The organism is Paenibacillus sp. UMB4589-SE434 (assembly GCF_030226685.1).
Taxonomy (GTDB): Bacteria; Bacillota; Bacilli; order Paenibacillales; family Paenibacillaceae; genus Paenibacillus_B.
The window spans coordinates 1-57,671 of record NZ_JASOYK010000012.1; the positions used below are offsets into that span (position 1 = coordinate 1).

Below are 57,671 nucleotides of genomic sequence, written 5' to 3' on the forward strand. Positions count from 1 at the left end.
GGATCAAACTCTCCATTAAAGTGTTTGACTTGCTCATTGTATTGCTGACGAGATAAATCTCGTGATTCTTAACATTCACGTTCAATGCGCTTCATGATCAAGATCATGTCCTTCATTCAACGTTGCTCGTTGTTCAGTTTTCAAGGAACAATTTTTACTTTAATTAAAGCGCTGTTTCGCTTTAATTATTTCGTCTGCCGTTTTCAGCGGCGACTTTTATAATATACCATGTTATCATCTTCAGTGTCAAGCACTTTTTTAAGTTATTTTCTGTTGTCTTTCGACAACTTCTTTTCGCTTAATACCGTACCGCCCGAAGCGACGTTTATTAATTTATCACACACAGTACCCTTGCGTCAACACTTAAATAACTACCATTTTCAAGAAAACAATTGCTGCCAATCCCGGCACTCCCAAGAGTCCAACCGTCAGGAGAGTTATCGGATTAGTCGGAACATGCAAGCCTGCAATCCAACCTGTCGAATTCAGTAGGTACAACAACACAAACGCCGCTACCCCGTGCAATAGAAAAGCCATAACCACCTTCCACGCAGAACGCTGACGAAGCAACACGACTAACAAACCCACTACAGAGATAACCAACATGACCAACATAATCATTTTCACTTACATTGCCCCCTTATCGGTAATAATACACATGGGCATGCGATTGCTTAGCTTTACGTAACAGCATGGACAAACGCTTCTCAGCAGCTTCCAGCATATAAATCGTATAATCAATTTCATCTTCGTTATCCGCATAATTAAAATGAATCTGTGCTTCCTCCCAATTTCTAAATGCCTGTTGGATCTGTTCGATAAGATCCTCTTTTTCATCAGGCGACAGCGACACGCTAGCTATAGCCGTAACATCTTTCTCTTTTGCGACAACTGGTTTGGACACCTTCGATTTCATCATCACAATGATTCCTCCCTAGGCTCGTCTTATATAGCCTATGGCTGTCCCACCTAGAGTAGAACGCTGTGCCCATACAATATGTCACAAACAAAAGACCACCTTGATTCATTTTAGAATCAAGGTGGTCTTTGTTGTGGACTATTTCTATTGGGACTCCATTAATGAGAATCTTTATGATGAGAAAATATGACGAAACTTACAACTCGCGACGACCTTCCAGTGCTTTAGACAACGTTACTTCATCTGCATACTCTAGATCCCCACCTACAGGCAATCCGTGGGCAATCCTCGTCACTTTGATTCCAAAAGGACGTACAAGTCTCGATATATACATAGCTGTAGCTTCCCCTTCAATGTTGGGATTCGTCGCTAGAATGAGTTCTTTCACTCGTTCATCGCTTAACCGCTTCAGCAATTCAGCCAGTCGGATATCCTCAGGTCCAACGCCTTCCATAGGCGAGATGGCACCCTGTAAGACATGATAATAACCTTGAAACTCCTTGGTTCTTTCCATCGCTACTAGATCTCTTGTTTCTTGTACTACACACATCACAGAGGCGTCACGTGTCTTGTCCTGACATATACGGCACGGGTCTGTGTCAGTAATATTGCAGCATACTGAACAGTAGTGGAGATTTCGCTTCACATTGACAAGCGCCTTCGCAAAATCGATGACATCGTCTTCTTGCATTCGCAGTACATGAAACGCAAGACGAGCCGCCGTCTTTGGTCCGATACCGGGCAAATGAGTAAAAGCGTCTATTAATTTGGCTATCGGCTCTGGATAATACACTGGCCCGTTCCTCCTTATTTCCATTTCACGTTGGCAATCATGCAGTGTTGCTGTATATAAATAGTGGTGCCCTGCCCTTAACGTAGAGCTTGACACCACTATCGATGCTGCTTATATTTCATTTAACAAATTAGAACAGGCCAGGAATTTTCATACCGCCAGTAAATTTGGACATGTCGTCATTGGCCAGATCTTCCGCTTTAACCAATGCATCATTAACTGCAGTAATCACCAAATCTTGCAGCATCTCGATATCTTCTGGATCTACTACCTCTGGCTTAATGGTAATGCTTAAAATCTTCTTATGTCCGTTAACTTCAACGGATACAGCTCCACCACCGGAAGTACCTAATACCGTTTTGTCTGCCAATTGTTCCTGAGCTTTTAACATTTGCTCTTGCATTTTCTTTACTTGCTTCATCATTTGATTCATATTATTCATCGTTACGAATCTCCTTTATTCTCCAAAAGTGTTGGGTTTTAATCTTTTATGATAACGAGGTCTTCTCCAAACATCTGAATAGCCTCATCAATCCATGGTTCTCGCGCTCCGCCTTGTTCACCTTCCGGTTCGAGTTGGAACGCTATTGGTGCTTCCTCAGCCGTATCGACCGCAGCTTCCCAGTCTTTCAGCATCATCGTATCCATACGATAGGGCTTGCCCAATACGTCTTGCAGCACACGCTCAATCACTTGTTTATTGGCCGGTTTCTCCGTTGTATCACGATGGATACTGTTCTTAAAGCCTAGTAGAAGACTGTCCTCTAGAGCTGAAATCGGCTCACCGTTAACCAACCAAGCATGAATCGTAACGCCTGCTTCCTTCACTTTCTGCAGCACCAACCCCCATTGTCCTCGTATTCGGCCAAAGTCCGGAGACTGATGACTGGATACATATCGATCAAATTGAGGTGGTTTTTTCGCCATAACAGACGGTCTCGCCGCTTGTCTGACAGCAGCTCGCTCTGAAGGTGAAGCTTCTGCAGCAGAGGAAGCAGTCGGAACACCCGACTTCATCAACTGATTCAGCTTTGTTTCTAATGACGTTATCTGACGTTGTAATTGTTGCACTAATCCATCAACTTTTCCACTAGATGCTCCAGCGGTCTCTTGATTGGATTCTTTCGAACCCTCCGCACCTTGCTGCTGAGCTGCAATATGCAGCAGTGCCACTTCGAACAGTGTCTGGGGTTGAACCGCATACTTCATCTCTGTCTGATAACGATTCAAGGCATCGATAATACTGAAGATTCGATCTGTAGCAAACGAATGTGCTAATTCTTTGAAGTCATCAGCGCGTGTCATACGATCCGTCATACGATCGCCATTAGGCACCAACTTTAACATCAACAAGTCACGGAAGAAGTATAACAAACTTTCCATGCATTTGTCCGCACTCTTGCCCTCAAGCATCAACTGCTCGATACCGGTTAATACAGCAGCAACATCTTGATCACGCACAGCAACTGCTAACTTGGCAAACTGTTCTTCAGGCATGCCACCCGTTATATCCAGAACCTGCTGGTACGTAACTTGACCATCCGTGAATGATGCAGCTTGATCAAGCAGACTCAGTGCATCCCGCATTCCACCATCAGAAAGCTTAGCGATGTACTCCAAGCTCTCGCCATCCGCTGTAATCTCTTCCTGTCGACAAACTTGCTCCAGTCGTTCCACTTGTTCCTCTAACGAGACTCGTCTGAAGTCGAAGCGCTGGCAGCGCGATATAATCGTAGCTGGCAGTCGATGAGGCTCTGTTGTCGCCAATATAAACATAACATGAGCTGGCGGCTCTTCCAACGTCTTTAATAGTGCATTAAAAGCCTCTGTGGTGAGCATGTGCACTTCGTCAATGATGTACACTTTGTAGCGAACTTCTGTTGGAGCGTACTTTACTTTTTCCCGCAGATCTCGAATTTCTTCGACACCCCGGTTGGAAGCGGCGTCAATTTCCACCACATCCATCACTGCGCCCGTCGTAATGCGACGACACGCTTCACATTCATTGCAAGGCTCCGGGCCAGGACCATGTTCACAGTTGACCGCTTTGGCCAAAATCTTTGCTGCGCTCGTCTTTCCGGTGCCTCGCGGTCCATTGAACAGATAGGCATGCGAAAAACGCCGCTCACGCAACGAATTTTGCAACGTCTGAATAATATGCTTCTGGCCAACCATCTCCTGAAAGGATTGGGGGCGCCAAGCGCGATACAATGCGATATGAGTCATGCTCTAACCTCGAAAAACGTATTATTCTCCCATATCTGCAGAATCTAGTCCTCTAGTACGTTATACAGCGGCACTCTAAAACTAACTTCACACAGAACAGAAGGACGCCTCATTTATGAGGCTTTTTATATTATACTATATCACATTTGCTAAAAAAACAGCCATTCCCCTCACATCTGAAGCAGGGAATGACTGTAAATTGTGTGTATTAATATGGTATTGCGATTGTAAAGGTTGTTCCAAAGCCTTTCGAAGCAACACGAATTGTGCCACCAATATCATGGATAATGCGTTGACACACTGACAATCCCAGCCCTGTTCCATTCTGCTTGGTTGTAAAGAACGGGTCAAAGATCTTATCAATTAGAAATGCCGGAATCCCTGGACCGGAGTCATGAACATCAACAAGCACCCTCCTGCCTGCTTCGTCCACTTTAACCTGAATGTGGAGTATACCTCCATCAACCATGGCCTCTATACCGTTCTTAGCGATATTGAGGCACACTTGCTTCAGCAGCTCTCTGTCGGCTACAACGGAAGGTATCGTATGCGGAGCTTCATATTGCACCTGAACATCATACAGAGCAGCTTCATTACGAATAATCGGAAGTAATTCTTCTACAACATGCTGCACATGTAATTGTTCGATACTGACATGCTTCGGCTTACTTAACAACAAAAACTCCCCTACCAACTCGTTAATCCGATTGATCTCCGACAGCATGATGTTGGTGTAGTCTACTTCCTTTGTCATCCCACGCTCAGTCAATGTTTTCTTGAACATCTGTAAGAAACCTTTGATCGAGGTTAACGGATTACGTATCTCGTGCGCAGTTCCAGCAGCAATCTGTCCAACCATGGCCAGTCGGTCGTTTCGCTGAACTTGTTCTTCGAGCGAGCGCAAGTTCGACACATCTTTTAGCAGTACATATGCGCCAACAATGGCACCCGTCTCGTCGCGAAGCACGTTGGAATCCATCAGCAAATCATAGCGATATGTACCGTTCATCCACGATACCGCATGATTGCGAACCACAACGCCTTCTAACAGCGAACGTTGAATTAAGTGGTGCTCCGTTGGCATTTCACCGAATAGTTCATTCACACGTCTATGTAGCAGCCGATCTCGCTGCCACCCAAGAAAGTGGCATGCCAAATCACTAATATCAACTAAACGATATTGCGTATCCACCAAAATAACACCTAAATTGACATCACGTAGAAACGAATCGGCAAATCTCTGCAGCAAACTTAATGATTGCCCTTCCGCGGCAATTGAGGCGGCTAAGCTCGAACCACCTGCTATAGCCTCGTTTTCATAAACCATATTTTCATTTTTGTGCACGCGATCACCCCATTCCTCCGAATTGCGATGACGATGACATACCAATAGTCTGTATTGACCTATTGGATTCGCCATCCCAAATCAGAATCCTGCACAGACAAAGTAATATATATATTTGATCATATACTCATTATTTAAGTAAATAATATATGTTCACACAAAAAAACACCGATTCTCATCGGTGTTACGTTACTCATATCGAAACCGTGCACCTGTTATCGATAATTGCGATCCGAGCGGCACTTCTGCGCCACGGCTCAGGCTAGGCTTCCCTCCGGCACATGAGCGAACCTACTTATGGCTGCTTCCTTCCGGACCTGACCAGATTCATAAGTGCCCATTGCGGAGGACCCGGCCGTCAACACCATACGCAAACGCCAGACCTCACATCGACAAAACCTCTAACAGGAATTCAACCTCGCTACAGCGGATTGCGAGTTACAGGGCACCGCTACCTCCCCATCTAGCACGGCAAGGATTAGTATAGAACATTTTTGGACAAAGTGCAACCAACAGCAATCATTTACAAATTTTAATAACTTATTATTCCATTGATTCACTATTCTTTATCATTATTCAGCGTACATAGTTTATGTAAGATCAACATCTACTCTGTAACTTTTTCTGAGCATCCAATCAACCAAAACCAGCAACATAATTATCAATCCTCCTAGCAAATAAGCATAGTCGGACATGGTAGGTAAATGAACAATTAACTTTAATAAAAAAGCACCAATTACCAGAACAGCAAGGTTAAACAGGCTCCAGAACAAGTTCGATTCTAAGCGAGTCGGCGAGCCCCCATTAAGAAGCTCCAAAACCACTATACCAACAAATGCTATACCAACAGTGACGAGGCTGAAAAATGCCACATTAAAGGCCGCATCTACACCCGGTATGCCTAGCGAGGGTATCGCCCGTTGCAAGCATTTATAGGTAAATGCACAGACTCCAACCATAACGAGGCACCCAATAAAGGCTGCCACGCCTTCCTTTATCCATTGAAAAGAGGTTACTGACATTTCTCGACGCTTTGCCCGCCAAATCTCGATACCTGCAGCGCAACCACCTAAAAGAATCAAATACAGAATAACTTCAGCAGAGTATGTACCACGGATAATATCCATAAAAAAGCCAAAGCTATACTCGAATACTTTTTCCCACAAGACCACAACCTCCAGCTCAAGTCCATTTTTTTAAGCAAATTAATCCGTCAATCCCCTAAATCAACAAGGGTATCATCTTCGAAGTCAAGATTGCTCGGGCTTGCTGGCAGTGTCTTATCCTCGTCCATCGTATCTGTAGTAGGTACAGACATATCTACCTCTTCCAATCGTATGGAATCCACCCACACTTGACCAGGTCCGCTTAAAAGCACACCAAACGCCACTGCATGTGCATTCTCAGCTACATCAAGCACCACTTCATAGGATGTCCATTCCGTCGTACCTCTTACCGCACGATTCATCATATTATCAAATGCAAGCGGCTCCTCATCTTTACCATCAATTCGCAGCCACAGTCCGGCCATATGAACTTCAGCTGATTTTAGAAATCCAGTCAGGCGCAAACGTTTACCTCTATATAGATCAGCCTTAAACATCTGCATTAATGTTCCGAAACCCTGCACGTGTGCAGACTCCGCCGCACGAATCGTTCCAGATGCGGTACCTCGGTTAACGATTTTACGATCGATCCCTACCGTATATTGATGGGGGTATACACCAGTCAGCATCCAGCCGGCAGGCGGTATACTGAGATTTGTGTGCTGATGCGCCTCTTGCGGTATCGATTGGTCCATAGCCTGTTCCTCCTCCATTCGTTGAAAAGATCTGAACCCCTTACGGTACTGCTGCGGGGTAAAGCCATAATACTGCTTAAACGATCGTGTAAACGAGTCTTGCCCGGCAAATCGGTACTCTAACGAAATATCAAGTATTCTCTTATCGGTGTAAAGCAGATCGATTGCCGCCTCTGATAGCCTACGTTCTCGTAGATAAGAGGCTGCACTCACTCCGACATGACCCTGAAATACACGGTGTAAATGATACCTAGAGACCGCCGTGTGCTTGGCAATATCCTCAAAGTCCACGTCTTCTTTCAGGTGGTGTTCAATATAACGAATAGCATCCTCCACCCATCGCTTATGCTCCAACCACATCCGCGATCCTCCTCTTGCTTATCTACAATTTCATCGTACGTTATCATCTCTTATTCTGTTTTGACATTTTGTGCGATTATGGAAACGGCCACGCAGACATCTGAACCTGAGTTGATGTTCCTTTGTCTGCCATCCGCATGATTGTTTGAGCTTATATGTACATAAAAAATAAACTCCCTCGTCTTAGAAGACAAGGGAGTTTGATTGTATAAACAATATGGATTACATGCCGTATTTCTTCTTGAATCGATCGACACGACCACCAGCATCCAGGAACTTCTGTTTGCCTGTGAAGAATGGGTGGCAAGCGGAGCAAACCTCTACTTTAAGGTTTTCCTTAACAGATCCTGTTTCGAATGTATTGCCACAAGCGCAAGATACAGACGTGATATGGTATTTCGGTTGAATTGCTTGGTTCATCGAATTCACCTCTTTCGGCCCTGAGCCCTTTGCGTGCCCAGAGTTATATGGAACAATGTGCAGTATAACACAAGCTCGCCTCATGGCGCAAGTCATATTAACATCCATTATTAGCACTGCAAATTACACGAGTTGCTGTGTAGTTAACGTATTAATATCGGGCTTTCTCACGCGCCAGCAATGCAGGAGGAACATGCGTATATGACCCGATAACTACATCAGGGAGTTCTTCCTTAAAGATGTCAATCATCGTCTTCATACCGAGGATATCTCCTTGCGGCTTAGGAATAAGTGATAGATAACTCTCTGGATCTATATTCAGGTTGCGAAGCTGGATAAGACGAAGTTTAGAACGACGAGCGAATTCCACCATCGCCTCCACTTCCTCTTCGCGATCCGTCACACCAGGGAATACCAAGTAGTTAATTGAAGTATAAACACCCTGTTCAGTTGCATATCGCAGCGACTTCTCCACGTTAGCCAGTGTATATGCCCGCGGGCGGTAGTAAGCATTGTAATGATCGTCCAGCGCACTAATGGTACTTACACGCATTAAGTCTAGGCCCGCATCCACAATTCCGCGAATATGATCCGTCAGCCCGGCATTGGTGTTGATGTTGATATATCCCATATCCGTCTGCCGTCGAACCTCTCGAATCGCCTCGATAATGATCTTAGCTTGGGTTGAAGGCTCACCTTCGCAGCCTTGGCCAAAGCTAATAATAGATTCCGGTGTATTAAGATGCTCCATCATAATCTGCACAATCTCTTCGACAGTCGGTTTAAAGTTCATCCGCGTCTGCGGAGCCGGAAAGCCGCTATCTTCTGGCTGCTCTGAAATGCATCCAAAGCATCCCGCATTACAGGAATATGATACCGGTACCGCTCCTTCCCAACGTTGCAGGAACGTATTGGAAGCAGTAAGACATTCATATTGCAAAGCACAATGAGATAAGTGCTGATACAGCCGATTATCCGGATATTTATTAACTAACGTTGTTACTTGCCCACGAAGTTCTGTAGTGTCACAATTCAACGGATCCCACTTGTGTGGATCATCCGAGGCATGCGCCGCAACGTAGAACTTGCCGTCATTCCATACCACAGCCGTGTAACCAAACAAAGGAAGGACCTGCTCCTTGTCCCTTTTAAAATAACTAGGGATGTGCAGGCGGGTAAATCCTTGTGGCAGAAGTGCACCCACTGCCTGAACCTCTCCAGGCATAGCAACCATCTCACCACTCTCCGGATCAAGGCCAACAGGTCTCGTGCCAGGGAGCCCCACAAGCGTTGCACCGTCAGGCAGCGGTATGAGTTCATCTTCAAATATTTCAACGATCATATCACCGCTTCGTGCCAGCCCGATCCATTCCTCATGCTCAAATATATTTCCATTTTGATCCGCGTAAACTAAATACATCGTTCCGTTAGTCCTCCCGTATTACAATTGCACTATTAGCTGACGGACGAGCTGCGCGGACGGCGTGTTGGTGTCCCATTACCGTTCGGTTCCTTCGACTCCAGCTTTTCCAAGAATTCCTCATTGGTTTTTGTATCACGAATTTTCTTAATAAATTGGTCTACAAATTCAGGTGACTCGTTCATATTTTTGCGAATAGCCCACAATTTATCCAACGCTTCTTTGGAAAGCAGCATTTCTTCGCGGCGTGTGCCAGAACGACGGATGTCGATTGCCGGGAATATACGGCGCTCTGCCAGTTTGCGGTCAAGAACAAGCTCCATGTTACCTGTTCCTTTAAATTCTTCATAAATAATATCGTCCATACGAGAGCCCGTCTCTACCAGTGCTGTAGCCAAGATCGTCAAGCTGCCGCCTTCTTCAATGTTACGTGCAGATCCAAAGAAGCGCTTAGGACGGTGGAAAGCAGCAGGATCAATACCACCGCTTAATGTACGGCCAGACGGAGGCACAACCAAGTTATAGGCACGAGCAAGTCGTGTAATACTATCAAGCAAGATCACAACATCTTTCTTATGCTCAACTAAGCGCAGTGCACGTTCCAATACCAATTCAGCAACCTTGATATGGTTTTCCGGCACCTCATCAAATGTAGATGCAACCACTTCCCCTTTAACCGAACGCTGCATGTCCGTTACTTCCTCCGGACGCTCATCGATAAGTAGGACAAACAATTCAATTTCAGGATTGTTGGTTGAGATGCTGTTGGCAATCTCTTTGAGCAGCAATGTCTTACCAGCTTTAGGAGGCGCAACGATCAATCCGCGCTGTCCAAGACCAACCGGTGCCAAAATATCCATAATACGAGTGGAAGTCTTCTCTGTTGCCATTTCCAGGACGAGTTTCTTCTGAGGGTAAAGAGGTGTAAGGGCTGGGAAATGGAGACGTTGCGCCGCCTCATCCGGGTTTTCACCATTAACCGCGTTAATTTGGAGCAAGCCAAAATACCTTTCGTTCTCTTTAGGCGGTCGACACTTGCCTGACACAAGATCACCTGTTCGCAGGTCAAAGCGGCGAATCTGGGATTGGGAAATATAAATATCCTCTGCGCTTGGCAAATAGTTAATAGGACGCAAGAATCCGAAGCCTTCCGGCAGGATATCTAACACGCCTTCCATAAACAAGTAACCACTTTGCTCCGCTTGTGCGCGCAAAATGGAAAAAATCAGTTCTTTTTTCTTTAATTGCCCGTAACCGGCAATTTGAAACTGCTTGGCTAGCTTATAGAGCTCAGTCAGCTTCTTTGTTTCCAAATCGGAAATTTGTAAATCCATGAATACAACTCCTATTCTATTCGAGAAATAACGTTGATGTCTGAAATAAACCGACTAAGCTTGATGAACCATTCCAAGAATGGTTCGCCTATTTCTGTTATTAAAATACTAAAATATACGTTGAACAATAGTAGAGGGTCCATCAACATGATGGGAAAAGGGCTCGAGATCAACATAAATTGCGGTATACAATCTAGGACTTTCTTGACAGATGGGTACGTTCGAAAGAAGGTTTACTACTTATATTAGACCAATTTGGTTAAATCTATTCGGCCTGTCTCCACACTTCAGCGCCTAATTGCAATAAATTAGGTACTAAATGGTCATAACCGCGGTCAATATACTCTACCCCTGTAATTTCGGTAACGCCATCTTCTACGGTTAATCCGGCAATAACTAACGCCGCACCAGCGCGCAGATCACTTGCACTAACCTTGGCAGCATTAAGCCTTGATCCTTCAATCAGAGCAGAACGACCTTCTACTCGAATCTTGGCCCCCATGCGGACAAGCTCCGGCACATACTTAAATCTATTGCTATATACATAATCCGTCAGCATGCTTACTCCATTGACTTGCGTAAGTAAGCTCGCCATCGGGGACTGCAAATCAGTTGCAAAACCAGGATATATGAGTGCCTTAACATCAGCTTGCGTATATTCAGGTTTACCAATGACCCGAATGGATTCATCCAGCTCCTGAACCTCTACACCCATCTCTAGCAGCTTTGCCGTCACAGCTTCCATATGCTTAGGAATGACGTTGTCTATTAACAGATTGCCCCGCGTTGCCGCAGCAGCTATCATATAAGTTCCAGCTTGAATCCGGTCAGGTATAATGGAATGGCGGCAGCCATGCAGGCTGTCAACGCCTTCAATTCGAATGGATTCAGTGCCTGCACCTTTAATTTTGGCGCCCATTGCATTTAACAAGGTTGCCACATCTATAATTTCAGGCTCTTTCGCCGCATTTTCGATAATCGTTAAGCCTTTGGCTCTTGAAGCCGCCAGCATAATATTAATGGTTGCGCCTACACTCGCAACGTCCAAATATATTTTGGCTCCGCGCAGCTCTTTTGCAGAAATGTGCACAGATCCGTGATCGTTGGTTACAGTTGCCCCTAGTGCTTCAAATCCCTTAATATGTTGGTCAATTGGACGCGGCTCAAAGCTGCAGCCGCCAGGCATTCCAATCGTAGCCTCTCCAAAGCGACCAAGAAGCGCCCCCATCAAGTAATAGGATGCTCTTAGCTTCTTTACTAGACCGTTATGCATCGGTAAAGAAATCATTCGTGAAGGGTCGATACGCATTGTGGAACCATCTCGCTCCACATATCCGCCCAACTCCGTCATAATATCTGCATACGTAGCAACATCGTTAATCTCAGGCAGGTTATCTAATACAACTTCGCTCTCTGCCAGAATAGCAGCAGGAACTAGCGCTACCGCACTGTTCTTGGCACCACTAATCTGCACAGTGCCAATCAGCGGACGACCGCCGGCAATCATTAACTTTTCCATATTATTATTCCGTTCCTCCTACAACGTACCTCAAGTCCAAAACCGCAGCTTCCAAAAAATATACATGACTAAATAAACTATCTGTGTGCATCTTAGCATCTAATTGTTTAGTATTCAAACAGATACCTTCATTTCCCTGCTTAAAAAAGGAATATCGCACGAAATTCCTAAATTATACGATGCGAAAACGATATGCTTTCCCATATTTATCTGTGGTGCCATGTCTATGTCGTGATGAACTAGCTACTCTATATCTATTTGGGGACGATTCTATGACAAGACTTACGTAACTGTAGGGAGTCCTAAACTGCAAAAAAGGGAAGAACACCGGATAAAACCGGCGTTATTCCCATCATTCGTCAAAATGCGAATGCCATATCGCTTCTTAAGCTTGGTTGCTGCTTCCGAACAAACGGATTTTGCCGCGAACAACTTCAACCATTGCGCTGCGAGCAGGAGTCAAGTATTTGCGAGGATCGATGATCTCAGCATCTTTCGCCAATGCTGCACGAATTGCTGCTGTAGCCGCAACTTGGTTCTCCGTGTTCACGTTGATTTTGCCTGCACCTGCTGCAATTGCTTTTTTGATGGAATCGTCCGGTACGCCGGAACCACCATGCAATACAACTGGAACTGGAATTTTGCTTGCTACTGCTTCGATGATATCATAGTGAAGCTTAGGCTCGCCTTTGTACATACCATGTGCCGTACCAACTGCGATTGCCATAGCGTCAACGCCTGTTTCTTCGTAGAAGCGAATAGCTTCTTCTGGTTTAGCCAAGGTAGCTGCTTCCTCATCAACAGTCAGGTCATCTTCTGTGCCACCGATTGTACCCAGCTCACCCTCAACGGATACGCCCATTGCATGAGCAGCTCGTACAACTTCTTTTGTCAAACGAATGTTATCTTCGTAAGCGTGGTGGGAACCGTCAAACATAACGGATGAGAAGCCCGCACGGATACAAGCCATAGCCACTTCAAATGTAGATCCATGGTCAAGGTGCAAAGCGATTGGCAAGCCGGATTTCTTAGCCGCTGCTTTCGCCATTGCTACAGTATACTCCATACCCATATAACGCAATGCACCCTCAGATACACCGAAAATGAGTGGAGAGTTCTCTTCCATTCCTGCTTCAGTAATGGCTTGTACAAACTCCAAGTTGTTGATGTTAAACTGTCCTACCGCAAATTTGTTTGCTTTCGCTTTAGGCAGGAATTCATTCATCGAAACTAATGGCATGGTTTCCATCCTCCTATAAAGGTTCTGTTCGTCGTCTGTCTCTCTTGATGTAGCCGACATCTTGTACCACGTTATTATACCACAATTACCCGCGGAAAAGTATACAACCTCTTGACAACCGACTTTAGTCCTAATTTATCGACAATGACCGCCATTAGCGGGTATATTGAACGGCAGACAAAGAAGCCGGGCTATGCCCAGCTATCGGTAAATCAGATACAAATGTGAATGATATGTGATCTTTACGGCCTGCTGAGCAGCAGCGCAAATCCCCTCGCTTTGTGATCTTAAGATGGCAGCGTAATAGAGGGGGCCGAACCTTCAAGCGTCATATTAACAGCTACTCTCATTTCATCAATGTCAAACGGTTTCGTAAAATGCATTAAAGCGCCTAGGTCAGTCGCTTCCTTAATCATGTCCAACTCACCATAAGCCGTCATCATAATGACGTTCATATGGGGCTTCATCTGCTTAATCTGTTTTAAAATTTCCAATCCGTCCATTCCTGGAATCTTCATATCAAGCAGCACAATGTCAGGTACCTCATCCCGCACGATTTCGAGAGCAATCTTGCCGTTCGATGCTTGATATGTCGTATACCCTTCACTGCTGAATACTTCCATGAGAAGAACACGAATACCGTTCTGGTCATCCACGATCAACACTTTCTTCTTATCCAACTGGTACCCCTCCCACCATGTATCACAAGCGAGCAGTTGTGAGCAATCACTATCTCGCCTCACCAATATAAGTTGGTCTCCTGAAAAAATAATAAATTTTGGAGCCGCATCCCTAAATTATTCGCGTTAATTAATAAAATTCCTCCTTATGGCAGGAAATCTAATGAAAGACTTTGGAAAATGAGGTAATGTCCATACATAAAAAAAGCACCTCTTCTAAGAGAGGTGCTCTTTATTTATAAACCGTATCTCATTATAGGTATATTAGCCGCGATACGCCAATGCCGCCTTAACAAACTCACGGAATAATGGCTGCGGACGATTCGGACGAGATGTAAACTCTGGATGGAACTGTACTGCCAAGAACCATGGATGCGAAGGGCATTCCACAATCTCCACCAAACGACCGTCTGGGGATGTTCCTGTAATTTTAAGACCTGCACGCTCAACAGCTTCTCTATACTCGTTGTTAAATTCATAACGATGACGATGACGTTCATATACAAGCTCATCGTTATAGCAAGTCATAGCCAAAGAGCCTTCCTGAATCTTACATGGATAGAGACCAAGACGCATCGTACCGCCCAAATCTTCAATATCCTTCTGCTCTGGGAGCAGATCGATGACAGGGTATTCTGTTGCCGGATTAATTTCTGAACTATTCGCTCCACTCAAGCCCACTACGGAGCGAGCATACTCAATAACGGCAACTTGCATTCCTAAGCAAATGCCAAAGAATGGTGTGTTGCTCTCACGCGCATAACGAATAGCCGTAACTTTTCCTTCGATACCCCGATCGCCAAAACCACCTGGAACCAATATACCATGAATACCATTCAATTCTTGTGCGACATTCTCGCCTGTAATTTCCTCTGCGTTCACCCAACGAATCTTCACTTCGGAATTAGCCTCAATACCAGCATGAGCCAAGGCTTCAACGATTGACAAATAAGCGTCATGAAGCTCTACGTATTTACCAACAATTGCGATCTCAACCTGCTCTTCAAGCGACTTCACACGTTGTACAAGCTTCTCCCAATCGGCCATATCCGGGGCAGGGGTTTGCAGTTTCAAGTGGTTGACTACGAACTCATCCATACCTTGGTCACGAAGCATAAGCGGTACTTCGTACAGCGTAGAGGCGTCACGGCACTCTACTACGGCATTCCCGTCAATATCACAGAATAAAGCAATCTTACGCTTCATATCCTCTGTAATTGGACGCTCCGTACGAAGCACAAGCATGTTCGGCTGGATACCGATGCTGCGCAGCTCTTTAACGCTATGCTGAGTAGGCTTAGTCTTCACTTCGCCTGCTGCCTTAATGTAAGGCATCAACGTAACGTGTACATACATCACATTATCGCGGCCAACGTCACTCTTGATCTGACGAATAGCTTCCAAGTATGGCAAGCTTTCGATGTCCCCAACTGTTCCACCGATCTCCGTAATAACAACATCGGAGCCTGCTTCCTTACCTGCTCGGAAAACACGTTCTTTAATCTCATTGGTAATGTGGGGGATTACTTGAACTGTTCCGCCCAAATATTCGCCACGGCGCTCTTTGGAGATAACCGAAGAGTACACTTTACCAGTTGTTACATTGCTGTTCTTAGACAAATTGATATCAATAAAGCGCTCATAGTGCCCCAGATCCAAATCCGTCTCCGCGCCATCATCCGTTACAAACACTTCTCCGTGTTGGTAAGGACTCATTGTGCCTGGATCCACATTGATGTATGGGTCAAACTTTTGAATCGTTACTTTTAAGCCTCGATTTTTCAACAGTCTACCCAGGGATGCAGCCGTAATCCCTTTACCCAAAGATGATACGACGCCACCCGTTACGAAAATATATTTTGTCACTGGTGAAACCCTCCTATGATCAAGTGCATTCATGACAAGTTCTCGGGAGGCTTTGATTGCGAATCAGGTTCGATGGTGAATTGCATAATGATATCGTAACCCATTTGCAGGCGAAAAATTGATGCGAATTAAAAACGATTATAATTGCGCTTCAACTGCCTCATTTCCACAAATCAATACCTTAAAAAAACAAAAAAGTGACTCCCGTAGTCACGGGGCACTTTCGAATAACTCTATTATTTAATTAACTACAAATCCAAAGCCCATATGCTAGTTTAACTGTTCAGTTGTCCCATGTCAAGGAATTAAGGCTCATTAAAATTGGAAGCATTTGACGACGCAAAAGACCCCTTTCATCTCATGTGAGGAGCCCTCGCTTCTGCTAAAAAGAGCATAATTTCTATCGGATCATGGCACAAGGTGCCCCTAAACAAAATAAATACCGCCTGACTCCGCATGTCATGACATACCGGAACAGACGGCACTTATTGAGCTGCAAACAAAGGAGCTTAACGCTCTGCTTCGTCTCCATCTTCATATTCATCTTCGGACTCATCTTCGTCGGATTCTTCTTCATCCAGCTCTTCATCTTCCAAGATGCCTTCTTCTTCTTCATCCACTTCAGCTTCGTCTTCATCAACGTACAGTTCTTCTTCTTCACTATCCTCGTCCGTGTAGTCGAAGTCTTCATCGCCACTGTACGTGTCGTCTTCTTCCACGTAGATATCCTCATCTTCGTCGTCATCATCATTGATGATACGCGGACGCTTCGCACCACCCGCCAACGCTTCTTCAGAGCGGTCCACCGGATACCAACGCTTCAGGCCCCACATGTTGCTTCCTACGCAAGCGAAACGGCCATCAATATTAATTTCCGTATATAACTGAGCGATAACATCCAGAATCTGCTCCTCCGAAAGACCGCGGAGCTTCGCAACTTCATTCATTAGATCGCGGTAGTAGAAAGGCGTGTTGGCTGCTTTCAATATCATAAAAGCTAAATCCACCATCGGCATTTCATGCACTTTGTCAGGATCTAGCTTCAAATCCAACGGTGTGCTCATACTTACACATCCTCTCACAAGTGTTCATTTACGGCATGTTTATCTACAAACATATCCATGTTCACACATAAGTAAAACCGATTTGCCGATAAAATGCAAGTTTTCTTCGCACACTTGTCCAACCTGAGTCCTGATTTACGCCTTATGTAGAAATTAAGAAACGCGAAGGGACCTCCTCCGCGTTCGACTGTATCCGCAATCGAAGACGTACAACGCCTTCGACCATGGCGTGCAGAGCCCTTCGCTGGCTCTACTCCATATTATGTATCCGCCCTCACTTTGACACGGAAGACGGCCTATCTTTATGAAAAAAGGCTGCTATACCAGTCCACCCTCATCGTGTACGCATACGATACTGCACAAGGAACTGTCGGGAGGGGACTCCACATTGGATGTATCTGCCTTTCTCCAGCTATTGCTGCAAGAGCTCTCTTCTGACGGACAAGACACATGCCCACATCTCATTCGCTTTCAGGAGCGCCACCTCTATGAACAATGCCGCGAAGGGCTGCGTATCACTTCATTAGATGAGCCGCTGCTTGCTCAAGTCCGTGATGAACCGCTGCTGACCGGCTTTCGCTGCATGCTTCCGACTCAATCACAAGAGAAATGGGCGTCATACGAACGTGAATTGTTCGTAGAAGAAGATATCCGAATTAACATGCATGCCGCTTCCCATAAGCCGGTATCTTGGGAACGCGGCATTCCTTGGGGAGTACGCCAGGTCAAAGCCCCCCAGGCTTGGAGCTCCACAACAGGACACCGTGTTCTTATTGGTGTTATTGATACAGGCGCGGACTACAAGCACCCCGACCTTCGTCATTCGCTGCTGTCTGGTATTAATCTGGTGCATCGTGGCCTGCCTCCTCGAGACGACAATGGGCATGGCACGCATATTGCTGGCACAATCGCCGCTTCCAACCAAATGTACGGTATCATTGGCATTGCGCCGCGCGCGCTCATACATCCGGTCAAAGCCTTCGATATAAACGGATCGGCATACGTATCTGATATCGTTGCAGGTATTGATTGGTGTGTCCGCAACAAAGTACAAGTGATCAACATGAGCTTTGGCATGAAGTCGCGCAGCAAATCGCTGCTGCAATCCGTCACAAATGCCTATAACGCAGGGGTTACGATTGTTGCTTCATCCGGCAACGATTCGAAGCGTAAATCAATCGATTACCCTGCACGTTACAGTCAGACAATATCGGTAGGCGCAACCGACCGTAATCGACATATTGCACCCTTTAGTAATCGTGGCAGCTTTGTAGATATATACGCGCCTGGCGAAAAGATTGTGTCTGCATGGCTAAAAGGTAAATACCATGAAATGAGCGGTACCTCTATGGCAACCTCACACGTCAGCGGTGCCATTGCACTTCTGCTGGCGATAAAGCCAGGATTAAAGCCTAATGAGATTAAAGTACTGCTAAAGCGTACCGCTAATCCGACCCGTTCCCGTACGAATAGGCAGAATGCCCTCCGCATCGCGGGGGAGATTGACATTGCTCGTCTTCTACGAGAGGCGAATGTATAAAATAGGCGATACTGCAACAAGACAATAACCAACATTAAACCAAAAGTAACGACATTTTGTGGGGCAGTGAATCTCAGATGTGCACTCCTCATGATGTCTGTAACACTTGAACAGTACATAAAGGCCCCGTCTCTTATCTGAGACAGGGCCTTGTGTACTGTTCAATTACATACGATCCGGCGCAGATACGCCGACCAAACGCAGCACGTTCGCCAGCACCGTGCGAACAGCACCCAGCAACGCAAGACGCGCTTGTGTCTGTTCCGCGTCTTCCGTGATGACGCGTTCTGCTTTGTAGTAGCTGTGGAACAGCGAAGCTAGCTCGTATACATAACGAATCAAGCGATGCGGAGCATATTCACGTGCAGCAACGTCTACTTCATCCGGCAGTTCCCCCATCTTGCGGAGCAAAGCAAATTCATGTTCTGTCGTCAAGGCAGTGAGGTTCACCTCGTTAAGCGGCTTCACAACTACTTGCTGCTCCTCGGCCTGACGGAAAATGCTGCATGCGCGTGCATGCGCATATTGCACGTAGAACACCGGATTCTCATTCGAAGTAGATACAGCCAAATCCATATCAAAATCAAGGTGTGAATCCATTGAGCGCATCGTAAAGAAATAACGGATTGCGTCCACGCCTACTTCATCCATGAGATCTTCCATCGTCACAGCTTTACCAGTACGCTTGGACATTTTCACTTTCTCGCCGCCCTGGAACAGACTGACCATCTGAGCAATCAGTACTACTAGCTTGTTCGAATCATTGCCGAGGGCCTCCATAGCCGCTTTCATCCGCGGAATATAGCCGTGGTGGTCTGCACCCCAAATGTTAATCATACGATCGTAACCACGCGCGTATTTATCACGGTGATAAGCTACGTCAGGCGTCAAATACGTATAAGATCCGTCATTTTTCACGAGCACGCGATCTTTGTCGTCGCCGAAGTCCGTTGTACGCAGCCACGTTGCTCCCTCTTCTTCGAAGACTTTTCCGCCTTCTTTAAGTGCTTCGAGTGCTTTGATAACCTCGCCATTTTCGTACAAAGAAGTTTCACTAAACCATGAATTAAATTGAACATTAAATCGACCTAAGTCACGCTTGATCTTATCAAGCTCCTTATTCAAGCCGTAAGTACGGAAAAATTTAATACGCTCATCGTCCGATAGCTGAAGCAGGCGTTCTCCTTCTTGAGCTACCAATTCCTGCGCAAAGCCCTTAATATCTTCGCCATGATATCCATCTTCCGGCATCTCAGCATCCTGACCGAGCGCCTGCTTGTAACGAGCCTCTATTGAATAAGCGAGATTCATAACTTGATTGCCGGCATCATTAATATAGTATTCGCGCGTTACTTCGTAACCGGCAAAGTCCAACACATTACATAACGCATCTCCTACTGCCGCGCCACGTGCATGTCCAAGATGAAGACTTCCCGTTGGGTTCGCGCTGACAAATTCCATTTGCACCTTTTGACCCTCACCAGAATTGCTGCGGCCGTAATCCGCACCTTGTGCGGCCACTTCACCCACGACGCCATACAAATAACTTTTATCTACACGGAAATTAATAAAACCCGGACCAGCAATCTCTGCACTTTGGATGGATGCAGAAGCCTTATCCAAATTCTCAATGATAGCTTCCGCAATCTGACGAGGGTTACGCTTCGCGATACGTGTCAATTGCATCGCCACGTTAGTGGCCAAATCTCCATGTGTCTTATCCTTCGGCACCTCGATAACAAAGGCAGGCAATTCGTCCCGCGTCAATAAACCTGACTTTAATATAGACTCCTCGATTGCCATCTTTACCGCAGCATTCATCTGTTCAATTACACCGTTACTCATGAAATGGTTCCTCCTCAATTTTCGTGCGCGGGTTCCAGCCGCATCTCAATCTCAAATTGCCCCGTACATTTTTCTTCTATATATAGATCATACGACCAGCTGATATAAGACGGAAACAAAGTCTCAGAGCCATCTGATAATCTTATAGGTTCATCCCTGCGTTCCATTCGACGCGTTCGAGTCTCCAGAGGAAAGCGTAGTACCTCAGATATATAAGTGCCTTGAAGCGAACGCTCCATTGCAAATGACATCTCCGATTGCACATTTCCTCGTCGTGACAGCTTCCACTCCTTGGCACTCAGTTTTAACATAACAGTCGTATCTGTCAATAATGCTGAAGGTTGAGAAGAGCCGCCTTGCCTCTTTGCCTGATTCTCTTCAGGGGCAGGTTCAATGTATCGAATATAGATACTGTTGCCTTTATGATACAAGTCACCATCAACATGCAGCTCAACACATTCATGCTGCTGCCTGCTCGTCACATGAATACGAACACGCTGCTTATCTGAACGTTGTCCTATCATCATTGCTACTCCCTATCTCAAGTAAAGTCTGATTCAACAATTATCTAGGAAAGGCGCTGCTTTTGCAACCTCTTTTGCCGCGTTGTTCCTTTAAAATAAAGCCCTATTCTCACTAATCAACTTTACTTACAATTTGGGCAGGCCACAGTTGTCGAGCCGCAAATTGCAGAAGCTTACAATATTGTAAGACACCTCAATAGTAAATCTATGGATGTTCTTCATGGTCTGCCTTATAATTTTAAATAGATAAAATGAAGTACCTAACATTTGTGCTTGCGTCACATTTGCTAAAGAAACTTGAACGGACGGGAGCTGACATCAATGCAATGGACTATGATTGTCTCATGGGTAACCCTTAATCAGGATATCCTACTGCTAACTTTACTTGGTCTTCACCTAGTATCCGTGTTATGGATCTTTGTGGACAGCATTCGCATTGAACGCTCGATACTGTTTACACTGATGATTACCCTTATCGCGGCAATTACGCCGGTTATTGGGCTATTTATTTATATGCTTATTCGCTATACAAAGCTTACCTCGCATGCCACAGCCTCTAGACGCACTCATTCTGCTATGCTGACAAGGTAAATATAAGGGAATTGCCACATGTTAGTGTCCGGCAACTCCCTTTTTTATTTTCTCCTATTTGACTAGCTTCATACTACATTTTGACTAGACGCCTCCTCTTCTAAATGGATCGAGCAAATCAATTTATGATTAAAAAATGATATCGATATCTAAAAGATTATCATTAGCACTATCATTTGAAAGCGCTTTTCTATTATAATAGAACTGTAAATTTGAGATACCGATAACTCATAATCGTTATGATGATGCTTGGATGATGATCACATCTCAGGAGGATGATTTACATGAGCGACGCAAATGCACAAGAAGTGCAAGCAGTAGAGGCTGGAGTGCATACCTTTAGCCAAGAAAGTGAATGGGTACGACCTGACAACCCGCAGCTCCTTGCGCAATTGGAATGGTTCCAAGATCAGAAGCTTGGTCTAATGATGCACTGGGGTACTTATTCTCAGCTTGGAATTGTAGAGTCATGGGCGTTAAGCGATGATGATGCAGATTGGGCCCGTGATGGCATCGATTGGGAACAAGACGGAGAAACATTTAAACAACAATACTGGGACTTGAACAAAACCTTTAACCCTATTCGCCTCCAGCCTGATGCCTGGGCAGAGCTTGCGTCTGATAACGGGTTTAAGTATTTAATCTTTACAACGAAACATCACGACGGTTATTGCATGTGGGATACAAAAACAACCGATTACCGCATTACCGGTTCTGAGTCGCCTTTCCGCAACCATCACTACGCGGATATTTGCCGGCATGTATTCGATGCTTTCCGTAACCGTGGGCTAGGGATTGCTGCTTATTTCTCTAAGGCGGATTGGAATACACCCTACTATTGGGCGCCTGATATGGAACGAAGCAATCCGACTTGGCGCGGGCCCTCCTATCATCCAGAGCAGCACCCTGAGCTGTGGGAGCAATTTGTGCAGTTCACACACGAGCAGATTATGGAACTTCTATCTGAATACGGACGCATTGACGTCTTGTGGTTGGACGCAGGCTGGGTATGTGCGGAAAGCCGCCGTATGCCGCAAGATATCCGGCTCGGTGAAGTCGTCGAGCGTGCACGCCAGACACAGCCGTGGCTGCTCGCTGCAGATCGTACGGTTGGAGGCCCTTACGAGAACATCATTACACCTGAGCAGACCGTTCCTTCAGCAGCTTTGCAGGTGCCTTGGGAAAGTTGTATTACCATGGGAACTTCCTTCTCCTATAAATACGATGATGAATACAAATCCATTCGCCAATTGGTACACCTCTTAATAGAAGTGGTCTCCAAGGGCGGCAACTTGGCCCTCAACGTCGGGCCACAGCCTGACGGACGGTTCCCCCAAGGTGCAATTCACTGCATCAAGGGCTTAGGAGAATGGCTGAAAGTGAACGGAGAAGCGATCTATGGCACGCGTATCTGTGCACCATATTACACAGAGCACTGCGCCTTTACTCGCAAAGGAGACACCGTCTACGGCTTCTATCGCTATCCATCCGATGATAGCGTTGTAAAGACGTCAGTAACACTTCCGTACTCAGGTGAAGTCGGCCGTGTTAATCTGCTTGGTTCAAGCGATCCCCTTCACTTTGAATGCTTAGAAGAGGGATTGCGGATACAGCTTCCTCCATCCGAGTTAAGCAACGATTCTGCACCGTTAGCGCATGTTTTCCGTATCCTAGCTGCTAATGAATAAGAATAACACAGTAGTGAATGATGTAATCATCATTTCAATGTCTTAATAAGGGGTCTCATAGCCCTCACACCTGTAACCCGCTTAGACCCAGATCATAAAGATATATAGAAAAAGTCCCTCAACACAAGAGGGACTCTTTTTCTTGCCCAACTAGAAACGCCTCTAGCTTTTTCAATAAAAAAAAGGGACTGCGCCACCTTCCAATGGAAGGTGTACAACAGTCCCTTATTCTTACTTTACAAATCCAAGCAGCATCTCGCGGATAATCTTACTTGCCGCAATCGGTGTCTGCTCCGTCGGATCATAGATCGGTGCAACCTCAACGAGGTCACATCCTACCACATTTACTTGCGAACCTGCGATTAGATGCACGGCTTCAAGCAGTTCCTTGGTTGTAATGCCGCCAATCTCAGCCGTCCCCGTACCTGGGGCACAGCTCGGATCAAGCACATCGATGTCGATCGTCACGTAAACAGGACGCCCTGACAAGTCTGGCAATACTTTGCGAAGCGGTTCAGCTACTTCAAACGGATAAAAATTGATGTTCTCACGCGCATATTCCCACTCCTCGCGCGAACCGGAACGGATACCGAACTGGTAAATGTTCTTGCTGCCGATCATCTCCGCCGCTTTACGAATTGGAGTGGAGTGAGAGAGCGGCTCACCTTCATAGTTCTCACGCAGGTCGGCGTGAGCATCAATATGAATAATTGCCAAATCCGGGTACTTCTTGTATACCTCTTGGAAGACTGGCCAGGAAACCAGATGCTCCCCGCCTAAGCCTACCGGGAATTTGTCGTCTTTCATTAGGCCTGCAATGTACTCTTGGATAATGTCCAAGCTACGCGCTGCATTACCGAAAGGCAGAAGCAGATCACCTGCATCAAAATATGTGATGTCCTCAAGACTTTTATCGAGATACGGGCTGTATTCCTCCAGACCAACAGATGACTCGCGAATTCGACCAGGGCCGAAACGGGAACCAGGGCGGAATGATACTGTGTAATCCATCGGCATGCCATAAATGACAGCTTTGGAATTCTCGTAGTCGTCAGAGCTTAATATAAATACGTTGCCGGAATATCTTTGATCTAAGCGCATCTTGATGCCTCCCTGCTTATTTCGTCAAATCTTCCACGAATTTAGGCAGGCAGAACGCTGCATGATGCAACCGTGGAGAATAATATTTAGTTTCGATCTCAGCAATGCTGTCTGCGTCCACTTTTAACGGATCATATGTCTTACTGCCCATAGTGAACGTCCACAAGCCGCTTGGGTAAGTCGGAATGTTCGCACCGTACACACGCACGATCGGGAAGATCTCCTTCACATCGCGGTTCACTTGCTGAATCAGATCCGCTTTGAACCAAGGGTTGTCCGTCTGTGCTACAAACAAGCCATCTTCCTTCAGTGCCTCATAAATGCCTTGGTAGAAGCCGCGCTCGAAGAGCGGAGCCGCAGGACCTACTGGCTCTGTGGAGTCAACCATAATAACATCGTACTCGTTCTTGCTATTCAAAATGTGCATATAACCATCGTTAACGATGACTTCTACACGCGGATTATCAAGTTCACCTGCGATCTCAGGCAAGTACTGCTTCGAATACTCAATGACTTTTCCGTCAATTTCAACAAGAACGGCCTTCTCAACGGACGGGTGCTTCATAATTTCACGGATAACACCGCCGTCTCCGCCGCCTACGACAAGCACATGCTTAGGGTTGGGATGAGTAAACAGTGCAGGATGGGCAACCATCTCATGATAGACAAATTCGTCTTTAACCGTTGTCATTACCATGCCGTCCAATACGAGCATGCGTCCAAATTCTTCGGTTTCCTGCATAACTAAATGCTGGAACGGCGTCTGTTCATTTACATACGTCTCACGGATCTTAGCCGTAATGCCGAAGCTCGGCGTTTGTTTCTCTGTATACCACAATTCCATAATAATCAACCTGCTTTCTTCCGGTGACCGGTGATGGTATCGTTGGTCCAGCGAAATGCTCGTAATGGTTCCTGTGTAACATTCGTAACACTTCTTCTCCATATTGCACCAAACAAATGTATTATATATAATCCCCCCCAAAATGCAACTATTTCACACAATAATTATTATTTTGTTTGGAATATCCTGTCGATTCCTTTTCCATACTGATGAGATAGAGCAACCATTTAACATTTGTCATTGGTTATAAAAGGAGACGGCGGGCATGAGCGACATACTCAAACGAGCAGCAACCAAAACCAAGAAGAAACGCTGGCGCACCGTTCTTAATATATTGGGAGTGTTTATTGCACTCGGGATCGGATCAGCCGCCTGCACGCTTGGTTACTTGTATATGACAGACCTGCCAGAATCCCAACTGCAGCAATCTTCGGAGCTGCTGGACCGTAGTGGCAAGCCTCTCGCGCTGCTAGCCTCAGGACAAACGCTGCAGCAATCTGTGAGCATCCAGGATATTGCGCCTGCCCTTGTTCAAGCCACGTTAGCGACCGAGGACCGCAAGTTTTACAATCATTTTGGGATCGATATCTATGGGATCGCAAGAGCGGCTGTTGTCAATCTGGAGCACCTTTCTACCAAGCAGGGAGCAAGTACATTAACCCAGCAGTTGGCCCGCAACATGTATTTGACACACGAACGAACTTGGAAACGAAAAGCGAAAGAAGCACTCTTTGCACTGCAGCTTGAAATGAAGCACAGCAAAGATGATATTTTAGCGATGTACTTAAACCAAATTTATTATGGCCATGGTGCGTATGGCATTGAATCTGCTGCCAGGATGTATTTTGGCAAGTCTGCGAAGGAGCTCGTGCTCGCCGAAAGTGCCATGCTAGCCGGCATACCGCGTGGTCCAAGTTATTATTCGCCCTGGATAAATATGAAAAATGCGAAGGATCGGCAAAAAATTGTGCTGCAAAATATGGTGGAGACAGGTGCCATTCAACAACACGAAGCCAATGTCGCTTACAACGCTACACTTCGATTTCGAACAAAGGAAGAACGCTCGGATACACTTGTAGCCCCTTATTTCCGTGATTATGTACGCAAGGAATTGTATGCACTTGGCTTAACGGAGGACGAGATCGAATCAGGCGGCCTCCGTATTTACACCACACTGGATGCACGCGCACAAGCAGCAGCCGAGGCAGCCGTCGCCAAGAATATTCCATCGTCAGGCGATTTGCAAGCAGCCCTTGTCTCGATTGATCCGCGTTCAGGCGATATCAAGGCAATGGTTGGCGGCAAAAACTATCGTGAGAATCAGTTTAACCGCGTATTCGCAAATACACGGCAGCCGGGATCTGCGTTTAAGCCAATCGTGTACTTGACGGCGCTTGAGCAAAAACAGCTCACGGCAGCCTCACGCTTTACCAGTCAGCCGACATCCTTCAGCTACGATGAAGGCCGCAAGACCTACAGTCCGAGCAACTTTGGCGGCAAATATTACGGAGATATCGATCTCCGTCAGGCAATTGCTGCCTCGGACAACATCTTTGCCGTGAATACGATTATGCAGATTGGACCAGACAAAGTGATAGAGATGGCCAAGCGCCTCGGCATCCATGCCGATATGAAGCCCGTGCCTTCCTTAGCACTTGGCACTTACCCTGTCAGCCCTTATGAAATGGCCTCAGTCTATGCTGTGCTAAGCAATGATGGCAATAAGATGATGCCTAGGGCCGTATTAGCCGTAACGGATCGGACCGGACGTGTGATCTATCAAGCAGCAACTTTAAAGCCTGTTCAAATTGTAGATTCAGGTACGACTTATGTATTAACCAACCTTATGGAAAGTGTATTTGAAGCAGGAGGTACTGGCAATCGTGTTTCATCGCTGATCAAACGGCCGGTAGCTGGCAAGACCGGTACAACAGACAGTGATTCGTGGATAGTAGGCTATACGCCAGAGCTGTCTACAGCAGTCTGGGTCGGATATGACAAGGGGAAGACGATTACGACTACAGATGCGCACCTATCGGCCCCAATTTTTGCCGAATATACCGAGAAAGCGCTGGAAAGTGTACCTCCTAAGCTCTTTACGATTCCAGACAGTGTCGTCAGTGTCTATATTGATTCCGATTCGGGCAAGCTCGCTGGTGAAGGGTGTGTAAACAAGCGTCTTGAGACGTTTGTTCGCGGCACGGAGCCCACAGAATGGTGCGGACTTCACCCTGGGGGCAATCCACCAGAGCAGAAGCAGCCTGAGGGCAAGCCAGCGGATGCTACAGAGAAGCAATCCTGGTGGAGACATTTGAAGCGCTGGTGGACTGGTTGAGGTAAAATGAGCCTGATACAAGCGAAGGCCGTCAAACATGAGCTGAACTAAAAGTTTAACTCTCGTTTGACGGCCTTTATGTTGTTATGGGAATTAGGTCAGACAGAGCAGTTTCCGTTTCATTTATGCCCTTAATCCGTTGCTGCGGATTGCTCCTCTACACGGCTAAGCTTGCCTGGCCAAAATGCTCGTCGTCCCAGTACCGCCGTTATGGCAGGAACCATAAAGGGACGTACAATAAACGTATCCAGCAGTACTCCAAGCGCGGTAACCGTGCCGAACTGCACCAGCACCTGAATAGGCAGCGTAGCCAGCACAGCAAAGGTTCCAGCCAATATGATTCCCGCAGAAGTAATCACGGAGCTAGTCTCGTTAACACCCTCACGGATCGCTTGCTTAATCGGCATTTCCTTGCTCTTCTGCCAGATGCGCGACACCATAAATATATTGTAGTCCTCTCCAAGCGCTACTAAAAATACAAACGCGTACAATGGGATCGCTCCTTGAATGGCCTCCACGCCAAACCCATAGTGCAGGATCAGCCAGCCTAATCCCAACGCGGAAAAATAGGAAAGTACAACAGTACCAATTAAATAGACGGTTGCCACGATAGAACGTAAATAGAAGAGCAGAAGCAGTGCGATTAAACCAATGACAACGGGAATGACAATGATCGTATCTCGGTCATTAACGAATTCCGTGTCGTATTGAGTGGCCGTCTGGCCGCCTATCCACACCTTTTGCTCCACGCCATCAATCCCTGACGCCAGCAAAGCAGCCTCCGCCGCTGCGCGGATTTCCGGGATATGGTTCATTGCTTCCAGCGAATACGGATTCAAGCTTAGTTCTACGCTATACGCTAACATATGCTCGTTGTTCTGCCCTTTCTGTGGGGCAGATACTTGATCGATGTAAGGCAGTGAATCCAGCTCATTTTGCAAAGAAACCTCTTTACCCTCTGTATCAATCATTATGTTCACAGGGGCCAGCTCCCCCTCGGAGAACTGATCTCCGATCACCTTAAACCCTTCTCTTGATTCCATCGTAGAAGGAAAAGAAGATAAGATGTCGTATGTGTATTGGATTCGCGTAGACAAACCCGCCAGCCCGCCTAACAGAAGAACTGTAATAGCTATTATCGTCCAAGGACGTGTCACCACAACCCGACCAATCCAGCCGGAAGATTTATTAGCCTTCTTGTTCCGAACAGGTTTGCCTCTATGTTTGGCACGATCTTCTTCCATCTCAGGCGTCCGGGGAACGAACGGATAAAATGATGCTCTTCCAAAAATAGCAAGCAATGCTGGAACAAGCGTTAAGCTTGCGATGCCCATAATTAAAATAGATAAGCTAAAAGGAATAGCAAAGCGATAATAAGCGCCATACTTCGCCAGCAGCAGGACTAATAATGAGATCACAACTGTAAATCCACTCATCGCAATAGCGCCGGAAGAGCCCTTCAAGGCTTGCACTAATGCCTGTCGCTTATCGGAAACATGAGCTAGCAAATGTCGATAATGCGTCACTAAGAAAAGACAATAATCTGTTCCCGCTCCAAACAAAAGCACCGTCATAATAGAGATCGCTTGCGCATCAACCGTTATCCAACCCTGCTGCGCCATAAATCCGAGCATAGGTCCAACTGCACCATAGGCAAAGCCAACAGCAATAAGTGGTATTAGTGCCAGCATCGGCGAACGGTAAATTAGCAGTAAAATGACCAATACGAGCAGCACAGTTGCAATTAGCAAAGAAACGTCAGCATTCATAAATAGACCTGTCGCATCTATGGAAATACCAACAGGCCCAGTAACTCTGGCACTTAATGCTTCAGTCGAATCAACAGATTCACCAAATGGATTGCTGCCAAATTGGGCGGCTGCCTGCTGCTTTAATTGTGCAACAGCTTCCTTGAGTTGTCCCACATCCGCTTCCTTACTGAACAAAACGGGAAGTACCAGTGTGCTCTTATCGTTTGATAACTGCGCTTGCAGCGCAGGGAGTGGCAGCTTATGCAAAGGCATGACCGCTGTCTGGTCAGGAAGCGGACTAGCTTCCCATTGCTTAGTCAGCGACTGCAAATCCTTCAGATCTTCCTGCGTTAATCCCCCTGCTCGCTTCCAGACAAGCAGAGCTGGTGTACCCGCTTTGCTAGGGAACTCGCGTTCCGCAACCAGAGTGGCTTGCACTGACGGGGTATCTGCTGCAAGATTGGCCGCACTATTTTGCTCCTGCGACTTTACGGATGGCCACACCCCATTCAACACGGCGACAATCATAATCCAAATGATCAAAGTGATCCATTGACCGCGCGGACCAGATACCCATCCGCTTATTCCGCGTTTCTGTTCCATCGTATCCTAATCCTCCTATATTCATTTCCCTTGAGAGAAATAATTTATAATATTATATATACCGGAAGGTTAATTAATTGGCAATCCTTATTTTACATCTTTCATTAAACTATATGTGAATAGATACGTTACCAGTATAATAAACAGAGTACTGATGTTAACGTTATAAAGGAGCTTCGTATCGATATGAACTCGAAACGCCCACGCAGACCGGGTAGACCAAGATTGGATGACCATGGCACACCTCTGCAGACCGTGATTGTACAGACGGCAGCACGAATGTTTATGGAGCAAGGCTTTGAAGCCATCTCGCTGCAGCTTATTGCTAAAGCCTGCGCTGTCACAAAAGCTACTATTTATTATTACTATTCCAATAAAGCAGAACTGTTTACAGCTGCTGTCGTTCAAGTGTTAGAGAAGGGACATTATTTTACCCAGCAGCACTTGTTGGCGCCTGTTAGCTTCAAAGAACAACTTCAGGCTATTGCAGTATCCAAAATGCAACAGTCTCATGTGGATATGGAAACGATGATGCGTGAAGCCGAGGCTCAACTGTCTACCGAGCAGATGGAGCGAATCCGACAGGCGGAGCAGCATATACATGATCTGCTGGCCGAATATTTTGAGATAAGCATAGGCCAGGGGATTATTCGAGCCGGTAATGCAATGATGATGGCTCACGCCTTCTCTGCGCTTGTGATGTTAGGTAATCGAGACAGCGCCGTTCAATTGTACGCATCTAAGCAACAGCTGGCAGAAGCCGTTGTTGACATGTTCTGGTCAGGCATATCAATTCCTAAGAATGGTTGATGGTTGATGCCCTGTGCCTTTTTGAAATTAGATCTCGTATCATGTAACCTTGTTGATGGTAGTCACGCCCTTTGAGCAATAACCGCACTTGCAGTTTTAATGAAAGAAGCCGTAAACACCACCTTCTAGTGGAGCTCACGGCTTTTTGAGCGTGGGTACTATGTACGCAGCGTGGCACAGCAGTAGCCCAAATACTGCAAGCTGCCTTCGACACTTACAAACGGAACGTGAATTACTTAGGCTGAATAATCTCCTGCACACGTCCAACCATCCCATTTGCAAGCCTTACCTTAATTCCGTGCGGATGCTGCGGGGAGTTGGTCAATATATCCTTTACAATGCCCCGCGTTCTTTTGCCTGTACGTTGATCCTGCTTTAGCACGATATCAACTTCTAGACCTGGCCTGATGTCAGCACGCAACTTACCACTCATGTTCATATCACTTCCCATCATCTCATTGTCGACGTTTACAAGCTGTAAATATGGATAATTGAAGATGAGGTATCTCCTGCATCAGACTGCATCATCCGTTCTCTAATCCTCATATCAGCTTACCTCAAAAAAAGAAGGAGCCTTTGCATCGGCTCCACGACGCTCCAGCATCCCTCTTGTACGATATTACTTCTAGTATGACTACACTAGTGCCGCTTTAACCTCGTCAGATGTGTTAGTCCACCATTCCTCATTATGTGTTTGCAGCAGCTCGCGCAGTAATCCTAACTCTTCTTGGCCAAGCCCATCAAGCATAACGCGGCGTTTCATGGCAGAATCCATCTTATTAACATGCTCCGCGAGCACTTTCCATCCACGTCTCGCTTCAGCATCCACCAGCATCTCGCAAGCTGTCAGCCCTGCATAAAATCCACCCTCGGCGTTGCGGTCAACTGCCACCCATACAATCCAGCATTGACGTCCGTTAGGCACATCTTCTTTGTTCATAGAGAACTTAATGCCGCGTTCCAGCTTACTCTTAGCGTGCATAGCGCCAATATCAATGTAGGCGCGTCCTCCTTCGATCATGACAGGAGACACATTATTCAGATCGATGCTGCCCGCACCGAAGCCTTTATGCTTACCACTGCTTACGACGTTAAGTGCAAGCGGCTTTTTTACCTTCTTTTCTTGTTCCATTATATTATTCTCCTTCCTCGCCCTCTCTATCGTTCCCATTCCTACCAGGAAACCAAGCCTAGGCTGGAATCAAAATCATTTTCATTTTAGCTAATATTCTGTAAAAAGCCAACATATACATGCTGTAGATGCTTGTCAACGGGAGGTAAGAATCGGATGACTCGAAGCAATGCCTATCGCTCACTCCTCTATTCACTCGTATTTATCACAGTTGGTATCCTGCTTACGCAATGGCTCACGCCTACACAGCCCTTGCCCTCCCTCGGTCCAGAAGTGACGCAGGGGAAGACCAAGATAAGTGAGCCGATTACGCCGCAGCAGATTCAAGCTGTCACACCAAAGGCCCGCAGTGAGCGGGTTTCGGAGTACCACATTGAGGTCCGATTGGACGAGACGTCCAAGACCCTTTATGCCACACAGACCGTCACATGGACCAACCCAGGCAAAAGAACGGTAAATGAGCTTTACTTCCACCTGTACCCAAATGCATTCGCTTCTGCGGATACCACCTTTATGAAAGAGTCCGGCGGCATGCTGCGAGAGGACCGTATGCCGCAGGATGGATACGGAAGCATGCAGATTACGTCGTTGCAAACGGTAGACGGGCTATCATTGATGAACCGTTTGGAGTTCGTTCAGCCTGATGACGGCAACATCAAGGACAAGACTCTGGCTAAGCTGCGATTGCCGCAGCCTGTCAAAGGCTTGGACAAAATTACGCTTAAACTCAAATTTGAAGTCAAGCTCCCTAAAGTCTTCGCTCGCATGGGAGCTACTAACCAATTTGTCATGGCTGGTCAATGGTTCCCTAAGCTGGCCGCGTATGAGAAAGCTGGTATTCGTGGACGAGCCGCGGAAGGGTGGAATCTGCACCAGTATCACGGCAACTCTGAGTTTTATTCCGACTTTGGTATTTTTAACGTCAGGATACAAGTTCCTAGCTCTTACATCGTAGCAGCAACCGGATTTCCAACCAAAACACCTGTATTCGGAGATGGAACCAAAACGTATCAATTCTATGCAGACGATGTGCATGACTTTGCGTGGTCGGCCTCTCCGAACTTTGTCTATGCGGAAGAACCGTTCTCATCAGCTAACGTGCCGGGTGTTCGTATTAAACTCTACCTTGACCCTAAGCACGAACAGTTGAAAGAACGTTACTTCTTTGCCGCAAAAGCCGCACTCACCAAGTTTAGTGAATGGTACGGTGAATACCCATATTCAACGCTTTCCATTGTAGTCCCCCCAAAAGAGGCTAACGGGGCAGGTGGAATGGAATACCCGACACTGGTAACCGCATTCGGTGCAGATGATGAAAGCCCCGGTTATGACTTGGAACGAACGGTCGTCCATGAGATCGGACACCAATATTTCTATGGGCTGCTGGCGTCCAATGAATTCGAGGAGGCTTGGCTCGACGAGGGCTTCACCTCCTATGCCGAGGATAAGTTAATGGAGTCGGAATTCGGTGTGACACCTAATTTGGCGGTACAAGCAAGTTATATGACCGATCCCGCTCCACTCAAACAGCATGCGTGGCAATACAAAAATCAGAACCATTATGCCGAAAACGTATACTATCGCTCTAAGCTTGTGCTGCTTGCCTTAGAAAAGCAGGTTGGAGAAAAGACGATGCAGCGTATTCTGAAAATCTATACAACAAAATATCGCTTTAAACATCCGACCACAGCAGACTTTCAACGTATCGTAGAATTGGTGACCAACCGTAAATGGACCGACTTCTTTAATCAGTATATATATGGGCAGAAGATGGCTGACTTTTCCGTCGAGAGCATCCATACCCGCACCTTTAATGAAGGAGGAACGCCACGTTATGAAGCAACGGTAAATATTCAAAAGAACGGCGCTGACTACCCGAACGTACCGATCGTATTTCAATTTGCAGACGGAAGTACAACTCGTAAAGTATGGTCTGTGGAAGGCGACCGCATCCAATATAAGCTCAGTCATTCCTCCCCGCTCGCATGGGTAATGATCGATCCTCTCTATACGATCATGGTAGAGAATCGTCACATTAACAACTATATGCGTGCTCAAATTGAAGAACCGGTGCGCACGCGCGTTAATTGGGTAGCCGTCAAATGGCTGGAAGTGATAACAAACGTATTGGGGTGGTGATGGACATGAAGCTGCATATGCGCGCAGGGTGGGACTGGCTGAAAGACCATTTATACATCTGGATCATCCTATTTCTATATCAGTTATTGTGGGGATTTCTATTATTTCGCTTTATGGATTCCGTCATCATGCCAATACTTCGCCGGTATCCGAGCCCAGCTCCTACGGAGATGAGTTCACAACTCTTCTTATTGGAATCCCAGTTCCAATTAACTAAAACGTCTACCTATACACCGTACCTCTGGATCATAGTCGCTTTTATTGCGGTACGGATGCTGCTCACACCGATCATTCATGCTGGCATCTGCTATTCAATGGCTAATCACCGAACGGAATCGGGATTGACCTTTTTCAGGGGAATCGCAGCAGTGTGGAAACCTTTTGCTTTATTGTATCTTCTGGAAACGGCCTTGATGCTTGCTCCCGCCTATTGGGCCGTCCCTTATCTGGCCGAAGTACTTGCTTCTAATCCAAGCTGGCAGATGCTATTAACTGGTGCTCTTCCTGTTAGTCTCGCTTGGCTGGTTGGAGGTTGGCTGCTTCATCATTTGTTTTTATTTCTGCAATTCGGCGCTGGGTCAGACATGTCGCTGTTGCATGCACTAAAAAACGGCATCGTTCACGTTCTGCCTGTCATTGGATTGTCGCTCCTATTTGTGCTTATCTCACTAGTATGCAGTACATTAGTGACAACCGCTGCCATGTTATGGACCGGCATGACCGCACTCATTTTACAGCAGGCATATCCTGCATTACGCGCATTTTTGAAATTATGGAGTCTTTCTAGCCGTTATCACGCATGGAATCATCGGAAACCGTAAATTTCGGCCTTTCTAAATATTTTTTCGCCAAAAAAACGCTTACTTAAGCCTTTTCTCGAGGTTTAAGCGCGTTTTTTTGGCGTTTCCGGACAAAAAGTGTTTGTCAAAGTAAAAAAGGTCTGCTAAAATAAGGCTTAGATTGTTACAACTTTGTCATGAAAGACACTTAGTTCTTGCAATTTTGTAATCAGAAGTAACGGAATCTGATGTGATCCAATAGGCCAAATTCCCGTACACATCCGGGAAGCGGGGGAACCATTAATACTGGGTGAATTGATCTTGCTTATGCAGAGATCATAGGGAACCTTCAACCGAACCCTCCAGCTAACCTCGCAGGCACGGAAGGAGCTTTTCCAATTGAAGAAGAAGTTGGTCACTGCGGTGGTCGGTCTGAGCTTACTGTTCTCGATCGGAACAGGTAGCGCATTCGCCGCAACGAAGATGGACAACACTATCCAAGATTTGATGGGTATCGACTACAAGTATGGTGGAACTACAACGAAGGGGTTTGACTGCTCTGGATTTGTAAAGTATGTTTTTGACAAATTCGATGTTGAATTGCCTCGTTCGTCTTCTTCCCAGTATGAAGTTGGCGACAAAGTAAAAAAAGACGAACTACGCCCTGGAGACTTGGTATTCTTCAATACTAGTGGCAGCGGAATCTCCCACGTCGGCATTTATGTAGGCAACGGTCAATTCGCCCACGCTTCGACAAGCAAAGGAACACGTGTCGACGATCTGAGCATGGATTATTATGAGAAGCGTTATGTTGGTGCTAAGCGCATTCTCAGCTCGAAGCAATATGATAGCTTTGCTTCTTACGAGAAATAATAGAATATTATACCGAAAGCCCGATGGATTGCCTCATGCAGCCTGTCGGGCTTTTATATTGCACTGTTCTATACACTGTATGCACGCCAAACTGAAACGTGCCAACTAAGAAGCCATGGTCCTGCACAAATTAATACAGGAAAAAGACGACAATTATAAACATAAATCTGTATAAAATGGGTTTACACTTGCCATGTTTCCCTGTTCTTCTGACTGCTATATGGGCATCTAGCTGAAGAGAAGCATGCTAACCATCATTCTCCCTGTCCATTCCCAGGTCCAGCACCCTTATATGATAATTAACACGTGAACCTGAAGATGAATCACGCTTCTTCTCTTGTTGTCCTAATCAGGAACTAGCTCCATCACCGTGATATCGATATACCTGCAATAATTAATTCTCTAACTTCCTAGTCACCACGCCACGCACATTACATATAACGATGGTGCCAACTAGTTTCTACTAGCCTTGAAAAGGGTGATATATCATTTCACTGTAGAGTCACCTTTCGTAAACCCTACTTACTACTTATCCTCAGATTTTGACAATGTAGGATATAACATTACATCCCCGCACTGCGTTTAACCCAAAGAGGCATGCTGGGCGTTCTTCCAACATGCCTCTACATCTTATTCACGACTACCAGCCTAAGTCCTCAAAATCCACGACAACTTAATGTCTCATGTACCACGTAGCTTGTGACTCCATTACTGCTGCTGTTCCCTTAACTTGCTCCCTGTATGTTCAGTATTCAAATGCTCCGAATTCACAACCTTTTTCTTCACTTGTTCCCTCATGTGTTGTTGAGGCCGTGCATGCTTATCGACATGTTTCTCGTGGAACATTTTGCCGTTACGTCCAACTATTTGTCGCAATTCATGACGTATTTGCTCAAATGTCTTGTTTTCGACAACAATACCATATTTCTGTGCAATCGATATAAGCTTCTTCTGCCGAAGCTCTTTTATCTGACTTTGGAGCTGTTCCTGCTCCTTGTTCAGCTGTTTCTTCTCTGTGTGATCTTTCTTATTTAATTGTGCCGACAAATTGCTTGCTTTCGAAGTCGCGGAGCTTGGCAGCAACGCTAGTACTCCGCCCTGTGATTCACTCTTGCGGGAAGAATCCGTGTCATCTCCTGATGCAAATACAACCCGCGCTTCAGGCGACTTCGCAAATGCAGCAGCGGCATGTTCGCTTTGCGCCGCTGCCGGAGAAGCAAGCAGCAGCATCATAGCTGTAGACCAGGCGACCGCCGATGATGTCGTCCATTTCATATTCTCACCTCCTTTCAAACTGCAATTTCTTCAGTATGAAGCCAGCACATGAAGACAAGCTGAATGAATACTTAATAATAATTTAAGTTCATTTGCTCATTCCGAATCAAATAAGCCTGTGTACGTTATTACGGTTTGGAACCGGGACAGTTTCCGATTCTGACATTTGTCATTAGCAGTTCATGACATCGTACACTAACGGACGATTACTCGTGAGACTACAATACAAATATAGCCACACGATAAACGGCACACATAATAAATCAAAGGGTGATGACAAATGACATACGCAATTGAGTGTACCAAACTTAGCAAGCAATATGGCAGCTTTCACGCTGTAAATGATATAAATTTATGTTTCAATCAAGGACAAATCAGTGCATTGCTTGGTCCAAATGGCGCCGGTAAGACTACTACCATATCTATGATTCTTGGTTTGCAGAAGCCAACCTCAGGCAGCATCAGCGTGTTGGGCATGCCCGCCGGGACTAAAGAAATTCGCCAGCGCATAGGAGCATTGATGCAGGATGTGAAAGCTGCTGATGGGCTGACTGTCAAAGAAGTGCTGGAATTGTTCCGCAGCTATTACCGGAATCCACTCTCATTAGCTCGCCTATTGGACCTCTCAGGGTTGCATCAAGAAGCCAAGCGCCGCGCATCTGCATTGTCAGGCGGACAGCGCAGAAGATTGGCTTTCGCCCAGAGTCTGGCTGGAAATCCTGAACTTATACTGTTGGATGAACCAACCGTAGGCATGGATATTGAAGCTCGCGGTCGCTTCTGGGATACCATCCGAACATTAGCCGCTGATGGCCGGACCGTCGTGCTGACCACGCACGACTTGACCGAAGCTGACGCGGTTGCTGACCACATCGCGATCATCGCTGCGGGGCGCATTGCGGCCGAGGGCACGCCCGCACAATTAAAGGCACAATCCGCACTGCGATCCATTTCATTCCGATCCGGATCCAGCTTGTCTGATGCTCAGCTCATGCAGCTTCCAGGGATCGTAAAATTCGAACGGCGGGCAGACAAAATTCATTTGTACGCTGAAGAAACGGATACATTAGTCGGAACACTACTCCAGGCAGACTGGGGCATATATGACCTGGAGGTTCAATCTGCCAAGCTCGAGGAAGCGTTCCGCATCATTACAAACCAACAGTAGGTTGCCAGAACACCTAAATATGAAGCGTTAATGCTATGAGGGTGTCATTTTATTCAGATCATTGTTCAGCTCTGTAAGGAATTTTCGTTCTAAAAAAGTAATATCCTACGCTACCCATACCATCTGAGGAGGAGTTCCATCATGTTACTTGCTCAAACCAAAGCCGAAAGTTTACGTATCATCCGCAGCCCATTCTTTATGCTGTTTTCCATACTAATGCCACTCGCGTTTTACTTTCTTTTTGCTAGCTTAAATGGGGCTGACAAAAGTATTGCCTCAACGACCTATGGTTCGTATTCGCTAATGTCGATGACCGCCTTCAGCCTCATCGGAACAGCGGTCAGCCAGTTCGGCATCCGACTGGCCTATGAACGCCGTGATGGCTGGGTACGCCTACTCCGACTCACGCCGCTGACACCATCTGTTTGGATCGGCAGTAAGCTAATCGCACATATGGGTATTCATCTGATCACGATTATTGTCATCTTCAGTGCAGCCCAACTCACTTACAGCTTTGACCTGACTCTTGCTCAATGGGTGTCTTGCGGATTATGGCTTTGGATCGGCAGCCTTCCATTCCTGGCTCTTGGCTCAATTTTAGGCACCATAAAAAATGCCGATGCCTCCATCGCCATTGGCAACATCCTGCATATGGGACTCGCTATTCTGGGGGGACTATGGATGCCGCTTAGTACGCTCCCCCAATGGATGCAATCCATTGGCCAATGGCTGCCCTCCTATCGCTTTGCACATGGAGCTTGGAACATGCTTGCTGGAAGTGCACCCGTAGTACTGGATTGGTTAATTCTCGTAGTTAGCGGCGTATTATTCATGGTATTATCAGGATATATACTGAATAGACGGGAAGCGATGTAAGTGAAATTGACAGCATGGCGGATGTTTCCTGCTGAAGAGGGATGGGCCCCTGCCGTATCACTCACCAACCTCTTAGTGGCCATTTATTTCGTATTGCAGGAACCTCCGTTTAAGCTGGCGGCTGGTCTCCTGCTCGTTTTATTATTTGCCGTTGCGTATCGTGAGATCTTTTGGCGGAGCCAACAAGCCCCGTTGCTGCTTGGATGCCAATTAGCTATCCTGCTTGTTCTCACTGCCTTTTACCATCCGATGTTTGCTTATATCGGTTTTCTCATGTCACTATCGCTAAGTCGACAAAAGCAGTCATTTATGGTGGGTATATCAGTTGTATTCGTGGTTGGTACCATACTTGCAGCTATTCCACACCTGAAAACAATGGGGCCTGTTATTTTGATTATGCTGCTGCCGCCTATTTTTGGGGTCGCAATCGTACCGTTCATTATGCGGGCCTCCGCTCGCTACAAACAGATGGCTGAAAGACTTCAGGCAGCCACATCTCAACTCGAACGTATGGCGCAGCAGGAAGAGCGCCAACGTATTGCCCGCGAGCTGCACGATACGTTGGGACACACTTTATCTTTAATTTCCTTGAAGGGAGAATTAACAGAGAAGCTGATTACCCGCGATCCTGACCGCGCTCTTACGGAAGCCCGCGACATCCGAGAGACAGCTCGAGCAGCGTTAAAACAGATGCGTGAGCTTGTTACCGAGATGAAAGTCGTTCGGCTGGTTGAGGAATATCAACATGCAAAGACCCTTTGTGCAGCAGCTGATATTCGCCTACAGTTCGAACAACATGCTGTAGGCGGCGAGGACTATGCGGGTAAGTACACAGAGGCGGACACCTTCCGCTCCGTTATTGCTGTAGTAGAGGTGCTGCCGTTGTCTCCCCTCCAGGAGACGATCCTTGCGATGTGCTTCCGCGAGGTGATAACCAATGTAGTCCGGCACAGTCAAGCCAAGGCTTGTACAGCTATCCTGCATATCGAAGAAGGCCAAGTACGACTTGCCGTTGAGGATAACGGTATTGGTCTTGACAAGAACGCCCAGTATCGCGCAGGCAGTTCAGGCATGACTGGCTTGAAGCAGCGGCTTGCACTTGTAGATGGCAGGCTGCAGATCGATTCCGCACCTCAGGCCGGAACAAGTATTAATCTTATTATTCCACGCGTATTACGAAGTGAACAGCGAGGTGAAGTCGGATGATACGAATCATCCTAAGTGAAGATCAGCGACTCCTGCGTGGCGCATTAGCTACCTTGTTGTCGCTTGAAGACGATATTGAAGTCGTTGGACAAGCCGAGAATGGCGAAGCAGCGCTTGCACTTATACGTGAGCAGCAGCCCGATCTGGCTGTCCTTGATATTGAAATGCCGCTTAAAACAGGCTTGGACGTAGCAGAAGCTATTAAGCAAGAACAGCTCAATTGCCGCGTCATTATGCTGACTACATTTGCGCGACCCGGCTACCTTCAGCGAGCAATGGCCGCAGGTGTATCGGGTTACCTGCTCAAAGACAGCCCCAGCGAGGAGCTGTCAGACGCCATTCGCAGTGTTCATGCTGGACGCCGAGCCATTAGCCCTGAGCTGTCGCTTGCAGTATGGGATGACCCCTGCCCCCTGTCTGCACGTGAACGTGAGGTCATGCAGTTGGCCGCTCAGGGCTTGACTATGCAGGACATCGGCGCTAAGTTGTTCCTGTCTCATGGCACTGTTCGCAATTACATGTCGGAAGCGATCGGCAAACTTGGTGCCTCAACCCGCATGGAAGCCATTCGCATGGCGCAGGACAAAGGCTGGCTGGAATAATAGACATCAGCCAGGAAGCGCTCCATTGAGACATTCCTGGCTGATATCTACATCATAATCATTGCTAGTTTACATCCTTATGTATCCCTTCCGGATCTGTCCCTTTCGCCTTTACAGCATCAAAATATGCATAAGCATCACGTCAGACAGGACAGAACGACTCATTAAGCTCTGTCCTCTGTTGTAATGGCAAACAACGCATGATCTTCCCATACCCCGTTAATGTTTAAATATCGCAAGGCCAGCCCCTCTTGACGGAACCCCGCCTTCTCCAGCACACGTTTAGACGGTATGTTCCTCGGCATCACACCAGCCTGAATTCGATGCAGTCCCAGTTGATCAAACGCATAGTTAACGCAGTAAGACACCGCCGCAGTGGCATATCCTTTACCGTTATGGTGTTGATCAAGGTAATAGCCTATATTAGCGTTTTGAAGCGGTCCGCGGGCAATGGCTGACAATTCAATTTTTCCAATCAACTGATGCCCCGAACTGGAAAAAATACCAAAAGCATACGCTTGACCAGCTTCCGCTGCTTTTACCTTAGAAGCAAGCAGCTTCTGCTGTTCCCCTAGAGTATAATGATTCTCCGCATGCAGCGGTTCGAAAGGCTGAAGAAATTGCCGATTACTCATCCTCAAATGAAGAAGCGATTCAGCATCATCTAAGGTTAAAAGTCTGATATCCATCTCTTTATGCAACATACCTCTCGATCCCCCAGCCTCTAAATTAATGCAATGACGTTCTCTCCCACGCCTTAACTGCATACCTGCGACTTATGACTCTCTCGACAATAAGCAAATTAGGGACCCAGCATAACCATGCAATGATAGCAAATGTATCGTTGGTGTCGATGTACCCGAACAGTACAGCTGCTAATGGGATGTAAAGCCTCAGTGTAATGGCTGCACAGGAGATCGCATAATTGCGAGCCATCCATCGCCCATGTTCAACTGGATTATGGTCGGCAAACCTTTTTTACCCGTCACAAAAGGCTGCTCGCGGATACCTGCAGGTGAACCATACATGACTAAAGCGTAAGCTCCTATTAAGACCGCCAGCAAGGCCAACATGCCAAAGGCCCATATTTGAGCTCTTGTGAATTGCCTGTACAATCCCCATCCCCCATCAATTTAAGGTTACGCGTATAACATTCCCTCATTTTACCATTAAACTATGATATCGTGGAATGGTCTTGAGACCGAGCTGCCGCTCAGTCAAAGGTCGTAGTATAATCTCAAACAGGGGTTGGTGTCCTCTTAATGGCAAACAAAAGCGCTCCAGCATCCTGACCGCCACTTACGCAGCATTCGAATGTGAAGCGCCCTCTCGGATCATTTATTTAGCTGACTTCGTGAGCCACTCCGCTAGTTCCTCTGTCTGTGCAAGAACAGCGAGCGGGTCGTAGTACCAGGAACGCTCTTCTGGCCATACGTAGATATGCCCATTCTTGACTGCGGGCAGACTCGACCAGATCGTGTCCGCTTGGAAATCGGCTACTGTCCGTTCGTTTGAGGTCATAATAATATAGTCGCCTGCATATTTCTCCAACAATTCGGCTGATATTTCAGCCCACTGCTTCTCCATAATCTCATCCCCAATTCCGGCTGGAGGCTTGCGTCCCAATGCCTGATAAGTTGGCTGTCCGCCCCGGCCAAAGTTATCTCCATAAACCAAAATCCGCTTGCCAGCGTCCTCCATGATCGAAAAAGATGCATCGGCAGGAATGACGGCATCAACTTTGGCCTTGGCTGCCATAATACGACGGTCGTAATCAGCAAGCCATGCCTTGGCTTCTTTTTCTTTGCCAAAGAGAGCTCCGAAGTAGGTTAGCTCCTCATGCACATTTTTTAGTTGGCCATAGGGGATCACTAGGGTTGGAGCGATTTTGCTAAGCATCTCGTAGACATCCTTGTTGCCGGTAATAATGAGATCCGGATTCAGACTCATAATGCCTTCAGCCGAAGGCTTGCCGTACACACCACTGTCTGCGACGCCAGCCAGCGCTTCCTTAAAGTAATAATTATTGAGGGTTAGTCCTGGGGCCCCTACTGGAATTACTTGCAGGGCGATCAAGCTCCCCAAGTACTCTTCTGCTACAATACGCTGCGGGTGAACCGGGACTTCGATGTCACCGTTAACGGTAGAGATCGTTTTGATCTTCGCTTCTTTAGGTTCGACCGCTGTATCAGAACCTGATACCGTGCTGCTTGTCCCGCTTTCTGCCTGTTTCGTTCCACCAGCGTCACTATTTGATGACGGCGTGTTACCGCAACCCGATAGTACGAGTCCTGTAAGAAACACAACTGATAAGATAAAAGCCAGGAAGCGTCTGCTGCCTTGCTGTTTAGTACGCAATGTAAATCCCCCTTTTGTATAAGTGATAATGATTATCATTATAACTTTACAACGGAGTAAGCGAATAGGCTATGCCTTAAAATGATATATCACTTTGTATTATTGTGATGCGTGCCACCAAGCACCTGTACTAGTTCGTGAAGCTGGGCAAGCGAGGAAAGTGGATCATACCCATAGAACAATTCTGCATCGTTTAATATGTACACCTGTTTCTGCTGTACAGCCTCTAGAACCTTCCATCTTGCCGACTCAAATAACTTATGTATCTGCTGCTGACCGTCCGCGCATGACGGCAGATCCGTTATAAAGATGTAGTCAGCAGGATAATTTGCTATAGCTTCTATTGTGGCCTCGACAAATCCTTTTGAAGCTATCCCTTCTTCCATCAGCTGTTCTGGCATACGAAAGCCCAAATCATCGTAGAGAATTTGACATCCTCTTCCGTAGCTGCTGCTAAAGCAATAGGCTGCGTTCTGACATACCTCCCATACGATAGCCGTACCCCGATCGCCTAGTTGGCGATCCAGTTGCTCGTTAATGCTGCTGACGAGATCGTCATATCGCAGCAGCCACTCTTCTGCGTGCTCTCGCCGTTCGACAATATCGGCTAGAAGACGGAACTGGTCGCGCCAACTCATCGTCATAAATGGCAATTCCACCACCGGGGCCAAGGGCAGTAAGCTCTTGTTCTCCACTGCAGTGTTATAACTAATGATCACATCTGGGTGTGAAGAGGCTACTGCTTCATAATAAGCGGCTGGTGTACTGACATAAGGATCCAGCATCTGTCTCTTTCCCGAGGTGTTCTGCCGCCGTTCCAACCAGGGTGTATAGACACCAATCTCCGGGGTAATGCCTAGCGCCAGCAGACTAGCCGTATGATTCAGATTTAAAGCTGCGATACGCTTCTTCTTACGCTGATAATGTGTAGGGGAAAGTCCGACAGACTCTTTGAACTTCCGACTTAGATAGGCCCCTTCTTTATATCCGACCTCCTGTGCCAGCACATGTAAGTTAGATATCCCGGTCAATAGCTGGCGCTGCGCACTTCGTATCCGAAGCAAGGTTAAGTAGGCATTAAAGGTACGACCCGTATACTTGCGAAACATACGTGAAAAATGTTCAGGGCTTACGTCTGACCTATCTGCCATCTGCTCTCGCGTCAACTCCTCCCGATAGTGGGCCTCCATGTAACACAATGCTTGTTCAATCCATGAGTTGGAGGGTTCCTGTCTAGATGTTAACTCCTTGTGCAATTCCGTCAGCAGCTCTGTAAAAATCTGTTGCAATCTGAACGGCCCTCCCAGCTGCGGCTCCCTCCAAATGATTTCTAACTCTCCAGCTAGCCTCATGATGGCAGCTGGACAGCGATGTATCGGCACGGAATGATCCAATCCTCGCGTGCCAGAGGCATCATTGGAGATACAACAGTACTCTATTACAATACCGCGCAGCGTGGCGCCGGGCTGCCAGTATAGATGAGGCTGAGGCGCGGCATCACCAAGAAACACGCTGCCTCTGGACATTTGGTGTTCATGCCCATTAACACATAGTGTCCCTGTCCCGCCCCACACGATGATCATGCAGGCATCGTGCTGCACTTCATCCTGATTGCCGCAAAGGCTGATAGCATTCAATTTTTCCACTCGGATCGGCATATAAAAGCAGTGCGCAGCCGCAGACAATCTCGTGTTCGTAGTAGCAGACGTAAGCATCGTTCTATCTCCTGATGGGGTACAAATTTTTTAACCTTATAATTGGTTTATCATTCTATTTTCCATTGGCTAAAGCATCAGAGCTTAGTTTGAGTTGTCAGCCAGTCAGCAAGTTCCTCCATCTGCGATAGCAGTGCGATCGGGTCTTTGAACCAAGAGCGCTCCTCATTCCAAATGTAAACATGTCCTTTCTGGAATGCCTCTAGTTTCCCCCATATCGGATCAGCCTTGTATTGTTCTAAAGTCTTAGAGCTGGTCAACACAATGTAATCCCCAGCACTTTCAGCTAACAACTCTTTGGACAATAAAGTGTAATTAGACTTCATGATCTTGGAAGAGACTCCTGTTGGGGGCTTACGCCCAAATGATTGGTATATAGCTCTACTGCCCCTACCAGCATCACCTCCGAATATGTAAACCTCTTTTCCCTGATCCTCCAATATCGTAAAGGTTGCTTCCTGCGGGACAGCCTTGTCCACCTTTGCTTTGGCAGCAGCCACGCGCGCATCATAATCGGCAAGCCAGGCAGACGCTTTATCCTGCAAGCCAAGCAGTTCTCCGAAATAGGTCACTTCTTCATAAATCGAATGAAGTTGGCCGAACGGCACACTGACAGTAGGGGCTACTTTGCTATACTTTTCAACCTGTTCTTCTTTCGTAGATAACGTAATAATGAGATCGGGTTCCAGTTCCATTATTTTTTCGATTGAAGGTGGATCGCCCACATTCTCAACCCCCACAAGCTTATCTTTAATGTAAGGGTTCTGCATAATCCATTCTGATGATCCAACGGGAGTCACCCCAAGTGCTACCAAGCTGCCCAGATAATCTACCGCAACGATGCGCTGAGGCTTCACCGGAACGACCACATCTCCAAACAAACTCGAAACGGTCTTCGTTGTTCCATCTCCAACTGAGCCTTGGTGGCCACTAGACGTCAGGCTCTTGTTCCCTGCACCTGCAGGATGAACCTCTGTCTGCGTCGGATTACCCGCTTCTGCTGAGCTCCCTCCATTTGTCATATTACCACTCGTACCACAAGCACTAAGCAGCAGTGTCAGACACAGCAGAAAAGTAACTGCCATCGATGCTCTAGATCTTCTGTTTATGTACATCGTTAAATCCCCCTCTGTTTTATACTGATAACGATTATCATCATTAGCAATATATCGTCGGACGCCGTATTTCACAATGGGGATTTGTAACGTCTTCTTTGCACGAAGTTGTACATTTTCAGGAATGCGATTGCGATCTTTGTACTTGCCGGGAGCTACACCTGTGTACTTTTTGAACATCCGATTGAAATAAAAAAAGTCCGTATATCCCACGCTAAGCGCCACTTCTTGTAAAGAAGCGTCTGTCGTAAGCAGAAGTTCCTGTGCCTTTTCCATTCTGATTTGAATGAGAAACTGGATAGGGCTCTTTCCCATTTGATCCTTGAACTTCCGAGATAAATATTGTGGGCTGTAGTTAAGGAGATCTGCTATATTTTCAACCGTCATGGTGTCCTGATAATGCTCCATCATGTAACGAATCACCTGCTCAGACAGATCAGGGGTATGTGTATCGGCACTTTGATACTTGATTTGCCATAACCAATCATAAATAAACTGATAAAATAACGACTTGGCGTGCAGTTTACCTAATGACTCAGGTTGCTGCCAGTTCTCATACATCCGCCTTACTTTCTCCAGCAAGTTGCCAGGGTACGGTGCCTTGCATACATAACACTGCTGAAATGGGTTATTTTTTGTCAGCAACAGCTGCTGCTCTAGTCGATGCGGATGAGGCAAAGCCGCTTTATACAGGATCAAATATCCTTCAAATAGGTCTCCTGCAACTATATTCAGAAAGATCCCTTTGCCCGCATGCAGCACATGGAAATGATGAACGAGATGAACTTGACCCTCCAGCCAAACCTGGGCTTCGCCCCGTATCGTACATATAAATGCACTAGAAGGAAGTCGATAATCAGTTAAATCGTCGTTTAGCTCCATCATGATATGACGTACATCTATAAGATGAATTACAGCCTGATTCCATAATTCAATATGATCATCTACATTCATCTACACTCGTTCCACCCTTTCTTATCATGTTACTTATCGTTCTAGAACCTGCATGTTCCTTCACTACAACTCCACTTATTATAAATGATAAACATTCTCACTCATAGCAGGAATACCCTACTCTAAAAAAAGAGCCCCATAGTATTTATGGGGCCCATAGGAAGAAGCCTTCCTACCAGGAGTACTGGCGGAAAAGCTTGATTACGTATTTCTTTTGACTAGGTATAAAGGGTGGTACTTCTAAGTGATGCATCCTTTCAATAATAAAGAGACCTCACAGCAATAAAAACTTTCATCCATTTTTATTTCTGATATACGGCCGCTAGCTCCGACCGGATAACTAAGGTTAACGTTCGAAGCTCACCGGCTGCTGCTGATCGAATATCTGCATCGCTGCTGTCCGACTTCAACAGCTCTCGGTCTACAAGGTTGCCTTGCTCTATAATGACCCAGTTGTCAGCTAGTGTTGCACCTAGCAATCGGAGCTGTTCATTGTTCAGCCGGACTTGCTCCAGCCGCCCCGTAAACACTTCGAAATCCACCTTAGGCTCAAGGCCAAATCGTTCTTGCAACCATAGCTGCACCCCACCTGGGGTGTTGAACTTCATTTGATACCCATAGCGGACGGCGTCCTCCAACCGCTCATGATGGACACGAGCATAAGTCACAAACTCGTCGTAGCTGTAATATTGAGCAGCAGCAACCTGTAAGGGGACTGTGTCACCTGTTGTAATACAAGCAAGTAGGACAGCGTCGGTGATGTTGAAGCGCCGTGCCCGCTCTAGCAAAATAGCGGTATGCTGCGAAAGTTTGATATTTGGGTTCATCTGATCCATTCTCCTTTTGGCCTTGCTGCTTTATTGTTAAGATTACTCATGCAAATGGCAGGCCGTATAATGACCCGGGGCGATACGTTTAAGAACAGGCTCTTCTTCACCGCATCGGCGGGAAGCGTATGGGCACCGGGATCGGAACTTGCAGCCTATAGCAGAATCGATTGGACTTGGCAATTCACCTTGCAGCAGCCGATCGGTTGGCATTAAGACTTTCGGGTCCGGGATTGGAATTGCTGCAAGAAGCGCCTCGGTATAAGGATGGGCGGGATGAGTATACAATTCCTCACTAAAGGAGACTTCCACAAGCTTGCCCATATACATAACCCCGATGCGATTCGAAATATGGCGTACCATTGACAGATCATGTGCAATAAACAAATAGGTCAATCCCAATTCATGCTGAAGATCCTCCAGCATGTTGACCACCTGAGCCTGCACAGATACATCCAGTGCCGAAATCGGCTCGTCACACATCACAAACTCAGGACCCGAAGCAATAGATCTTGCAATGCTGATGCGCTGCCTCTGCCCCCCACTGAATTCGTGGGGATAACGATCCGCATGCTCACGCTTTAACCCGACTCTTTCCAACAGCTCGATAACTCGGTCGCGTCGATTGGATCGGCTGGAACCACCGTGAATCTCTAGTGGTTCACTAATGAGTTCCAACACGTTCATGCCCGGATTCAACGAAGAATATGGGTCTTGAAAGATAGCTTGCATTTTCTGTCGATAAGGCTTGAGCTGCTTCTCGTTCATTGGAGCCAAGTCGACCCCCTCATAGCGGATCTCGCCGGAGGTGATATCAAAGAGTCGAATGACACTACGCCCAGTCGTTGACTTTCCGCAACCCGACTCTCCCACGAGGCCAAATGTTTCCCCCCGATGAATATGGAAGCTGACATCGTCAACTGCTTTAAGCACCTTCGTTGTTCTCCCGAACAAAGACTTCTCAACGGTAAAGTGCTTCGCTAATCTACTAACTTCCAATAAAGGTATCTTGCCTGTCCTCGCTTGCCCACGTCCATCCAACATGCTGTTATCGCTCACTGCATTCCCTCCTGGCGTTCGCTATGTCGTACCGCCGCAAGCCAGCAGAGCGATCGGTGCCCTGGCTTCAATTCTACATATGGTGGTAGTATTAGGCACTCACCTGACGCATGTGGACATCTCTCCATGAATGGACAACCTGGAGGCGGATTAAGCAAGTTCGGCGGCGAGCCTTCAATAGGAACCAGACGCTCACGCTTTCCCTCGCGCATTCTCGGTATCGATCGTAACAGCCCTTGTGTGTAAGGGTGCTGCGGTGCCCCGAAGATGTCCTCCACTGTTCCCTCTTCCATAATCAGGCCACCATACATCACGATAACCCGTGAGCACACTTGTGCGACCACACCCAGATCATGCGTAATCAGCAGTACCGATGTTCCCGTTGTCTTGCACAGCTTTGTTACCAATGCAAGAATCTGCGCCTGAATAGTCACATCAAGCGCGGTTGTTGGCTCGTCCGCGACAAGCAAGTCTGGCTTGCAGGACAAGGCCATGGCAATCATAACCCGCTGACGCATCCCACCGCTGAACTCGTGCGGATACTGATCGATTCTAATCTCTGGCGAGGGAATGCCGACTTCCCTTAGCCATTCAATAGCTTCCCGACGTGCATCCCGTCTGCTCAACCTTTGATGGCGCCTCAGCACCTCAGTTAACTGCGCGCCTATCGTCAACACCGGATTAAGCGACGTCATCGGGTCCTGAAAGATCATGGCCACCTGATTACCACGGATTTTACGCAGCTTCTCTTCTGGCAAGCCAAGCAAATCCACTCCCCGCAGCTTCGATTGACCACCAACGATCTGACCGGAAGGCGGCATTAGGCGTAAGAGCGATTTGGCCGTGACACTCTTGCCGCTCCCTGATTCGCCTACAATGCCAATCAGCTCCCCCTCGTTGATCGAAAAGCTGACTCCCCTGACAGCCTGCACCTCGCCCTCACGAGTAAAAAAGGAGGTCCGCAATTGATGGACAGACAATAACTCAGTCATGGTCCTCACTCCATTAGTCATATTTATCGCCGGTTCACTTTCGGTTCAAAAGCGGCGCGAAACACATCTCCCAAATAGTTAAAGGCTAGCACTGTCGTTAAAATAAGCAGTCCTGGGAACAAAGCAAGCGTTGGATTTTCCCCGATATAACCCTTGGCGTTGTTTAGCATGCTGCCCCAAGAAGCATCTGGTGGACTAATGCCAAGTCCGAGGAAGCTGAGTGCCGATTCCATCATAATAACACCTGCAATATTAAGCGTAGCAGCGACCACAATTGTCGGCACAATACTCGGAATAATATGACGTAAAATAATACGGAAGGCGCTTTGTCCCGATACACGCGCGTACAGCACATACTCCCGTTCTTTCACTGAAATTGTCTCCGCCCTCACGATGCGCGAGATCGACATCCAGCTTAACAAGCCAATGATGAGCACAATTGTGACCACTCCTGGCTTCAAGTAAGCATTTAATATGAGCATGAGGAAGAAGGAAGGCAGCGACATCCCAATATCTATACTTCTCATCAGCAACGTGTCCAGCTTGCCGCCAAAATACCCGCTAATTGCCCCAATTATAGTCCCGATCGTAACCGACACCAGCATGGCGAGTATACCAACGCTCAGCGAGACTCTGGCACCATATAAAGCTCGTGCAAAGTAATCGCGGCCGTTATCATCCGTGCCAAACCAATGCTGTCCGCTTGGAGGCAGCAGCCTTTCATTCAGATGAATGGTATTGGGGTCGTGCGGCGCAAGTGGCGCAGCAAGCGCGGCCAACACATATACCCCTAGCATAATCAAGGCGATCAGAGCCGACTTTTGTGTCCTTAGCTGACTAACAAGCAGTGTCCATCTCATTCGGTTCATCTTGTTCACCTCATCGATTTAATTCGGGGATCAACCACACCGTACATCATGTCGGCCAGCAAATTGCCGAAAATAAGCAGGAACGACGACATCATCGTGATCCCCATAATCATCGGATAATCAAGACCAAAGACGGCATTGATACCAAGCGAACCCATACCAGGCCACGAGAAGATACTTTCCACAATAAAAGCGCCTGTCATAATCTCTGGCAGTGACAATCCTAAAATAGTAATAACCGGAAGAAGCACATTACGTAGTACATGTCGGAACAAAATAATCGTGCTTGTAGATCCGTAAGCATATTGGATATGCACATAGTCTTCTTCCAGTTGGCTAATTGTGCTTGAACGAATGTAACGCATAAATACAGCGATGCTCGTAATACTCAGCACGAGACATGGCATAACACCATGCAGGACCACATCCCAGGCAGAATTTACGCCTATGGTCCGCATCCCTAGGCTAGGCAGCCAATGAAGCTGAATCGAAAACACATAAATAAGAATCATAGCAAACCATAAACCAGGCAGTGATATTCCAATGTAAGATAAGAAGCTGAGCGCACGGTCTATCGGCTTATTTTTATTCAGTGCAGCGACTAATCCAAGCGTAATGCCAATAATTAACGAGAGCACCAAAGAGGAACCCATCAGCCCGAGCGTTGCTGGAATACGTTCTACTATAAGATCAAGCACAGGTCTATGATTGATCAGGGAATAGCCTAGATTACCTGTCAGAACATTTTGCAGCCAATACACGTATTGCAAATACAAAGGCTGATCTAGTCCCATGCTGGCTCTAATTCGGTCTATATCCTCGGGACTCATGTTTGGCGTGACAAACGACATGACAGGATCACCGGGAGCCAGTCGAATGAGCGCAAATGAGACTATTGAGATAAACAGAAGCATCGGAATAAGCTGAAGCAATCGTCGTAGTACATACTTTTTCAACTGTTACTCCTTCTGGACAGCGCTCCCTTCGCCCATCCGTTGTAGTCTTATTTCTGCTTGTATAGCTTGGCAAAATCATCAAACATCACTACGGGTTTCGCTCCAGCTTCTTCTATGCCAGCAAATCGGGAGTCAACGGCTATAATGGACTTTCCATAAGCTATTGGATAAGTGGTGATTTCCTGTGCTGACAACTCTTGAATTTGCCCATACAATTGTTCCCGTTTGGCGCTATCCGTCTCAACCGCTGCCTGCTGCCACCATTGATCGAACTGCTCATTTTTGTAGTGCGAATAATTGTAAGCCGCATCGCTTAAGTACAGCACTTTATAAGCGTCAGGCTCAAACCCCATACTGTAGCCGCCAAAGGACATGTCATAGTCCGTATTGTCTTTGTTTAGCGCCTTCTTGCCCAGTGCCGCCCCATCTAGTGGAATGAGTTCTACCTGAATGCCGACCTCTTTTAGTTTCTGTTGAAGGTAGAGCGCCATGTTGGTTTCCGGGGTGCTCGCGCTAAAGTAGGCAAATCGGATCTTGAGTCCTTCCGCTCCAGCTGCTTTCAGCAATGCCTTCGACTTGTCAGGATCATAATGGTAAGCTGGCAGCTCTTTCTTTATATACAAGGTGTCAGGCGAAAAAATAGATGGTGCCGGTTCTGCAAACTCCGTTGAGGAGAAGCCCGCTTGAATCAGTTCTTGCTTATCAAGCGCATGCACGATGGCTTGGCGTACTTCCTTCTGTTTCATAATGTCAATGTTCATGTTAAATACCATGGTGGTTACGCCACCCGACGGGAACATCAATAGATTCGCGTTGCCCGCAGCTTTTACTTTGGCATAATCCTGCGGTTCAACACGCAGCATGTTAAGCTCGCCATTCTGTAGCGCGAGCACAGCCGAATTATTTTCCTTGGCAATACGATATGTAATCGAATCCAGCTTGGATTTCTCGGCGAAATAAGTGTCCGCACGTTCCACAAGGACATATTCACCTGAGCGGTACTCTTTAAATTTGAATGGCCCTGAGCCGACAGGATTATAATTCTTCTCGCTCTTCTCCAAATCTGCTTCACCCTCGAATATATGCTTCGGAATCGGAATGATCTGGACAAGCGAGCTTTCAAACGCAGCCGAGGCCTGCGGCAGCACAAACTCGATTGTTCGCTCGTCGATTTTGTTCACACTAATTGGCTTGCCGTCAAGAACAAACGAGCTGCGAAAATAGCTATGCTGCTTCTCATCAAGTATGCTGTTAAATGTAAATAGAACATCTTCCGTGGTTAACGGCTGTCCGTCATGCCAGACGAGTCCTGCACGCAGCTTCAGCGTGAATTTCTTTAAATCTTTCGAAGCGGCCAAACTTTCGGCCAATACGAATTTCTTCTCTCCGTTGTTGACGCTCATTAATGGTGCATACAATGCGTTATTAATAGTGAGTGACATACTGTCACCTGCATAGATCGGGTTAAATGTCTTCGGATCATCCTTAATCGCGATAATCAGGTTGCCTCTCTCTCCCGACAAGCCTCCTCTATTATCAGTAACGACTTGATATGAACTGCAGGCACCGGCCAACAACGACACCAAAAGAAGAACAACAGCGCTTAGACTTCTTTTTCTCAACATAAACCTGCCTCCCTAACATTTAGTGGACCTAGATATGCACAGCATGATGGCTTAATACGCTAACTCAACATTTTAATTCTTATAATATTTATTTGTTTACTTGGTTATCTAGTTAAAAAAATTTGCACCCCACTTCTACTGTCTGTGTTATTCCGTTTTTTCTTTAAGCACTTTTTCAAGCAATTGATCAAGCTTATTTAAGCCTATCAGGATATCGTTTAGATCCTCTCGGGATGAATGTTTGACAAACAGCTGCTGAAAATCGCTGACATTGGCCTTAATGCCTCGCATTCGCTCTTGTGCTTTATCGGTTAGCTCAATCTTGACCACCCGCTGGTCATCCTTCATTCGGACCCTGCTAACCAGTTCCATATTCTCCAGTCGGGAACATACCGCAGACACATTACTATCTACCATATTCAGTACAGCGCCAATATCTCCTACTCTTAATGGTCCTTCATTCTCTAGCAGCAGCAAAATGTTGATAGAAGGGCCAGTAAGATTCTGTGGTGAATAGAATTGATTGACGATCTTCGAGTGTTTAGTATCTATGACGCGCAGCAAACCACCAATTTGTACACAGGATTCAATGGGATCCATAAGTTCTCCTAGCCTGTCCGATATTTATTTATCGCAATAAATATTTCTACAATAATTAAATAGTAAACGGTTACGATTTCGCCGTCAATCATTTTCTGGAAATTTTTTTATTCCGATATCTTGCTGCCGCAATGCAACAAAAGGTCGCCTGCCTGGCAGGCTCTCATTCTTTTTCAAACTTTGAAAGTAATGACACCTTCACATATCAATGCATCCTTCGTAATAACATGAATACTGGAAACACCTCGTGCTGATTAGTTCACTATCCCCATTCTGACTGTGATAAGATGCACGTATCGCGTACGGAGATATTTTTCTTAGGAGGTTAGCTTATGAGCAAGCTTATGAAAGCATACTACGAGGCAAGCTGCAAACCTGCCTTGGTGATGTTTGTTTTGGCCTTATTGGCTCTCGTTTATCTCAACGCAGTTGATGGGCCCTATTCCATTGTCCGATTTAAACAGCTCCATGCAGGGCTTCCTCTGCTCGATCTTTTGTGGAACTACTCACCGAATCAAGTGTATGAAATGTTAAGCGGTTATGGTGAGCAAGGCAGAAACGATTACATAGCTAATCTAGCCGTCGTCGATATTTTGCTTCCCATTCTGTACGGATTAGGTATGGGACTGTTGATGGCATGTCTAATCCGCAGATCCGTACCCCAATTATTTGGATTACGACATCTCTCTTTACTGCCACTTGTTGCAGCACTAGCTGATTATGGCGAGAATATAACCATAGCGGTCATGCTGCAAGCTTACCCGGATCGAATCGACACTCTCGCTGTTACAGCCAACATCTTCACCATGACCAAAACCTCGGTATCATTAGTGAGTCTGGGTTTAATCGTGCTGTTTACTATTATTGCCCTGATCACACGACTGCTGTCCCGATCACGGAACTGAGGGACCTACTGCGTGTCATTCGGCAGCAAGTAACGATGCCGAATGATTGCTTCATACCTGCCTACAGCTATTCAAGGAGAGGCTCGTATTGTATACATAGATGATGCACGCTTATAGAAACTTCCACTGACGTGGAGTAATGGATACTGCTGCAATATCGTAGCTCGAACAAAGTTAGCTAACCTTGGTTATAAACATAGGTCAGCCCCCATCTACAAAGGTGGGGGCTGAGATTAGTTGTATTTGCACAGCAAATAATTAAATTAGATTTATCCCTATTCTCAATGCCTCTCTTTTTATTGGCGTCTGTTTTAATAATAAAAGCAAATTCCTGTACCTTGTCTTCCCATTTGTAACGCACCCGTGCTGATATTCAATTTCGCTGCTATACCAAAACCGTTCATCTGAACTCCTTCCATAAACCTTCAAAATGATAATTAAACCATATGACGGGTTTTTATTATTAAATACTGTATGACAAGGATAAATTCGATTAAACTCTAGCATTTGCACTAATGATGTACGATAAGAGAGTAGGCGGATTTCACTAAAGAAAATGTAATTAAGCATGAGATTATTCGAAACGTGGAGGTTGATCACTTGTCAACAAATCGGATTGGTGGAGCGATTCCTATCTTCCCTTGCAGGTCCATCGACGAACAGTTGGATTTCTATCAAGCACTGGGTTTTGAACTGACTTATCGGCAGGCCAAACCAAACCTATATGCTAGCGTCCAACACCGCATCATGGAATTACACTTTTTTGTTTTGAAACAATTAGAGCCATCCAACTCATACAGCATGTGCTATGTAAGCGTTCCTGATGTGGATGCCATATACAAAGAATTCTGCCAAAATCTAAAAAAGACTTATCAGAAAGTCCCCTCAAAGGGATTTCCCAGAATCACCAAGCTCAACAATCTTACAGAAGACCGCAGATTTAATCTTATCGATCCTGCTGGTAATCGCTTGCTGATTGGTCAGAAGCATGCCTCTCCGGAGCCTATCCAGAGCGATCAATACGTTGTGCCTCACCCGTCAAGATTTACAAAAGCATTTGAATCTGCGTACCGATTGGCATATGCCAAAGACGAACCCGCAGAAGCAGCTAGAGTACTTGATCTTGTTTTTTCAAAAGCTGGAGAAGTATCAGCTGCGCTTCGTTACAAAGCTTATGTATTACGAGCAGATATCGCTATTTCAATGGATGAGCTAAATCTTGCGATGACTTTTATTAAAGAAGCAGGGAACTTAGCGTTATCTGATCAAGAGATAAAAGAAGTGATGGAAACGACCCAACGATTAGCTGAACTTAAAATGACTTTAGGGCAAATCTAATCTTCTTAGGTACCTCTGTGGCTGGATCAAACCGGACGAAATCGCCAACAATGGGTATGAGAGCTCAACATACGAAGGCTGCTGGCATATTTGGCAGCCTCACTAAAAGAAATGGATACGATAGCTCATAGAGAACAGGCTGCCGCAAAATCGACAGCCTGTTCCGTAATTATAATAGCGAGTTTCCAAACTTCACCTCCGGAAAGCGACCATCCGGTCCTTTCATTTAAGATTCTGCCTTGGTCGAATTCGCTTTCCGAGTTCATAAGCAAACACGGCTTACGCAGACCCTCTCCCTAATGTCGATTCAAAACGAGTTAAGTTGCGAAACCAATTATAAAGTTAAATTGTCAATACAAGCTCCATGGCTAATCGTTCTTTCTCCGCAATGTCGACTAGAAACTCAGATGCAAGTCTTAACTCCTGTTGATTTCCGGTTCTTCCCGCATTATCAATTGATGCCGAAACATCCTTCCACATCGGCGCGATTTCCGCAAACAGAATGTATGCCTGCTCTAATTTAGAGTCACCGAACAAATCCACGCATTCTTTTAGAAAATCTCTATACAGATTTCGAAATAAGGCGCCGCCGGTTCCCGCTTTTTCCATCAATAAAGCAGTCAAACACAGATCTTTCTCTAAATCCTTGCTTCTAGAAGGCCAATTCAGGATTTCACCGCTCATTTTTTTGATCCCTTTATTGCCCATATTGCGGATAGGTGGATTCAAATAGTTATGAGCATTGTTGATAAGGGATGATCGTATGGCGGGTACAAGCGGCAGAAGGGTATCCGTTTGCTCGATCGTAAAGGAGCGATTCTTGGAGCTCATGGGCCCCTTTGCGTTTCTTGCCATAGTCAAATTCGATAATCGCGTTTTCACGAGCCCGCCTTGTTGGCTTGTGTCTGCCATGTAGGCATATTCGTCATCCATGCCATATATCACCGCATAGTGGGCAGCAAAGTGAATTTTGTTCGTAAAGTAATCTAAATAATACGAATCTAATTTAAGCCCCACAGGAATTCCACGGTCTATGCAGCTTTGCACGTTCTGCCATGCTTTTGTAACAGACGAGGTTTCTTGCACCCTGATATTCAAATTGAGTCGGGATGCTATGCAAGCAGACAGTTCATCAGGCTTTGCTCTACCCCCGATAAAAGGAAAGTCCATCCCCTTGGAATCCCAATAAATGAATCCCAAACCTTCCCCAATACCGAATAACATTGGCTCCGATAATCGAACACCTTCATGTTGAAGGAGATTGCCCATCGCTGTCGTTTCGCAGTGTTCTCCCTGAAAAAGAGCAAAATCTTCAATTATCATGGGCATGTACCTCCAGTTCCCCTGTTAGTTCACTGATCAAATTTGCGACAAATGTCTTTTCATTCTCGATGAGACTCATCGGGTGAAGAAAAAGAGACCTAACGTGCAATGGCAATTGATTGCCGCCTTGCGATTCATATTTCTGACCTAAGTTCCTCAATGTCTCCTCTAGAAGGTTCTGTCGTTTCCATAAAGCTTCCACAGCTTGATTTTTTCCGATAAAAGGGAGGGCCGCCAGTCCAAGATCGAAACGGTTATCCCGTTCCCGCGCAGAAGCTAGGCTTACGATGACTTCATTCCTTAATGCTTCTATCCCCGCTTCCATCATGACATAAGTAGACGGCACAGGTCCTTTGCCAGACTTAT

General features: G+C 46.4%; 53 protein-coding genes, 1 other RNA gene and 1 riboswitch (1 of these 55 running past the window's edge). Of the genes, 14 read left to right on the forward strand and 40 right to left on the reverse strand.

From position 1 onward, the window contains the following. Positions 1 to 363: 363 nt before the first annotated feature. From QP775_RS24415 to rpoE, 17 genes are all read right to left on the reverse strand, one after another. On the reverse strand, positions 364 to 621 hold the full coding sequence (locus tag QP775_RS24415; protein WP_285109287.1) for a pro-sigmaK processing inhibitor BofA family protein: 258 nt from the start codon (positions 619 to 621) through the stop codon (positions 364 to 366). A 19-nt stretch (positions 622 to 640) separates the two neighbouring features. After that, positions 641 to 919, reverse strand: coding sequence for a DUF2508 family protein (locus tag QP775_RS24420; protein ID WP_285109258.1), 279 nt, complete (start codon positions 917 to 919; stop codon positions 641 to 643). A gap of 196 nt (positions 920 to 1,115) precedes the next feature. Next, complete coding sequence (gene recR / locus QP775_RS24425) at positions 1,116 to 1,712, reverse strand: recombination mediator RecR (protein WP_239333765.1); 597 nt, start codon at positions 1,710 to 1,712, stop codon at positions 1,116 to 1,118. A gap of 130 nt (positions 1,713 to 1,842) precedes the next feature. Then, positions 1,843 to 2,154, reverse strand: a complete 312-nt coding sequence (locus QP775_RS24430; protein ID WP_239333763.1) for a YbaB/EbfC family nucleoid-associated protein — start codon at positions 2,152 to 2,154, stop codon at positions 1,843 to 1,845. A gap of 38 nt (positions 2,155 to 2,192) precedes the next feature. Continuing rightward, positions 2,193 to 3,938, reverse strand: coding sequence for a DNA polymerase III subunit gamma/tau (dnaX, locus tag QP775_RS24435; protein ID WP_285109259.1), 1,746 nt, complete (start codon positions 3,936 to 3,938; stop codon positions 2,193 to 2,195). Positions 3,939 to 4,146: 208 nt separating this feature from the next. Continuing rightward, positions 4,147 to 5,358: an ATP-binding protein gene (locus QP775_RS24440; RefSeq protein WP_483312049.1), complete on the reverse strand. Its 1,212-nt coding sequence runs from the start codon at positions 5,356 to 5,358 to the stop codon at positions 4,147 to 4,149. A gap of 129 nt (positions 5,359 to 5,487) precedes the next feature. Then, positions 5,488 to 5,755: signal recognition particle sRNA large type (gene ffs / locus QP775_RS24445), an RNA gene on the reverse strand. 118 nt (positions 5,756 to 5,873) lie between these two features. After that, positions 5,874 to 6,449, reverse strand: a complete 576-nt coding sequence (locus tag QP775_RS24450) for a hypothetical protein (RefSeq protein ID WP_239333757.1) — start codon at positions 6,447 to 6,449, stop codon at positions 5,874 to 5,876. A gap of 47 nt (positions 6,450 to 6,496) precedes the next feature. After that, a complete protein-coding gene (locus QP775_RS24455) occupies positions 6,497 to 7,444 on the reverse strand; it encodes a helix-turn-helix transcriptional regulator (RefSeq protein ID WP_285109260.1) in 948 nt (315 codons plus the stop codon). Between the two features lie 222 nt (positions 7,445 to 7,666). Continuing rightward, positions 7,667 to 7,864, reverse strand: a complete 198-nt coding sequence (gene rpmE, locus QP775_RS24460; protein ID WP_028543361.1) for a 50S ribosomal protein L31 — start codon at positions 7,862 to 7,864, stop codon at positions 7,667 to 7,669. 151 nt (positions 7,865 to 8,015) lie between these two features. Beyond that, positions 8,016 to 9,284 carry a radical SAM family protein gene (locus tag QP775_RS24465; protein ID WP_239333753.1) on the reverse strand — a complete coding sequence of 423 codons (1,269 nt, stop codon included), beginning with the start codon at positions 9,282 to 9,284 and terminating at the stop codon, positions 8,016 to 8,018. Between the two features lie 35 nt (positions 9,285 to 9,319). Beyond that, positions 9,320 to 10,618 carry a transcription termination factor Rho gene (rho, locus tag QP775_RS24470; RefSeq protein WP_239333751.1) on the reverse strand — a complete coding sequence of 433 codons (1,299 nt, stop codon included), beginning with the start codon at positions 10,616 to 10,618 and terminating at the stop codon, positions 9,320 to 9,322. Positions 10,619 to 10,883: 265 nt separating this feature from the next. Further along, positions 10,884 to 12,137 carry a UDP-N-acetylglucosamine 1-carboxyvinyltransferase gene (locus tag QP775_RS24475; RefSeq protein WP_239333749.1) on the reverse strand — a complete coding sequence of 418 codons (1,254 nt, stop codon included), beginning with the start codon at positions 12,135 to 12,137 and terminating at the stop codon, positions 10,884 to 10,886. Positions 12,138 to 12,522: 385 nt separating this feature from the next. Next, a complete protein-coding gene (fba, locus tag QP775_RS24480; RefSeq protein ID WP_028543365.1) occupies positions 12,523 to 13,377 on the reverse strand; it encodes a class II fructose-1,6-bisphosphate aldolase in 855 nt (284 codons plus the stop codon). Between the two features lie 287 nt (positions 13,378 to 13,664). Continuing rightward, positions 13,665 to 14,057, reverse strand: a complete 393-nt coding sequence (locus QP775_RS24485; protein WP_275444838.1) for a response regulator — start codon at positions 14,055 to 14,057, stop codon at positions 13,665 to 13,667. Positions 14,058 to 14,321: 264 nt separating this feature from the next. After that, entirely contained in the window at positions 14,322 to 15,923 is a 1,602-nt protein-coding gene (locus QP775_RS24490) for a CTP synthase (RefSeq protein WP_285109261.1), read from the reverse strand. A gap of 509 nt (positions 15,924 to 16,432) precedes the next feature. After that, positions 16,433 to 16,987, reverse strand: coding sequence for a DNA-directed RNA polymerase subunit delta (gene rpoE, locus QP775_RS24495; protein ID WP_239333745.1), 555 nt, complete (start codon positions 16,985 to 16,987; stop codon positions 16,433 to 16,435). Between the two features lie 388 nt (positions 16,988 to 17,375). Here rpoE and QP775_RS24500 point away from each other — a divergent pair, with 388 nt between their 5' ends. After that, the gene (locus tag QP775_RS24500) at positions 17,376 to 18,527 is read left to right on the forward strand and encodes a S8 family peptidase (RefSeq protein WP_239333743.1); all 1,152 of its coding nucleotides are present in this window, start codon (positions 17,376 to 17,378) and stop codon (positions 18,525 to 18,527) included. Positions 18,528 to 18,692: 165 nt separating this feature from the next. On the opposite strand, the gene argS is transcribed toward QP775_RS24500, so the two are convergent. Further along, complete coding sequence (gene argS / locus QP775_RS24505) at positions 18,693 to 20,348, reverse strand: arginine--tRNA ligase (RefSeq protein WP_483312050.1); 1,656 nt, start codon at positions 20,346 to 20,348, stop codon at positions 18,693 to 18,695. Positions 20,349 to 20,386: 38 nt separating this feature from the next. Next, positions 20,387 to 20,896 (reverse strand): YwiB family protein, encoded by a 510-nt coding sequence (locus QP775_RS24510; protein ID WP_239333739.1) that lies wholly within the window; start codon positions 20,894 to 20,896, stop codon positions 20,387 to 20,389. A gap of 321 nt (positions 20,897 to 21,217) precedes the next feature. Here QP775_RS24510 and QP775_RS24515 point away from each other — a divergent pair, with 321 nt between their 5' ends. Beyond that, positions 21,218 to 21,487, forward strand: coding sequence for a hypothetical protein (locus tag QP775_RS24515; protein WP_239333738.1), 270 nt, complete (start codon positions 21,218 to 21,220; stop codon positions 21,485 to 21,487). 275 nt (positions 21,488 to 21,762) lie between these two features. Continuing rightward, positions 21,763 to 23,175, forward strand: coding sequence for an alpha-L-fucosidase (locus QP775_RS24520; protein ID WP_481857298.1), 1,413 nt, complete (start codon positions 21,763 to 21,765; stop codon positions 23,173 to 23,175). Positions 23,176 to 23,406: 231 nt separating this feature from the next. On the opposite strand, the gene speB is transcribed toward QP775_RS24520, so the two are convergent. Both speB and speE read right to left on the reverse strand, forming a co-directional pair. Beyond that, complete coding sequence (gene speB / locus QP775_RS24525; protein ID WP_239333734.1) at positions 23,407 to 24,276, reverse strand: agmatinase; 870 nt, start codon at positions 24,274 to 24,276, stop codon at positions 23,407 to 23,409. Positions 24,277 to 24,292: 16 nt separating this feature from the next. Beyond that, a complete protein-coding gene (gene speE, locus QP775_RS24530; protein ID WP_285109263.1) occupies positions 24,293 to 25,120 on the reverse strand; it encodes a polyamine aminopropyltransferase in 828 nt (275 codons plus the stop codon). Between the two features lie 265 nt (positions 25,121 to 25,385). On the opposite strand from speE, the gene QP775_RS24535 reads away from it, so the two are divergent. After that, positions 25,386 to 27,455, forward strand: a complete 2,070-nt coding sequence (locus tag QP775_RS24535; RefSeq protein ID WP_285109264.1) for a transglycosylase domain-containing protein — start codon at positions 25,386 to 25,388, stop codon at positions 27,453 to 27,455. Positions 27,456 to 27,586: 131 nt separating this feature from the next. Here QP775_RS24535 and QP775_RS24540 read toward each other — a convergent pair whose 3' ends face one another. Next, positions 27,587 to 29,809 (reverse strand): MMPL family transporter, encoded by a 2,223-nt coding sequence (locus QP775_RS24540; RefSeq protein WP_239333730.1) that lies wholly within the window; start codon positions 29,807 to 29,809, stop codon positions 27,587 to 27,589. Between the two features lie 186 nt (positions 29,810 to 29,995). On the opposite strand from QP775_RS24540, the gene QP775_RS24545 reads away from it, so the two are divergent. Beyond that, positions 29,996 to 30,619: a TetR/AcrR family transcriptional regulator gene (locus QP775_RS24545; RefSeq protein ID WP_285109265.1), complete on the forward strand. Its 624-nt coding sequence runs from the start codon at positions 29,996 to 29,998 to the stop codon at positions 30,617 to 30,619. A 232-nt stretch (positions 30,620 to 30,851) separates the two neighbouring features. Here the strand turns inward: QP775_RS24545 and QP775_RS24550 are convergent, their stop codons facing one another. Both QP775_RS24550 and QP775_RS24555 read right to left on the reverse strand, forming a co-directional pair. Further along, positions 30,852 to 31,052 (reverse strand): YwbE family protein, encoded by a 201-nt coding sequence (locus QP775_RS24550; RefSeq protein ID WP_285109266.1) that lies wholly within the window; start codon positions 31,050 to 31,052, stop codon positions 30,852 to 30,854. A gap of 201 nt (positions 31,053 to 31,253) precedes the next feature. Beyond that, positions 31,254 to 31,751 carry a YwhD family protein gene (locus tag QP775_RS24555; RefSeq protein ID WP_239333724.1) on the reverse strand — a complete coding sequence of 166 codons (498 nt, stop codon included), beginning with the start codon at positions 31,749 to 31,751 and terminating at the stop codon, positions 31,254 to 31,256. 156 nt (positions 31,752 to 31,907) lie between these two features. On the opposite strand from QP775_RS24555, the gene QP775_RS24560 reads away from it, so the two are divergent. From QP775_RS24560 to QP775_RS24570, 3 genes are all read left to right on the forward strand, one after another. Then, on the forward strand, positions 31,908 to 33,890 hold the full coding sequence (locus QP775_RS24560; RefSeq protein WP_239333722.1) for a M1 family metallopeptidase: 1,983 nt from the start codon (positions 31,908 to 31,910) through the stop codon (positions 33,888 to 33,890). A gap of 5 nt (positions 33,891 to 33,895) precedes the next feature. Beyond that, positions 33,896 to 34,711 carry a carbamoyl transferase gene (locus QP775_RS24565; RefSeq protein WP_285109267.1) on the forward strand — a complete coding sequence of 272 codons (816 nt, stop codon included), beginning with the start codon at positions 33,896 to 33,898 and terminating at the stop codon, positions 34,709 to 34,711. 209 nt (positions 34,712 to 34,920) lie between these two features. Then, positions 34,921 to 35,064, forward strand: a riboswitch (cyclic di-AMP (ydaO/yuaA leader). A gap of 4 nt (positions 35,065 to 35,068) precedes the next feature. Continuing rightward, positions 35,069 to 35,542 (forward strand): C40 family peptidase, encoded by a 474-nt coding sequence (locus QP775_RS24570; RefSeq protein WP_239333718.1) that lies wholly within the window; start codon positions 35,069 to 35,071, stop codon positions 35,540 to 35,542. Positions 35,543 to 36,250: 708 nt separating this feature from the next. On the opposite strand, the gene QP775_RS24575 is transcribed toward QP775_RS24570, so the two are convergent. Then, positions 36,251 to 36,817, reverse strand: coding sequence for a hypothetical protein (locus tag QP775_RS24575; protein WP_239333716.1), 567 nt, complete (start codon positions 36,815 to 36,817; stop codon positions 36,251 to 36,253). A gap of 280 nt (positions 36,818 to 37,097) precedes the next feature. Between QP775_RS24575 and QP775_RS24580 the strand changes: the two genes are divergently transcribed. The 4 genes from QP775_RS24580 (at position 37,098) to QP775_RS24595 (ending at position 40,669) form a co-directional block, all read left to right on the forward strand. Continuing rightward, complete coding sequence (locus tag QP775_RS24580; RefSeq protein ID WP_239333714.1) at positions 37,098 to 37,985, forward strand: ABC transporter ATP-binding protein; 888 nt, start codon at positions 37,098 to 37,100, stop codon at positions 37,983 to 37,985. 141 nt (positions 37,986 to 38,126) lie between these two features. After that, entirely contained in the window at positions 38,127 to 38,861 is a 735-nt protein-coding gene (locus QP775_RS24585; protein WP_285109268.1) for an ABC transporter permease, read from the forward strand. Beyond that, on the forward strand, positions 38,862 to 40,067 hold the full coding sequence (locus QP775_RS24590; RefSeq protein WP_285109269.1) for a sensor histidine kinase: 1,206 nt from the start codon (positions 38,862 to 38,864) through the stop codon (positions 40,065 to 40,067). Next, complete coding sequence (locus QP775_RS24595; RefSeq protein WP_285109270.1) at positions 40,064 to 40,669, forward strand: response regulator transcription factor; 606 nt, start codon at positions 40,064 to 40,066, stop codon at positions 40,667 to 40,669. The genes QP775_RS24590 and QP775_RS24595 overlap by 4 nt, the downstream gene beginning before the upstream one ends. Before the next feature lie 164 nt (positions 40,670 to 40,833). Here the strand turns inward: QP775_RS24595 and QP775_RS24600 are convergent, their stop codons facing one another. The 13 genes from QP775_RS24600 to QP775_RS24655 all read right to left on the reverse strand — a co-directional run bounded on the left by QP775_RS24600 (position 40,834) and on the right by QP775_RS24655 (position 53,739). Continuing rightward, complete coding sequence (locus tag QP775_RS24600) at positions 40,834 to 41,373, reverse strand: GNAT family N-acetyltransferase (RefSeq protein ID WP_285109271.1); 540 nt, start codon at positions 41,371 to 41,373, stop codon at positions 40,834 to 40,836. A gap of 25 nt (positions 41,374 to 41,398) precedes the next feature. Then, a complete protein-coding gene (locus QP775_RS25845) occupies positions 41,399 to 41,605 on the reverse strand; it encodes a DUF2306 domain-containing protein (RefSeq protein WP_350339001.1) in 207 nt (68 codons plus the stop codon). Beyond that, on the reverse strand, positions 41,563 to 41,784 hold the full coding sequence (locus tag QP775_RS24605; RefSeq protein ID WP_285109272.1) for a hypothetical protein: 222 nt from the start codon (positions 41,782 to 41,784) through the stop codon (positions 41,563 to 41,565). Before QP775_RS24605 ends, QP775_RS25845 begins: the two co-directional genes overlap by 43 nt. Before the next feature lie 223 nt (positions 41,785 to 42,007). Next, entirely contained in the window at positions 42,008 to 43,027 is a 1,020-nt protein-coding gene (locus tag QP775_RS24610) for an ABC transporter substrate-binding protein (RefSeq protein WP_285109273.1), read from the reverse strand. 89 nt (positions 43,028 to 43,116) lie between these two features. Further along, positions 43,117 to 44,742 carry an ABC transporter substrate-binding protein gene (locus tag QP775_RS24615; protein WP_285109274.1) on the reverse strand — a complete coding sequence of 542 codons (1,626 nt, stop codon included), beginning with the start codon at positions 44,740 to 44,742 and terminating at the stop codon, positions 43,117 to 43,119. A 77-nt stretch (positions 44,743 to 44,819) separates the two neighbouring features. Beyond that, positions 44,820 to 46,811 (reverse strand): AraC family transcriptional regulator, encoded by a 1,992-nt coding sequence (locus QP775_RS24620; RefSeq protein ID WP_285109275.1) that lies wholly within the window; start codon positions 46,809 to 46,811, stop codon positions 44,820 to 44,822. A gap of 302 nt (positions 46,812 to 47,113) precedes the next feature. Continuing rightward, positions 47,114 to 47,638, reverse strand: coding sequence for a hypothetical protein (locus QP775_RS24625; protein ID WP_285109276.1), 525 nt, complete (start codon positions 47,636 to 47,638; stop codon positions 47,114 to 47,116). A gap of 42 nt (positions 47,639 to 47,680) precedes the next feature. Continuing rightward, positions 47,681 to 48,682, reverse strand: coding sequence for an ABC transporter ATP-binding protein (locus QP775_RS24630; protein WP_285109289.1), 1,002 nt, complete (start codon positions 48,680 to 48,682; stop codon positions 47,681 to 47,683). Between the two features lie 11 nt (positions 48,683 to 48,693). Then, positions 48,694 to 49,689 carry an ABC transporter ATP-binding protein gene (locus QP775_RS24635; RefSeq protein WP_239333697.1) on the reverse strand — a complete coding sequence of 332 codons (996 nt, stop codon included), beginning with the start codon at positions 49,687 to 49,689 and terminating at the stop codon, positions 48,694 to 48,696. Positions 49,690 to 49,712: 23 nt separating this feature from the next. Next, the gene (locus QP775_RS24640) at positions 49,713 to 50,558 is read right to left on the reverse strand and encodes an ABC transporter permease (RefSeq protein WP_239333695.1); all 846 of its coding nucleotides are present in this window, start codon (positions 50,556 to 50,558) and stop codon (positions 49,713 to 49,715) included. Positions 50,559 to 50,563: 5 nt separating this feature from the next. After that, a complete protein-coding gene (locus QP775_RS24645) occupies positions 50,564 to 51,514 on the reverse strand; it encodes an ABC transporter permease (RefSeq protein ID WP_239333693.1) in 951 nt (316 codons plus the stop codon). A gap of 47 nt (positions 51,515 to 51,561) precedes the next feature. Then, entirely contained in the window at positions 51,562 to 53,139 is a 1,578-nt protein-coding gene (locus QP775_RS24650; protein WP_285109277.1) for an ABC transporter substrate-binding protein, read from the reverse strand. A 147-nt stretch (positions 53,140 to 53,286) separates the two neighbouring features. Further along, on the reverse strand, positions 53,287 to 53,739 hold the full coding sequence (locus tag QP775_RS24655; protein ID WP_239333689.1) for a MarR family winged helix-turn-helix transcriptional regulator: 453 nt from the start codon (positions 53,737 to 53,739) through the stop codon (positions 53,287 to 53,289). A 332-nt stretch (positions 53,740 to 54,071) separates the two neighbouring features. On the opposite strand from QP775_RS24655, the gene QP775_RS24660 reads away from it, so the two are divergent. Then, entirely contained in the window at positions 54,072 to 54,644 is a 573-nt protein-coding gene (locus tag QP775_RS24660; protein ID WP_285109278.1) for a hypothetical protein, read from the forward strand. Between the two features lie 600 nt (positions 54,645 to 55,244). Beyond that, the gene (locus QP775_RS24665) at positions 55,245 to 55,982 is read left to right on the forward strand and encodes a bleomycin resistance protein (RefSeq protein WP_285109279.1); all 738 of its coding nucleotides are present in this window, start codon (positions 55,245 to 55,247) and stop codon (positions 55,980 to 55,982) included. Between the two features lie 342 nt (positions 55,983 to 56,324). On the opposite strand, the gene QP775_RS24670 is transcribed toward QP775_RS24665, so the two are convergent. Together QP775_RS24670 and QP775_RS24675 are read right to left on the reverse strand one after the other, a co-directional pair. Beyond that, positions 56,325 to 57,311 (reverse strand): BtrH N-terminal domain-containing protein, encoded by a 987-nt coding sequence (locus tag QP775_RS24670; RefSeq protein WP_285109280.1) that lies wholly within the window; start codon positions 57,309 to 57,311, stop codon positions 56,325 to 56,327. After that, positions 57,295 to 57,671: the 3' portion of a helix-turn-helix transcriptional regulator gene (locus QP775_RS24675; RefSeq protein WP_285109281.1), read on the reverse strand. It continues 196 nt past the right edge of the window; 377 of the gene's 573 nt are visible here — the last part of the coding sequence; the start codon falls outside the window, past its right edge; the stop codon is at positions 57,295 to 57,297. The genes QP775_RS24670 and QP775_RS24675 overlap by 17 nt, the downstream gene beginning before the upstream one ends.

Excerpts from the sequence above, each read along its gene's own strand:
- QP775_RS24595 (WP_285109270.1), top strand. The coding sequence starts at position 40,064 with ATGATACGAATCATCCTAAGTGAAGATCAGCGACTCCTGCGTGGCGCA.
- QP775_RS24555 (WP_239333724.1), bottom strand. The coding sequence starts at position 31,751 with ATGGAACAAGAAAAGAAGGTAAAAAAGCCGCTTGCACTTAACGTCGTA.
- rho (WP_239333751.1), bottom strand. The coding sequence starts at position 10,618 with ATGGATTTACAAATTTCCGATTTGGAAACAAAGAAGCTGACTGAGCTC.
- QP775_RS24415 (WP_285109287.1), bottom strand. The coding sequence starts at position 621 with ATGATTATGTTGGTCATGTTGGTTATCTCTGTAGTGGGTTTGTTAGTC.
- QP775_RS24420 (WP_285109258.1), bottom strand. The coding sequence starts at position 919 with ATGATGAAATCGAAGGTGTCCAAACCAGTTGTCGCAAAAGAGAAAGAT.
- QP775_RS24660 (WP_285109278.1), top strand. The coding sequence starts at position 54,072 with ATGAGCAAGCTTATGAAAGCATACTACGAGGCAAGCTGCAAACCTGCC.
- QP775_RS24465 (WP_239333753.1), bottom strand. The coding sequence starts at position 9,284 with ATGTATTTAGTTTACGCGGATCAAAATGGAAATATATTTGAGCATGAG.
- speB (WP_239333734.1), bottom strand. The coding sequence starts at position 24,276 with ATGCGCTTAGATCAAAGATATTCCGGCAACGTATTTATATTAAGCTCT.
- dnaX (WP_285109259.1), bottom strand. The coding sequence starts at position 3,938 with ATGACTCATATCGCATTGTATCGCGCTTGGCGCCCCCAATCCTTTCAG.
- QP775_RS24620 (WP_285109275.1), bottom strand. The coding sequence starts at position 46,811 with ATGAATGTAGATGATCATATTGAATTATGGAATCAGGCTGTAATTCAT.
- QP775_RS24600 (WP_285109271.1), bottom strand. The coding sequence starts at position 41,373 with ATGTTGCATAAAGAGATGGATATCAGACTTTTAACCTTAGATGATGCT.
- QP775_RS24515 (WP_239333738.1), top strand. The coding sequence starts at position 21,218 with ATGCAATGGACTATGATTGTCTCATGGGTAACCCTTAATCAGGATATC.
- QP775_RS24550 (WP_285109266.1), bottom strand. The coding sequence starts at position 31,052 with ATGAGTGGTAAGTTGCGTGCTGACATCAGGCCAGGTCTAGAAGTTGAT.
- rpoE (WP_239333745.1), bottom strand. The coding sequence starts at position 16,987 with ATGAGCACACCGTTGGATTTGAAGCTAGATCCTGACAAAGTGCATGAA.
- QP775_RS24545 (WP_285109265.1), top strand. The coding sequence starts at position 29,996 with ATGAACTCGAAACGCCCACGCAGACCGGGTAGACCAAGATTGGATGAC.
- QP775_RS24560 (WP_239333722.1), top strand. The coding sequence starts at position 31,908 with ATGACTCGAAGCAATGCCTATCGCTCACTCCTCTATTCACTCGTATTT.
- QP775_RS24635 (WP_239333697.1), bottom strand. The coding sequence starts at position 49,689 with ATGACTGAGTTATTGTCTGTCCATCAATTGCGGACCTCCTTTTTTACT.
- QP775_RS24440 (WP_483312049.1), bottom strand. The coding sequence starts at position 5,358 with ATGGCGAATCCAATAGGTCAATACAGACTATTGGTATGTCATCGTCAT.
- QP775_RS24580 (WP_239333714.1), top strand. The coding sequence starts at position 37,098 with ATGACATACGCAATTGAGTGTACCAAACTTAGCAAGCAATATGGCAGC.
- fba (WP_028543365.1), bottom strand. The coding sequence starts at position 13,377 with ATGCCATTAGTTTCGATGAATGAATTCCTGCCTAAAGCGAAAGCAAAC.
- QP775_RS24455 (WP_285109260.1), bottom strand. The coding sequence starts at position 7,444 with ATGTGGTTGGAGCATAAGCGATGGGTGGAGGATGCTATTCGTTATATT.
- QP775_RS24630 (WP_285109289.1), bottom strand. The coding sequence starts at position 48,682 with ATGTTGGATGGACGTGGGCAAGCGAGGACAGGCAAGATACCTTTATTG.
- QP775_RS24520 (WP_481857298.1), top strand. The coding sequence starts at position 21,763 with ATGATTTACATGAGCGACGCAAATGCACAAGAAGTGCAAGCAGTAGAG.
- QP775_RS24510 (WP_239333739.1), bottom strand. The coding sequence starts at position 20,896 with ATGATAGGACAACGTTCAGATAAGCAGCGTGTTCGTATTCATGTGACG.
- QP775_RS25845 (WP_350339001.1), bottom strand. The coding sequence starts at position 41,605 with ATGGCTCGCAATTATGCGATCTCCTGTGCAGCCATTACACTGAGGCTT.
- QP775_RS24615 (WP_285109274.1), bottom strand. The coding sequence starts at position 44,742 with ATGCTTACGTCTGCTACTACGAACACGAGATTGTCTGCGGCTGCGCAC.
- QP775_RS24650 (WP_285109277.1), bottom strand. The coding sequence starts at position 53,139 with ATGTTGAGAAAAAGAAGTCTAAGCGCTGTTGTTCTTCTTTTGGTGTCG.
- QP775_RS24625 (WP_285109276.1), bottom strand. The coding sequence starts at position 47,638 with ATGAACCCAAATATCAAACTTTCGCAGCATACCGCTATTTTGCTAGAG.
- QP775_RS24655 (WP_239333689.1), bottom strand. The coding sequence starts at position 53,739 with ATGGATCCCATTGAATCCTGTGTACAAATTGGTGGTTTGCTGCGCGTC.
- QP775_RS24565 (WP_285109267.1), top strand. The coding sequence starts at position 33,896 with ATGAAGCTGCATATGCGCGCAGGGTGGGACTGGCTGAAAGACCATTTA.
- QP775_RS24540 (WP_239333730.1), bottom strand. The coding sequence starts at position 29,809 with ATGGAACAGAAACGCGGAATAAGCGGATGGGTATCTGGTCCGCGCGGT.
- QP775_RS24475 (WP_239333749.1), bottom strand. The coding sequence starts at position 12,137 with ATGGAAAAGTTAATGATTGCCGGCGGTCGTCCGCTGATTGGCACTGTG.
- QP775_RS24640 (WP_239333695.1), bottom strand. The coding sequence starts at position 50,558 with ATGAACCGAATGAGATGGACACTGCTTGTTAGTCAGCTAAGGACACAA.
- argS (WP_483312050.1), bottom strand. The coding sequence starts at position 20,348 with ATGAATGCTGCGGTAAAGATGGCAATCGAGGAGTCTATATTAAAGTCA.
- QP775_RS24585 (WP_285109268.1), top strand. The coding sequence starts at position 38,127 with ATGTTACTTGCTCAAACCAAAGCCGAAAGTTTACGTATCATCCGCAGC.
- rpmE (WP_028543361.1), bottom strand. The coding sequence starts at position 7,864 with ATGAACCAAGCAATTCAACCGAAATACCATATCACGTCTGTATCTTGC.
- QP775_RS24535 (WP_285109264.1), top strand. The coding sequence starts at position 25,386 with ATGAGCGACATACTCAAACGAGCAGCAACCAAAACCAAGAAGAAACGC.
- QP775_RS24670 (WP_285109280.1), bottom strand. The coding sequence starts at position 57,311 with ATGCCCATGATAATTGAAGATTTTGCTCTTTTTCAGGGAGAACACTGC.
- QP775_RS24430 (WP_239333763.1), bottom strand. The coding sequence starts at position 2,154 with ATGAATAATATGAATCAAATGATGAAGCAAGTAAAGAAAATGCAAGAG.
- speE (WP_285109263.1), bottom strand. The coding sequence starts at position 25,120 with ATGGAATTGTGGTATACAGAGAAACAAACGCCGAGCTTCGGCATTACG.
- QP775_RS24575 (WP_239333716.1), bottom strand. The coding sequence starts at position 36,817 with ATGAAATGGACGACATCATCGGCGGTCGCCTGGTCTACAGCTATGATG.